The following is a 55,737-nucleotide window of genomic DNA, read 5'->3' on the forward strand; positions in this document are numbered from 1 at the left end:
GGGCTGTTTTCGCGAGGAAATCCGGGGACTTCGGTGATCGCTCATGGAGGGGCGTGCCAATGCGATTAGCAAACGCGAATGATTAGTCGTATTTTGAGCGCCGCGCAAGAACGCATTCAATTCTGACTGGAGACCGATATGACTACACTGACGACAACGCCGCTCGCGCCCCTGCTGGATCGCCTGTTCGAGGAAGCCGCTGCGGCAACGAGCCCTGCGGTGGCGGAGCTCTCCGCCGAAGAGCGGATGCGCCTGGTTCGGAGCAAGACCGAATACCTCGATTTCTATGGGCAGCTAAAGGATCTCTGGCTTCCCGTTTCGCGAGAGACGGGCACGCTGCTCTACATGCTGGCACGAAGCAGCGGCGCACGTACGATCGTCGAATTTGGAACCTCGTTCGGCATCTCGACCCTGCATCTCGCCGCAGCCTTGCGGGACAATGGCGGCGGCCGCCTGATCACCAGCGAGTTCGAGCCATCCAAGGTGGCGCGCGCGCGGAACAATCTGACAGCTGGCGATCTCATCGACCTGGTGGAGATCCGAGAGGGGGACGCCCTGCAGACGCTTAGCGTCGATCTTCCCGAAACGGTCGACCTGCTTCTGCTCGACGGCGCCAAAGCGCTCTATCCCGAGATCTTGAGACTGGTTGAAAGCCGCCTCAGGCCAGGCGCCTTCGTCGTTGCCGATAACGCCGATCTTTGCCCAGAATACCTCGAGCGGGTGCGCTCGACCGGGAGTGGCTACATGTCCACGCCGTTCGGGGAGGACGTCGAACTGTCCACGCGGCTTGGCTGAAGCACCGCCTGACTTGCCGGAAAGATCGTGCCCAAGATGGGCGGCGGCGGACAAAACTTTGCCCAGCATCGCCCCTCAATCGCCTCGCTCTTGCCTTCAAACAGCCGTCACGAATCTCGTATAGTGTGGTTCGTGGCGGGAACAGAAGAAGGAGGCGAAACGATATGCAGCACGAACGCGAAATCGACGCCCTGCTCTCATCTGGCGAAGCCGGATCGATCATCGACCGGCTGATGGCGCTGCCGCACCCGAAGCATGGTGCGCGGAGTGCGAACGAATGGGATCGCGCGGTCGCCAGCCGCTTTGAGACCCATCTTGCGAGGCAAATGCGCTCGCAGATCGACGGCAACAGCGACCGCCAGGACGCTGCCTGATCCACCTTTGTCTATGCATGTCGTTATCCCAAAACCGCTACGCACTTTTGGGCGACATGCATTATCCTCGACGCAGCCTGACCGGCGCTTCGCCGAACGCTCTTGAAAACGCTCTGGAAAATGCCGCGGCGGACGAAAACCCCGTTCGCCCGGCAATGTCCGCCATGGCGATGCGCGTATCGACGACCAGCCGGCGCGCGGCGCCGAGGCGCAGCCTGAGGTAATAGGCGCCGGGCGTTTCGCCGATCGACTTGCGAAAGATGCTTTCCAGCGTCCGTGCCGTCACCCCGGCCCGCTTTGCCACGGCGGCGATGGTCAGCGGCTGGTCGACATGCGCTTCCATCAGCCGGATGGCTTGCGCCAACCGCGGATCGTAGCCGTCAAGGCGGCCGAGCGAGACCAGCGGCTGCGCGTCGGTCGCGGCGCGCGCCTGGTCGTAGATGAAGACGCTCGCGACATCGAGCGCCACGGCCATGCCGAGCCGCGTGCGGATCAGATGCAGCATCAGGTCGAAGGTCGGCGAGGCGCCGCCGGAGGTGAACACAGGCCCGTCGATGACGTAGCGATCGGGGCGCACGTCGACACCGGGAAAGGCCGACGAAAAATCCTCCATGTCCTCCCAGTGGGTGGTGGCGCTGCGGCCTTCGAGCAGGCCGGCGCGCGCCACCAGCCATGTGCCGGCCTCGACGCCGCCGCAGGCGCGTGCCGCGCGCGCCGCACGGCGCAGTCCCGACAGCAAGGCTGACGTGGCATAGTTCTGCGTGCCGAAGCCGGCGACGACGACCAGCATGTCGGTTGTCTCAGCCGCATCGAAGCGGCCGCTGACCGCCACCGGCAGGCCGCATGTGGTGACCGGCGCTTCGCCCGTCACCGAGACCAGCCTGAAATCGAACAGGGTCTCGCCGGCGACGCGGTTAGCGGCGCGCAACGGATCGATGGCCGACGCGACGCACATGATCGACGAGCCGGAGAACACCAGCAGCGTCACCTTGAGCGGCAAACGTTCGGCACGAAAGATCGTCGGTTTTTCGTTTTTGATCACATGATCTTCGTAAAACGCAAAACAGTTTCCGGCAAGTCAGGCATTCTTGCCCTACGTTCTATTGGGAGAGAGTCCGATGCCGTTAGCGATGAACCGTGAGGTTTTCATTACCTGTGCCGTGACCGGGTCCGGCAGTTCGCAGGACCGCAGCCCGCATGTGCCGCGCTCGCCCAAGCAGATCGCCGATTCGGCCATCGAGGCGGCAAAGGCAGGTGCGGCGATCGTGCACTGCCACGTGCGCGATCCCAAGACCGGCAAGCCGCGCCGCGACGTGCATCTCTATCGCGAGGTAACCGAGCGCATCCGCGCGGCGGATGTCGACGTGGTGCTGAACCTGACTGCCGGCATGGGCGGCGACATGGTGTTCGGCTCGCCGGAGAACCCGCTGCCGCTGAACGAAAAAGGCACCGATATGGGCGGCGCGACCGACCGCGTGGAACATGTGCGCCAGTGCCTGCCGGAAATCTGCACGCTCGACTGCGGCACCATGAACTTCGCCGAAGCCGATTATGTGATGACCAACACACCCGGCATGCTGCGCGCCATGGGTGGCATGATGACGGCGCTCGGCGTCAAGCCGGAGATCGAGGCCTTCGACACCGGGCATCTGTGGTTCGCCAAGCAATTGGTCGAGGAAGAAGTGCTGAAGCCGGACGCATTGGTGCAATTGTGCATGGGCGTACCGTGGGGGGCGCCGGACGACCTCAATACCTTCATGGCGATGGTCAACAATGTGCCGCCGACCTGGAACTGGTCGGCCTTTGCCATCGGCCGCAACCAGATGGCCTATGTCGCGGCTGCGGTGCTGGCCGGCGGCAATGTCCGCGTCGGGCTGGAGGACAATCTCTGGCTCGACAAAGGCGTGCTGGCGACCAATGCGCAGCTGGTCGAGCGGGCGGTCAGCATCGTGTCGAATATGGGCGCCAGGGTCATCGGCCCGGACGAAGTGCGCAAGAAGCTGAACCTGACGAAGCGCGCACCGCTTTGAGCAGGGAAATCGGTTGGGAGGAGCCGCCGATGACCACCGTGAAATTCACAACCATGAAGGCCGGCGATGGCGGGGAGTCCGCCTTCCGGCCCTCCGTCAATCCCGCAACCGCCAGAACAAGAACCGGAGCCTCCGCATGAGCATCATCAACAAAGCGGCCGCCATCGGCGGCGGCGTGATCGGCGCCGGCTGGGTGGCGCGGCTGCTGTTGAACGGCATCGACGTGTCGATCTTCGATCCGGACCCCGAAGCCTCGCGCAAGGTCGGCGAGGTGATGAAAGGCGCGCGCCGCGCCTATAAGCAGATGCTGCCCGACGGCCTGCCAAAAGAAGGCAGACTGACCTTCGCCAAGACCATCGCCGACGCTGTCGCCGACGCCGATTTCGTCCAGGAAAGCGTTCCGGAGCGGCTCGACCTCAAGCACCGCGTGCTGGCCGAGATCGACCTTTATGCGCCGGCTAACGCCATTGTCGGCTCCTCGACTTCCGGCATCAAGCCGACCGACATGCAGGTGGCGATGAAGAAGCACCCAGAGCGGCTGGTCGTCGGCCATCCATTCAATCCGGTCTACCTGCTGCCGCTGGTCGAGATTGTCGGCGGCGAACAGACCTTTCCCGAGGCGATCGAAGTCGCCAAGGAGATGTATGCCTCGATCGGCATGAAGCCGGTGGTGATCCGCAAGGAGATCGAAGCCTTCGTCGGCGACCGCCTTCTCGAAGCCGCATGGCGCGAGGCGCTTTGGCTGGTCAAGGACGGCATCTGCACAGTCGAGGAGCTCGACGACATCATGCGCTATGGCTTCGGCCTGCGCTGGGCGCAGATGGGCATGTTCCAGGTCTATCGCGTCGCCGGCGGCGAGGCCGGCATGCGCCACTTCATGGCGCAGTTCGGCCCGTGCCTGAAATGGCCATGGACCAAGCTGATGGATGTGCCGGAGTTCAATGACGAACTGGTCGAGCTGATCGCCACGCAGTCCGACGACCAGGCGCACGGTCTGTCGATCCGCGAGCTCGAAAAGATCCGCGACGACAATCTGGTCGCCATCATGGAGGCGCTGTCGAAGCAGAACAAAGGCAAGGGCTGGGGCGCCGGTGCCTTGCACAAGGACTATACCAAGCAGCTGGCCAAGCTTGCGGCGAAGAAGCCCACCGCCTCCAAGGCGGCCGCAAAGGCCAAGGCGAGCAAGCCGGTGAAGGCCAAAGCTGAAATGCCGAAGAAAAAGAAGAAAGGCTGAGACCATGGATTTTGGTCTTTCGGAGGAACAGAAGCTCATCATCGAGACGACGCGCGCCTTCGTCGAGAACGAGCTCTACCCGCATGAGCGCGAGGTCGAGCGTACCGGCGTGCTGCGCCGCGAGCTGATCGAGGAGATCAAGGCCAAGGCGATCGAAGCCGGGCTCTATGCCGCCAACATGCCGGCGGAAGTCGGCGGCGCCGGGCTCGATACGGTGACCTGGCTGCTTTACGAAAAGGAACTCGGCCGCGCCAATTACGCGCTGCATTGGACCTGCGTGGCGCGGCCTTCCAACATCCTTCTTGCCGGCACGCCGGAGCAGCGCGAAAAGTATCTGTTTCCCTGCATTCGCGGCGAAAAATGGGATTGCCTGGCGATGACCGAGCCGGGTGCCGGCTCCGATTTGCGCGGCATGAAGGCAACCGCCGTGCAGGACGGCGACGACTGGGTGCTGAACGGCACCAAGCACTTCATCAGCCATGCCGACCTTGCCGATTTCGCCATCGTCTTCATGGCCTCGGGCGAAGAGGAGTCGCCGCGCGGCAAGCGCAAGAAGATCACCGCCTTCTTTGTCGACAAGGGCACCAAGGGTTTCACGGTGCGTGATGGCTACCGCAATGTCTCGCATCGCGGCTACACCAATGCCATCCTCGAATTCGACGATTGCCGGCTGCCGGCAGGTCAGGTGCTCGGCGAGGTTCACAAGGGCTTCGACGTCGCCAACTCATGGCTCGGCGCGACGCGCCTGCAGGTCGGCGCCACCTGCCTCGGCCGCGCCGAGCGGGCGCTTGGCCACGCCGTCGAATACGCCGCGCAGCGCCAGCAATTCGGCCAGCCGATCGGCAAGTTCCAGGGCGTGTCGTTCAAGCTCGCCGACATGGCGACCGAGCTGAAAGCCGCCGACCTGATGGTGTTCGAAGCCGGCTGGAAGTACGATCAGGGCACCGTCACCGATCAGGACATGGCCATGGCCAAGCTGAAGGCCACCGAAATGCTTGCCTTTGTCGCCGACGAGGCGATTCAGATCCATGGCGGCATGGGGCTGATGGACGACCTCCCGCTGGAGCGCATCTGGCGCGATGCCCGCGTCGAGCGCATCTGGGAGGGCACTTCGGAAATCCAGCGCCACATCATCTCGCGGGCGCTGCTGCGCCCGTTCGGGGCCTAAAGCCTGATCCCAAAAAGTGGAATCCGGAAAAAGATCATGCTCAGACGAAAAGATGACAATGCATAGACTTGAACGTCTTCTGCGGCCCAAATCGATCGCCGTCTTCGGTGGCGCGCAGGCTGCTGCCGTCGTCGCACAATCGATCAAAATGGGCTTTGCCGGCGAGATCTGGCCGGTGCACCCTACCAAGGATGAGGTCGCCGGCCGCAAGGCCTATCGCTCGGTGGCCGATCTGCCCGGTGCGCCGGACGCCGCTTTTGTCGGCGTCAACCGGCATTTGACCATCGAAGTGGTCAAGGCACTGGCCGAGCGAGGCGCCGGCGGCGCCGTCTGCTTTGCCGCCGGCTTCCTCGAAACCGAGGCCTATGACGAGGATGGTGAGCGGCTGCAGGCCGAGCTGGTCGCCGCGGCCGGCCGGATGCCGATCATCGGGCCGAACTGCTACGGCCTGATCAATTACGCCGACGGCGCGCTTTTGTGGCCCGACCAGCATGGCGGCATCAGGCTCGCCGAGGGCGGCCGCGGCGTTGCCATCATCACCCAGTCATCGAACATCGCCATCAACATGACGATGCAGAGGCGCGGCCTGCCGATCGCCTTTCTGATGACCGCCGGCAACCAGGCGCAGACCGGGCTTTCCGAAATGGCGCTCGGCCTGATCGAGGACGACCGCGTCACCGCGCTCGGCCTGCATATCGAGGCCTTCGATTCGGTAGCCGGCTTCGAAAGGCTGGCGGCACGGGCGCGCGAGCTGAAGAAGCCTATCATCGCCATGAAGGTCGGCCGCTCCGAGCAGGCGCGGCAAGCGACCGTTTCGCATACCGCGTCGCTGGCCGGCTCCGACGCGGCGTCTGGCGCCTTCCTGAAGCGGCTCGGCATCGCCCGGATCGATTCGATTCCCGCCTTCATCGAGGCGCTCAAGCTACTGCACGTCACCGGTCCCCTGCCCGGCTACCGGCTGTCGTCGATGAGCTGTTCGGGCGGCGAGGCGTCGGTCATGGCCGACAGCGCAGAAGGCCGCTGGGTGAGATTTCCGCCACTCACCCCCGAGCACCGCACGCAGGTCAAATCGACGCTCGGGCCGCTGGTCGCGGTGGCCAACCCGCTCGACTACCACACCTTCATCTGGAACAACGAGCCGGCGATGACCGCCACCTTCACCGCCATGGTGTCGGGCGGCTTCGACCTCAACATGCTGGTGCTCGACTTTCCACGCCCCGACCGCTGTTCCGACACCGACTGGTGGGCGACGCTGCGCGCCTTCGAATCGGCGCTGAAGACCAACAGCGCGCAAGGCGCGATCGTGTCGTCGCTGCCTGAGAACCTGCCCGAGGAATACACTGCCGGGCTGATGGCGCGAGGCATGGTGCCGCTGTTCGGCATATCCGAGGCAATGGACGCCGCCCAGGCGGCAGCCTTTACCGGCTGGGCATGGCGCGAGCCGCAGGCGCAGCCGATCGACACTTCGGCTTCCGGCGCGCCGGCCGGCGACCATGTCACGCCTGATGAGGCCGAGGCGAAAGCGCGGCTCATCGAGGCTGGGCTTCCGGTGCCGAAGGGCGAGCGCGCCGGCAATGCGGTCGAGGCGGTGATCTCCTCGATGGCGCTCGGCTTCCCGGTGGCACTGAAGGCGTTGGGTGTCACCCACAAATCCGAACTTGGCGCGGTGCGGCTCAACCTCAGGGATGCCGAATCCGTCAGCACCGCCGCCCATGATCTCGGCCCGCTCGGTACCGGTCTTTATGTCGAGCGCATGGTGCGCGACGGCGTCGCCGAACTGCTCGTCGGCTTCACCCGCGACCCGATGTTCGGCGCGGTGATGACGCTCGGCACCGGTGGCGTGCTGGTCGAGCTGTTGCGCGACAGCGTCACGCTGATGCTGCCGGCGACGCGCGACGACATCGAGGCCGCATTGCGCGGGCTCAAACTGTTCCCGCTGCTCGAAGGCTATCGCGGCCGGCCGAGAGCCGACATTGTGGCGGCCATCAATGCGATCGCAGGCATTGCCGCTTTCGTGCAGCAAAATGCCGGCGAGATCGAGGAGCTCGACATCAACCCGCTGATCGTCTGCACCGAGGACAAGGGCGCCTGGATCGCCGACGCGCTGCTGGTGCTGGGAGAGAAAAAGAATGTCTGACGTCATTTCAACCCGCCGCGAGGGCACTATCCTCGAAGTCACGCTCGACCGGCCCAAGGCCAATGCCATCGACCTGAAGACGTCGCGCCTGATGGGCGAGACATTCAAGGCGTTCCGCGACGATCCGGATCTGCGGGTCGCCATCGTCAAGACTGCCGGCGACAAGTTCTTCTGCGCCGGCTGGGACCTGAAGGCAGCGGCCGGCGGCGATGCGGTCGACGGCGACTATGGCGTCGGCGGGTTCGGCGGGTTGCAGGAATTGCGCGACCTCAACAAGCCGGTGATCGCCTGCGTCAACGGCATGGCGGTCGGCGGCGGCTTCGAGCTGGCGCTGTCCTGCGACCTCATTTATGCATCGGATCACTCCTCTTTCGCGCTGCCCGAAATCCGCGCCGGCACGCTGGCCGATGCGGCAACGATCAAGCTGCCGAAGCGCATCCCCTATCACGTCGCCATGGACCTTTTGCTCACCGGCCGCTGGATGGATGTCGCAGAAGCGCATCGCTGGGGTCTGGTCAACGAGGTGCTGCCCAAGAACAGACTCGAGGACCGCGTCTGGGAGATCGCCCGGCTGCTCGCCGGCGGCCCGCCGCTGGTCTTTGCCGCCATCAAGGAGACGGCGCGGGTGGCCGAATCGCTCACGTTCCAGGACGCGATGAACAGGGTGACGCGCCGCCAATTACCGGCGGTTGACGCACTCTACGGCTCGGAGGACAATCTCGAGGGCTTTCGCGCCTTTGCCGAAAAGCGCGACCCGGTGTGGAAGGGGAAGTAGTTCCCCCCTCACCCGACCTCCGCTTCGCTACGGCCACCCTCTCCCCGAGGGGAGAGGAGGTCGCCAACGGCGCCGCCAGGCCTCTTCTCCCCTCGGGGAGAAGGTGGCCGCGAAGCGGCCGGATGAGGGGGCATCGTTGAACAAGAAAGCAACGCGCCCATGACCGACTACAAAAAGCTGATCGACGCCGAGACCTGGGCCTTCATCGTGCGGACCAATTCCTACTACCCGCCGGATACGATCGACTACACAATCGATCAGCAGCGCGAAATCTACGACCGCATGTGCCGTGAGTTCTCTGCCGGCTATCCCCAAGGCGTCACTGCGGAAACCACCGCCATTGCCACACCGTCGTACCAGGTTCCGATCCGAATCTATCGCACCCCGGCGCCGGACGCAGCAGCGATGGTGCTGTATTTCCATGGCGGCGGCTTTATCCTCGGCGGGCTCGACAGCCATGACGACCTCTGCGCCGAGCTTTGCGCCCGGACCGGCTACGAGGTCGTTTCGGTCGACTACAGGCTGGCACCGGAACACCTTCACCCCGCCGCCTTCGACGATGCCGTCAGCGCCTTCGAATGGGCGTCGACCACTTACAAGCGTCCTATCCTGCTCTGCGGCGACAGTGCCGGCGGCAATCTCGCCGCCTCTGTCAGCCATGCGACGCGCGGCCATGCGCGCAAGCCGATCGGCCAGATTCTGGTCTATCCCGGCCTTGGCGGCGACAGCTCCACGGGTTCCTACGTCACCCACGCCGAAGCGCCGATGCTGACGGCACGCGATCTCGCTTTCTACAACGACATCAGGACCGGCGGCGAGGACCGAACCGGCGATCTCACTTTGTCGCCGCTCGCCGACGCCGACTTTGCCAATCTGCCGCCTACCGTCGTGATCACCGCAGAATGCGACCCGCTGTCGTCCGACGGCGAAGCCTATCGCGACCGCATCGTTGCAGCAGGCGGACGCGCCTGGTGGCTCGAGGAGCCGGGGCTGGTGCATGGCTATTTGCGCGCCAGACACACGGTCGGCCGCGCCCGCTCGAGCTTCACCCGGATTGTCGATGCAGTGGCGGTTCTGGGGAAGCGCGAATGGATCTGGTGAGGGATGTTCTCCTCGCCTCAATGGGGCTTTATCCGCCGGTATAGCTCTACTCGCGGCCGCGTCGCCGGCTGGAAACCCGCTTCAGCCAAGGTCCTAAATGAAAGGCGCTCATCAGCAGGTACATCGGGACCATGCCGCCCAGCGGTGAAGCATCTTGCGCGGCAGAGCAGATCATGTCCGGCGCTCCGCCGAGAAGCGTCAGCAACGCCATGGTTGCGAAGGTCGGCGCGGCCGCGAAGGACAGCCAGTCGGCTGCGCCAAGGGCGGCCGGGCTTGCGTTCTCATCCTGGATCGCATTGCCGGCGGATCCGCTTGCATGAATCTCGCTCATGTTTTTGTCCTGGAGTAGTGAGCGGGATGCGTTCGAATTGAACTGGCCATCCCGCTCCATCCACTTGTCTTAGCCGCATTTCTGCGACGCCAAAGATGTTCTATTCAGTGCGGTTCCGGAACGCGGCCTCTCCGGCGTCAGACACCTCGACCCACTTTTTGTCGGGGGCGGCTTCGGCGCCGTAGTTGTCATGCCAGTTCCACCACTTGTACGTCGGCGTCTGGGGATAGCCTTCGGGCGAATCCTCCCAGACCTCCTGGCGGCCTAGCGGCGTCAGGTCGAGGTAGCTCCATACGGTCCCCATCGCCTCGTCGCCGCGGTTGTTGATGAAGTAGGTGCGAAACACGCGGTCGCCGTCGCGGATGAACACGTTGTGGCCGTGCCACTCGTCAACGCCGAAGTCGGCATCGAAGCTGTCGGTGATGGTGTACCAGGGCATCTTCCAGTCCATCCGCGCCTTCAGCCGCGCAATGTCCGCCTGCGGTGCGCGCGAGGCGTAGGCTAAGGTGGTGTCGCGGGCGTTCAGATGGGCAAGGTTGCCGACCTGGTCTGCCCCCAGCGAACAGCCGCGGCAGGCGTGATCGGGCCAGCCGAATACGCCGGGTTCGAAGAAGGCGCGGTAGACGACCAGCTGACGGCGGCCCTCGAACAGGTCGAGCAGGCTCACCTTTCCATCAGGCCCTTCGAACGTATAGGGCTTCTCCACCGCCATCCACGGCATCCGCCGGCGCTCGGCGGCCAGTGCGTCGCGAGCCCGGGTCACGGTCTTCTCTTTCACGAGCAGCTGCTGGCGCGCGGCCTCCCATGCGTCAGGCGAAACGACCGGTGGTGTCTTCATCGCGAGCCGCGTGGCCTGCTCGCCTGTGCCATTCTGATGTGCCGTCATTATGCTTCTCCCTTGCTGGTCTGTCGCCGCACCGGCGCGACGTGTTGCTGATTGGTCATGAGCTAGGATAGGGGCGATAGCGGATTGGCGAGAGTGACAAGTGTGACGCGATTCCGACGGGTCCGCTGATCACGGCCGACTTCGCCGCCCGCGACGCTCCTGCGTTCATTCGTCCCCGGACTGCTGAATGGGCCGTGCGCCGGCCAGGTAGCGATCATTGTCAAACGGCTCGGCCTGGTTGCTTTCCGGGCTCCACAGCTGCCGGTGGGTTCGCGTGAGATCGCCGAGATAGACATGCAGCGCACCCGATCGCGCGTTGCCGGTGTTCGCAACCGCATGCACGGTATCTGACGGCAAGTGCACCACGGCAGGTGCGGCGATGTCCTGCCTTTCCGGGATATCGAGTTCGCTGCCGGCAACAGGGTAGATGAAGTTCGTTTCGCTACCCTTGTAGATGCCGATCAAGACATCCATCAGGTGGTTGTGAGGCGGGTACTGCAGGCCGGGCGACAACGTGATGTGATAGATCGTCAGATTCGGGCTCGCATGCAGAAGCACCTCGTCGTCGTCTTCTTCATGAGCGAGTGTCCCCGAGGAGTGAAAACGCTTGGTGTAGTCACCCAGGACCGCCCTTACCGCTTCGAGGGGATCTGGCCCTTTCGCGGCGTTGACGATATCATTGGCAGCAGCGTAGAGAGGCGAGTTGGCGAGTACAGGCATAGCAGTTGTCCTCCCTGAGATGCTCAGATTGCAGGTCTGAGATGTTCAACGCTACTGAATGCTGATGCCAGCGTCAACCGGACAGCCAGACGGATAAAATATGAAAATGACCAAGTTGACAGCCGAACCGGCAAGACCGGCCGCGGTCGAGGCCACAGCACTGTCGGCCGCCGACGTCCTTCGCAGGGAACAGGCATATGAGCAGTTGAGGAACGACATCATTGCCTGCGTGCTGCGCCCCGGCGAAGCTCTAACCGAGAAGCAGATCGGCGATCGATACCAGATCAAAAAGGCGACGATCCGCGCGGCGTTGGCCCGCCTGATGCAGGAAGGGCTGGTCAGGAGCGAGCCGCGCCGCGGCTACGTCGTCGCGACGCTCAGCCTGCGGGATGTCAACGAGATCTTCGACGTCCGCAGCTTGATCGAACCGGAAGTGTTCAGGGTGGCTGCAGCGAACATTACCGAGCGAGGATTGGAGGATGTCAGGCTGGCGGCGAAAAAAGTGCTGAAGCCGGAGACACTACGCAGCCAAATTGCCTTCCTTGCGGCCGATCGTGCGTTTCGTCTGGCCCTTGCGGAACTCTCGGGAAATTTACGACTGGCGCATCTGCTGGACCAGATACTTGACCAGTCGGCGCGAGTTCTCCACCTCGGGTTCAAGTCGCGCGACTTCACCCAGCTGATCATCGCCCAGCAAAAGGATCTGGTTCTTGCCTGCGAGGCAGGCGAAGTTCCCGGCATCGTGAAACTTGCCCGTTCGCAGTGCCTGTTTCTCAAGAAGCAGGTGCTCGAGGCTTTGCTTGCGAGCTCCAAGATTCAAGACGTCAATTTGCAGCCCTTCGCCTGATGCACGCCGTTGGGCGCCAAATGGCTTACGCTACCGCTCGCGCGGCCGCCCGTCCGGCGCAGCGGCCGGAAAAGATGCAGCCGCCGAGAAACGTGCCTTCGAGCGCTGCATAGCCATGCATGCCGCCGCCGCCGAAACCGGCGGCTTCGCCCACCGCGTACAGCCCCTCGACCGAGTGGCCCTCGGCGCCAAGCACGCGGCTGTCGAGATCGGTCTCAAGGCCGCCGAGCGTCTTGCGGGTCAGGATGCTGAGCCTGACGGCGATCAGCGGGCCATTGGCAGGATCAAGCATCTTGTGCGGCTTCGCAGTGCGGATCAGCCGGTCGCCGAGATAGGCTCGCGTGCCGCGCAACGCGGTGATCTGCATGTCCTTGGAGAACGGATTGTCGAGCTGCCGGTCGCGAGCGCGGATTTCGCGCTCGACCTGCCCCAGTTCGAGCAGCGGCTCGCCGCCGACAAGTGCATTCATGCGGGCGACCAGTGCCGGCAAATCAGGCTCGACGATGAAATCCTCGCCCTTGTCCATGAACGCCTTGACCGGCGCGGGCACGCCGCTGGTGGCGCGGCCAAGCACCTGGCGCCAGCTCTTCCCCGTCAAATCGGGGTTCTGCTCGGAGCCGGACAGCGCGAATTCCTTCTGGATGATCTTTTTGGTCAGAATGAACCAGGAATAGTCGTAGCCCGTGCCCATGATGTGACTGAGCGTGGCCAGCGTGTTGAAGCCGGGATAGAGCGGCACCGGCAGGCGTTTGCCGCGCGCATCGAGCCACAGCGATGACGGGCCGGGCAGGATGCGGATCGCATGATCGGTCCAGATCGGCGCCCAGTTCCTGATGCCCTCGACATAGTGCCACATGCGGTCGCGGTTGATGAGCCTGCTGCCAGCCGCCTCGGCGATCGCCAGCATGCGGCCGTCGACATGGTCGGGAACGCCGGTGATTATGCGCTTCGGCGGCCCACCCAGCCGCTGCGGCCAATTCTTGCGGACCAGCTCGTGATTGGCACCGATGCCGCCGGAGGCGACGATTGACCGCTTGCGCCTTCAGCACAAAATCGCCGGCGATCTCGCGTGAGCTCTTGCGGCCGCGTTCGACATCGCTCGCCACCAAGATGTCGCCGCGGACGCCATCGACGACAGCGCCCGTCCGGGTCAGCTCATTGACCCTGTGGCGGAACCTGAAGCTGATCAGCCCGTGCTTCTCGGCCTCGCGCACGCGCTGCACGAACGGTTCGAGCACACCCGGCCCGGTGCCCCAGGTGATGTGGAAGCGCGGCACCGAATTGCCGTGGCCGACCGCATTGCCGCCGCCGCGCTCGGCCCAGCCGACCACCGGAAAGAACTTCATGCCGCGCTCCCTGAGCCAGGAGCGCTTTTCCGGCGGCGAAGCCGACATAGGCCTCGGCCCAGCGGCGCGGCCAGAGATCTTCCCTGCGGTCGAAGCCTGCGGTGCCCAGCCAGTCCTCGAGCGCCAGATCATGCGAATCGCGGATGCCCATGCGCCGCTGTTCGGGCGAATCGACGAGGAAGATGCCGCCGAGCGACCAGAACGCCTGGCCGCCAAGCGACTGCTCCGGCTCCTGCTCGACCTGATGGTCTTCTTGCCGGCTTCGGCCAGTTCGGCCGCCGCGACAAGACCGGCAAGACCGGCGCCGACAATGATCACATCCGCGTCGTCGGGCATTTTATTTGGCCATGATCTCGGCCAAAAACCGGTCCCCACTTTTTGGGATCATGGCTCGCCTAGACTGTCTCCCAGCCTTCCTTCTCGCCGGCGCGGAAGATGGCATCGATGACCTTCTGGTTGAGCACGGATTCTTCCAGCGTGAAGACGCGGTCCTTGCCGCCCTGTGCCGCATGTGCGAAGGCCTCGACCTCCAGACGGTACTGCTGCGTGCCGGGAAAGCGGAAAACCTGCGCCTCGCTGTGGTTCTGGTTGTGCAGCTCGATGCGGTGATGATCGTAGAGTCCGGCGTTGAACGGTGAGAACACTTCGATGAAGCCGTTCTCGCCGTGGAACACCATCACCTGCCGCGCTGCCATCTGCGTCGACAGATAGAACGACAGTTCGAAGTCGCCGAAATCGGCGCGGATCGAGGAATAGATGTCGGTGCCGAATGTCTTGTCGCGCTCGATCGTCGCCTGGACGCGCAGCGGCTCCTTGCCCGTCGAAAAGCGTGTCGACACTGTCGGGTAGACGCCGATGTCGGGCAGCGCGCCGCCGCCCAGATCAAGCTTGTTGCGCATGTTGTTGGGATCGACATTGTAGTAGGAGAATGCGCCCTGGACATGGCGCAGCCGGCCGATGGCGCCGTTGGCGATCAGCTCGCGCACCTTGATCCATTGCGGATGGTAGACGACCATGAAGGCTTCGCAGACCAGGACCTTTTTGGCATCGCGCAGCTTGATCAGCGGCGGAATGTCCTTGACGTCGAGCGCCAGCGGCTTTTCGACCAGAACATGCTTGCCGGCCTCGATCGCCTTGGCCGTCCATTCGACATGCTGCGAGGTCGGCAGCGGAATGTAAACGCCGTCGACTTCGCTGGAGGCGAGCAGTTCCTCATAGGAACCGAAGGCGTGGCGCGCGCCGAAGCGTTCGCCCAGCGCACGGGCTTTCGACAGGTCGCGGCTGGCGATCGCCGACAGTACGCCGTTCTCCGCCTCGACCATCGCAGGCAGAAGCTGCTCGCGGCCGATCTTGGCCGTTGACAAAACACCCCATCGAAACATCAGGCTTCTCCTCTCGATTGCAGGCTTGGAGGTTTGCCCTAATTCAGGAGAAAAGCCAATGCGGGAGCATGGTGGCGAAAGGAGTGATCGCCTAAAGCTCGGATCGGTTCCGGATGTCGGCGCCGCCATTCGCAGAACTCAAGTTCTGCGACCGCTCAACCCCTTCTACCCGTCAGCGTCATGTCGAAATCGACGACGTTGGAATAGATCGGCGTGCCGACATCCATGCCGTAGCGCGACCGCAGCACCTTGCCGGTGACATGGAATTCTATCTTGCCCGCCTTGAGGCCGCCGAATTCGGCCGTGAACCTTTCCTGAAAGGTTTTGCCGCGCGCCGTCAGCCTGCCGGTAACCAGGGCTGACGTGTCGCTGGTGCGTTTGACGCTGATCGAGCGGAACTGGATCTCCGGGTTGTTTGCCGCGTCGAAGACCGCGTCCGAGCGAAGAAAGGCATCGATGCGACTTTGGCCGGTACCGACGCTTTCGGGAAAGATGGTGAAATTGACCTGTGACCTGCCGACATCGCTGTTGTCGATGCGGATATTGCCCTTGAAGCGGGCGAAGGCGCCGTCGAACCCGCCGCCGCCGAGCTTGGCGATCGAGAAGTGAATGCTGGAGCTCCCCGGGCTGATCGTATAGCTGCCGGCCGCGTCACCAAGTGCAACGGCAGCGAAAACAGGCATGGCAAAGCAAGCGGCGGCGGCCGCAAATCCGAAGATGCGCGCGTACATGGGCTGGTCCTTTGGGAGGCAACGCTTTCTTGCGTCCTCGCCCCATGAACGAATGAGCCGCCCGCTCTATTCCGCGTCGCGATGTGAAGGCGTGATCATGCGCGTCAGCACGGTATCCTTCAGCCAGAAATGATGGCGCAGCGCCGCGGCCAGATGCAAAGCGACAAGTCCGATGCCGGCATAGGCGAGATACCAGTGTGCTGCCGCCCAGAAGCTTTCAGCCGTGTCCGATTCGGCGAGCGGCAGGTTGGGCATGACGAACAGATTGAATGGCACGCTCGGGATCTCCAGCACCGAGACCGAGACCAGCGCCCAGCCGGACAACGGCAGAGCGAGCTGAAACGCATAAAGCGCAAGATGGACAAGGGGCGCCATGCGGCGCTCGAAAGGGCCGACCGAGCGCGGCAGCGGCGGGACCGCATTGCCAAGGCGCCAAGCGATGCGCAGGATCACCAGCCCAAGCAGCAGGAAACCGAAGGATTTATGCAGCTGGATCAGCTCAAAGGCGGCGCGCTGACTGGACAGCCGCACCATGACGAAGCCGAGCGCGAACTGGCCGATGAAGATCGCGGCGATCAGCCAATGAAGGATGATCGCCGCCCAGCCATAGCCGGTCGTCTGGTTCTTGAGCAATGCGGGCATGATTGGTGAACGCTGGCGAGGTCGGCTTTCTTCCACCCTCCCCCTTGTGGGGAGGGTCGCGCAGCAAATGTCGCCAGGCGGCTTTTGCGAAGCGGGGTGGGGGTCTCGTAAGGCGCTGCCCCCACCCCGTCTCGCAGCCTCCGCTTCGCTCCGACTGCGAGCCGACCCTCCCCACAAGGGGGAGGGTGGCTTATCCGCCGACCTTGAAGAAATCGACAAAGGCCCTGAGCGCCGGCCGCATCTGGCGGCGGCTTGGGTAATAGACGAAGAAGCCATCGAAGGGCGGGCACCAGTCCTCCAGCACGCGAATGAGCTTGCCGGCGGCAATTGCGTCGCGGACATAATCCTCGAACACGAAGGCGAGCCCGGCGCCGTCGACCGCGGCGTTGGCTATCAGATGATCCTCGTCGAGGATCAGCGGCCCCTGCACCGGTATCTCGATCTCCTCGCCGTTTTTCTCGAATTCCCAGCGATAGAGAATGCCGCTGGAGAAGCGGAAGCGGATGCAGCGGTGACCGGCAAGGTCGTGCGGGTGCTGCGGCTTGGGGCTGGTCTCGAAATAGAACGGCGCGCCGACCACGGCGCCGCGAAGGTCTGGTCCGATGCGCACCGCGATCATGTCGCGCTGCAGGCTCTCGCCCAGCCGCACGCCGGCATCGAAGCCGCCTTCAACCACGTCGGTGAAGCGATCCTCGATGACGATCTCCAGCACGATGTCCGGATAGGCAGAAGCAAAGGCACCCAGCCGCGGCGTCAGCGCCAGATGCGCTGCGGTGCGCGGCACGGTCAGTCTGAGATTGCCGGCAGGCCGGTCGCGCGCCTCGATCGCCGATTCCAGCGCCAGGTCGATCTCCGACAGCGCCGGCCTGAGGCGCTCGAGCAGTTGCGCACCTTCCTCGGTCGGCGCGACGCTGCGCGTGCTGCGCGCCAGAAGGCGCACGCCAAGACGCGCTTCCAGGCTGGACACCGCGTGGCTGACCGCCGATGGCGCGATTGCCAGCTCCTTGGCGGCGCCGCGAAAACTGCCGCATTGGGCGACGGTTGCCAGCACAGCGAGCTGTGAAAGATGGGTTCGCTTCATTGATCTATTTTTTGGAACAGCCTGTGCAAAAGAGAGCCGATTATCGAACGCAGCGCAAGACGCTATCTCTGCGGCATCACAACCATCACAACAAGGAGACGCGTGATGCAAACCCGCAAGCTTGGTAATGAACTTGACGTCTACCCGGTCGGCCTCGGCTGCATGGGGATGAGCTTCGTCTATGGCGGTCAGCCTGAGGCCGACGCGATCGCCACGCTGCGCCGCGCCGTCGACATCGGCGTGAATTTCTTCGACACGGCCGAGGTTTACGGCCCCTACGAGAACGAGATCCTGGTTGGCAAGGCGCTGAAGCCGGTGCGCGATCAGGTGACGATCGCGACAAAATTCGGCTTCAAGATTCTTGAGGAAGGCAACGGCGTCGAGCGCATGGCCGGCGTCGATAGCCGTCCCGAACACGTCAAGGCGGTCGCCGAGGCGTCACTCAAGCGGTTGGGCACCGAAGTGATCGACCTTTACTACCAGCATCGCGTCGACCCCAACGTGCCGATCGAGGATACGGTCGGCGCCATGGCCGAGCTGGTGCGCGAGGGCAAGGTGCGTGCGCTCGGTCTGTCGGAGGCGAGTGCGGCGACCATCCGCCGGGCGCATGCCGTGCATCCGATCGCTGCCGTGCAGAGCGAGTATTCCCTGTGGAGCCGCGATCCGGAGAAAGAGGTGTTTGCCGTCTGCCGTGAGCTCGGCATTGGCTTTGTCCCCTATAGCCCGCTCGGCCGTGGCCTGCTCACCGGCACGATTGCCAAGCCTGACGTTCTCGGCGCCGACGACTGGCGCCGTGGGTTGCCGCGCTTCCAGGCCGACGCCATGGCGGCCAATGCGGCGGTCATCGCCGTGCTGGAAAAGATTGCCGCCGAGAAGGGCGTGACGCCGGCGCAGCTGGCGCTCGCTTGGGTGCTGCATCAGGGCGACTTCATCGTGCCGATCCCCGGTGCCCGCAAGATCCGCCATCTCGAACAGAACACCGCGGCAGCGGATATCGTGCTGAGCCAGGCCGAGGTGGCCTCCATCGGCGACGCCCTGTCGCCGGAAAAGGTCGTCGGCAAGCGCTACACCGAAGAGCTGCTGGCGCTGGTCAACGGGTGATTGTCGCAATTTTCGGAACGGAAAGGGGCGCTTCGGTGCCCCTTTTTTCGTGCGCCGCGCCATGCAGAGGCTGGGAGACGTGGCGGGACAGCGCCCCCCCTCTGTCCTGCCGGACATCTCCCCCACTTGGGGGAGATTGGCAGCTTCGCAGTCTCGCCCACCTTACAGCGTTGGTAGTTGGCGAAAGCCGAGGAGATCCGATCTCCCCCCTTGTGGGGGAGATGTCCGGCAGGACAGAGGGGGGCGCTGTCCCGCCAACGTCTGAGGAGAATACTAGGCTCACCACGGCACGACTGTGATCTCCGGCCAGTTTTCCCTGGCGCGGGCACCCTTGTTCTGATGCGTCTGCTGATTGTCCAGCGCCCGGTTCGGCGATATGCGAAATGAGAAGATGTCGTCGAGACCAAACGGCGCCACCAGCTCAAGCCGTCCATCCGCGTCATACCGAACGCCGACCGCATGCGTTTTCGAGGCGAACCAGGACAGCGCCTCGGCGGACGAGGACAGGCTGGGATAGGCGCTGCCGAAGCGCGCCTCGTACCACAGATGCACCCGCGCCTGATTGCGGATCTCGACCGGTAGGGGCAGATCGGCAAAGACCGGCGCGGCGCGGGCGATCACACTGTCCTCGGCCTCGTAGGAGAGATCGCTCTCATCGAAATAGAACAGGTCGACATCCCTGATGCCGTAACCCGACGGCTTTCCCGCCAGATGGTTCCAGACGCTGTTGTAGAGCGCGCCGGAGACGACCAGCCAATCGGGCAAGTCAAGCGTGCGCACCCGCGACAGCGTCTCGCCGATCAGTGGATCGGACGAGACGATATCGAGAAACACCGCCCGTTGAGTTTCGAACGAGAGCCCGGAATAGCGCAGATGGTCCATCGTCCTTTGGAGGGCGATTCGTCACCTGCTGGCAACCCCTCTAGGTCCTCAGCGCGCCATTCGTCTATTGTGCAATTATCGAAAAGGGTGTCGTGACGCCCATTTCTGCAGGGCTAGTTTCGCCCCCGCCCAAGGCTCATTGTTCGGTCGGTCTCGGACCAGAAGACTGGCTCCTCGATTGACGGCCATTCTTCGCCATACACAAAGCCTTCGATCGCATCTAGCTTTCCTTCAATCTCATCGAAGAACAGCACCATGCCGCAAAGAAGCTGGTCAGGTCCAACGCACGCTACCCGAAGCGAACTGAACACCCGACTCTCAAAACGCAATTCCGGGGGGAACCGATGAGGGAATGATTGTGGTCATGAACCCTACGGGGTCGTGGCTGCGGTCTTTGACTTTCAGCCCGCTTGCTATGTCAGAAGAAATGCCCGCGAAACGACAGAACTCCCGAACGAAAAACATTTCGAGCGAGGTCAATTTCATCCAGCTATCCCCGCAGCACGCCGCCGGTCTGCTTGTGCACATTCTCGACGATGCGCTTGGCCAACGCCTCGAAATCCTCGTCGGTCAGCGTCTTTTCGACCGGCTGGATCGACACCTCGATGGCGATGGATTTCTTCGCCGCGCCAAGTGAGGCCCCCTCGAAAACGTCGAACACCGAGACGCCGGAAATCAGCTTCCTGTCGGCGGCAAGGGCGGCGCGAACAAGTGTGCCGGCTTCGATCGCCTTGTCGACGACGAAGGCGAAATCGCGCTTGACCGCCTGGAAGGCGGACAGATCCAGCCTCGGCTTTGTCCGCGTCGGCTTGGCCTTCGGCTCAGGCACGGCATCGATGAAAACCTCGAAGCCGCAAAGCGGGCCGGAGACATCCAGCCCCTCCAACGTCTTCGGGTGGAACTCGCCAAACGTGCCGAGAACGACCTTCGGTCCGAGCTTGATCGTGCCGGAGCGGCCGGGATGATACCAGGCCGGACCGCCTGCCTCGATCTGCAGCCGGTCGACCGGCGCGCCGCAGGCTTCGAGCGCCGCGATCGCATCGGCCTTGGCATCGAACACACCGACCGCGCCGGCATTGCCGGCCCAGTGCCTGCCGGAGCCTTCGAGCCTGGCGGTGCCGCGCCGCACACCGGCGGCAACGCGCCGCTGCTGGTCGGGGCCGTCGCCCTCATAGGTGCCTGACACTTCGAACAGTGCGACGTCGCCGATGCCCTTGTCGGCGTTGCGCTGCGCTGCCGCAATCAGCCCCGGCAGCAACGACGGCCGCATGTCGGACATGTCGCTGGCGATCGGGTTGGCAAGCTTCAGCGCCTGCTGGCCGCCGCCGAACAATTCGGCATGTTTTGCCGGAATGAACGACCAGGTGACGGCCTCCATCATGCCACGCACGGCAAGCGCCCGTTTGGCGGCGCGGGTGCGGACCTGCAGCACAGTCAGGATCTTGGCGTTGACCGCGTCATGGGAGCCGAGCGGCTGTGGCGCGATGTTGTCGACGCCGTGGATGCGCATGACCTCTTCGACCAGGTCGGCCTTCCCATCGACATCCGGCCGCCAGGACGGCACGGTGACATTGACGACATCGCCCATGCCCTCCGGCTTGAAGCCGAGGCGGGCAAGAATGTCGAGGCTTGTCGAGCGCGGCACTTCGATGCCGGTCAGCCGCTTCACTTCCGACAATGGCAACGAGACGATCTTCGGCTGATGGCCGGCATAGCCGACGACGTCGGTTTGCGCCGGCGTGCCGCCGCAGAAATCGAGCACCAGCTTCGTTGCCAGCTCCACACCGGGAACCATCAATTCCGGATCGACGCCGCGTTCGAACCGGTAGCGTGCATCGGTGATGATGCCGAGCGTGCGGCCGGTGCGCGCGGTGGCGATCGGGTCCCAAAGTGCGGACTCGATCAGCACGTCGGTGGTGTTCTCGTCGCAGCCGGAATGCTGACCGCCCATGATGCCGGCGATCGACTCGACACCATCCTCGTCGGCGATGACGCACATCTCCGGCGTCAGCGTGTATTCGCGGCCGTCGAGCGCCAGCACCTTTTCGCCATCACGCGCCCGGCGCACGGTGAGATTGCCGGTGACCTTCCCAGCGTCGAAGACATGCAAGGGCCGGCCACGATCGAAGGTGACGTAGTTGGTGATGTCGACCAGCGCGCTGATCGGCCTCAAGCCTATGGCGATAAGCCTTTGCTGCAGCCATTTCGGCGACGGGCCGTTCTTGACGCCGCGCACCAGGCGCAGTGCAAAACCGGGACAGAGCTCCGGCGCTTCGATCGTCACCTTGACCGGCGTCTCGCCCTTGCCGGGGATCGGCTCTATCGGCTCGCTCTTCAGCGTGCCAAGCCCACTCGCCGCCAGATCGCGGGCGATGCCATAGACGCTGGTCGCATCCGGCCGGTTCGGCGTCAGATTGATCTCGATCAACGGATCGTCGAGATGGGCATAGGCGGCGAAGCTGGTGCCGACCGGTGCGTCGGCAGGCAGGTCGATGATGCCGTCATGCTCCTCGGACAGCTCGAGCTCGCGCTCGGAGCACATCATGCCGTGGCTTTCGACGCCGCGGATCTTGCCGACCGTCAGCGTCACGTCGATGCCGGGAATATAGGTGCCGGGCGCGGCAAAGGCGCCGATCAGGCCGGCCCGCGCATTTGGCGCGCCGCAGACCACCTGCGCAGGCGGCTTGCCGTCGCCGGTGTCGACGGTCAGCACGCGAAGCCGGTCGGCATCGGGATGCTGGACCGCCGTCAGCACCTTGGCGATGACGAAGGGGGTCAGGCTCGCCCGGTCGTCGACATGCTCGACCTCGAGGCCGATCGAGGTGAGACGCTCGACGATTTCCGCCAGCGAGGCGTCGGTCTCAAGGTGGTCCTTGAGCCAGGAGAGGGTGAGTTTCATGACTGTGTTCCGTCTGGTCTTTGCAGGCTGACTGGTCTGGGCACGCTGGTCTTCGGATGTCTCGGCAAGTCGTCGACCATATGCAGGAAGGCAAGCTGCTCGCCCACATAGGCATGGTGCGTCGGCCTGAAAGCGGCCGGCAGGTCCATGGCGCCGAGCATGAAGTAGATCTGGTCCTCCAGCCGCTCATCGACATAGGCAATCGGCGAGCCGCAGACCCCGCAGAAGGAGCGCGTCACCGGCCCGTTCTCGAACATCTTCAGCGCCTTGCCGGTGAAAACGACCTGGCCGGTCATGAAGCCGACAAAGGCCGAGACCGGCGCGCCGCTGGCCCGCCGGCAATCGCCGCAATGGCAATAGCTGACATGGTGCGGTTCGGCCGAGGCCTCGAACCGCACGGCGCCGCAGCGGCAGCCGCCGGTGTGCAGCGCTGTCATGCGCTCAAGCCCCCGAACAGCGTCGGCATGTCGAGCGGCCTAAAACCGTAATGCGACAGCCAGCGGACATCGGCGTCGAAGAAGGCGCGCAGGTCCGGCATGCCGTATTTCAGCATGGCGAGGCGGTCGATGCCCATGCCCCAGGCAAAGCCCTGATACTCGTCGGGGTCGAGACCACCGTAGCGGAGTACATTGGGGTGAACCATGCCGCAGCCGAGGATCTCCATCCAGTCGGAGCCTTCGCCGAAGCGCACCTCGCCCGGCCGCGAACGGTCGCACTGGATGTCGACCTCGAGGCTGGGTTCGGTGAACGGGAAGAAGGACGGCCGGAAGCGCATTTTCACGCTCGGCACCTCGAAGAAGGCCTTGCAGAATTCCTCCAGCACCCATTTCATGTTGGCGACGTTGGCTGACTTATCGATCACCAGCCCCTCGACCTGATGGAACATCGGCGAGTGGGTGGCATCGGAATCCTGCCGGTAGGTTTTTCCAGGAATGACGATGCGGATCGGCGGCTTCTGCATCTCCATGGTGCGGATCTGCACCGGCGAGGTGTGGGTGCGCAAAAGCTTGCGCTCGCCCTTCTCATCCGGCTGGAAAAAGAAGGTGTCGTGCATCTCGCGCGCCGGATGCCCTTCCGGGAAATTCAGCGCGGAGAAATTGTAATAGTCGGTCTCGATGTCCGGACCTTCGGCGATGGCAAAGCCGAGATCGCCGAAGATCGCCGCGATCTCGTCGATAACTTGGCTGATCGGATGGATGCGGCCGCGCTCGGCCGGCGATTGCCGCACCGGCAGCGTGACGTCGACCTTCTCGGCGGCGAGACGTGCGGAGATCGCCACGTTCTTCAGCTCGGCGCGGCGCGCCGAAAGTGCCTCGGTGACGCGGTTCTTGAGGCCGTTGATCGCCGGGCCTTTGACCTGCCGCTCCTCGGCGCTCATCGAGCCGAGCGTCTTCAGCATCTCGGAGACCGAACCCTTCTTGCCGAGGGCCGAGACACGCACCGCCTCGATCGTCTGCTCGTCGGCGGCCGATGCAATCTCGGCCATCAGGGAATTTTCGAGAGTTTCCATGTCACTCATGTTCCAGACCCGATTGGAAGCAAAGAAAAACCCGCGCCAGCCCTGCCAGCGCGGGTTTCCCAAATCAAGTGTCGAATAGCTTGGGAAGCGCTGGTCTTAAGCGACAGCGCTTTCAAAAGCATTCGGCGTGGTATTCTTGAGGTATTCGAGCGCAACCTTGGCCTTGGCCACGAGTGCGGCGAAGGCCTGCGGCTCGTGGATGGCCATGTCCGACAGGATCTTGCGGTCGATCTCGATGCCGGCCTTGTTGAGACCGTCGATGAAGCGGCCATAGGTCAGGCCATGCTCATGCGTCGCCGCATTGATGCGCTGGATCCACAGAGCGCGGAACGAGCGCTTGCGGTTCTTGCGATCGCGATACGCATACTGCATCGACTTTTCCACCGCCTGCTTGGCGATGCGGATGGTGTTCTTGCGGCGGCCGTAGAAACCCTTGGCGGCTTTCAGAACCTTCTTGTGCTTGGCGTGCGAGGTGACGCCTCTCTTTACGCGTGCCATGTCATGATCTCCTTAACGCTGTCCAGACCGAATGCTCAGAGGCCGTTCGGCAGAAAATTCTTGATGACCTTCTTGCCATCCGGTTCAGCCAGAACCATCGTGCCGCGGGCATTTCGAATGAACTTGTTGGAACGCTTGATCATGCCGTGACGCTTGCCGGCCGCAGCCGACAGAACTTTACCGGTACCTGTGATCTTGAACCGCTTTTTAGCGGCCGACTTGGTCTTCATCTTGGGCATTTTGCTACTCCGTTTATATGCGCACCAATGCGCTTTTTGTTCGCTTCAGGCCGACCACAGCCCGAAAAGCAAATGAAACCGCCACGGCATGCCCTGCCGGGCGGTTTTTTAGGAACGGCGGTCCTATACGTCAAAGCGGGCCGGCGCGCAACACCCAGTGGTCACGGGAAACGGAACAGCACCGGCAGTATGCCAGCCTGCTGGGCGCCGTCGATCAGTTCGAAGGCCGGCAAGGCAACCAGGAACACCAGACCGTCGAGCAGCGTGGTCAAGAGCAGGCGCGGCTTGAAGCCGCCGGTATTGCCCTCCTGATACAGCGAAAGCTTCGGAAAGAAGCGCGGTACCCGCGCCACATAAGCCTCGAATGGGGCGCCGAGTGCGTATCTCAGGTACTTCTCCTCGCGCAAAATGACGATATGGAAGGCGGCAGCGCACAGGACTGCAAAGCCGATCATGGCGATGACCGAGCCGATCTGCGCGCCGACGCCGGCGGCCGCCACGGTGGAGAAGACATAGAGCGGGTTGCGGGTGATCGAATAGGGCCCGCCGGTAACGACTTCGGAGGATTTTCGCCCACCGATATAAAGCGTCGACCACAAGCGTCCGACAATGCCGAGAAAGATCAGCAGGATGCCGACCATTTCGATCGTTTCATGCACTGGCGTATCGGGCGGAAAAACCGACTGCCCGAACAAAAGCATCGCGAACAGGACGACGACGACCCCGGCAAGCACCATCCTGCGCGTGTGCTGGTAGCTGCCCAGCCCATATTTGGCTTCCGGATGTTTGACTTCCGAATGCTTGACTTCATTGACCATGTCGGGAATCCGATCGTCGAGGGAACCAGAGCGTCTTCGCTCTCGCCGGCGATCGCAGCGTCTGGACAAGAAACAGGCGCCCCGCCGATCGCCGGGACGCCTTGCAACATGATTCAGGCAGATTTTAGCGGGGCGCCAGCACCATCATCATCTGGCGGCCTTCGAGCTTCGGTTCGGCTTCGACCTTGGCGATGGGCGCCACTTCCTCGCGAACCTTGTTCAGAAGCTGCATGCCGAGTTCCATATGCGCCATCTCGCGACCACGGAAACGCAAAGTCAGCTTGACCTTGTCGCCTTCCTCGAAAAAGCGCCGGACGGCCTTCATCTTCGTCTCGTAGTCGTGGCTGTCGATGTTCGGGCGCATCTTGATCTCCTTGATCTCGATGACCTTCTGGTTCTTGCGCGCCTCGGCCGCCTTCTTCTGGTTGGCGTATTTCAGCTTGCCGAGATCGAGGATCTTTACGACGGGCGGCACTGCATTGGGCGATATCTCGACCAGATCGAGCCCAGCCTCTTCGGCGAGCAGCAATGCGTCGTTGATGGAGACATCGCCGCGGTTCTGGCCTTCGGCGTCGATTAGCTGGACCCGGGGAACCCGGATGTCACGGTTTGAGCGCGGGCCTTCCTTGGTGGGCGCCGCTGCTTTGAAAGGTCTGCGAATGGTCGTGGTCTCCTTGAGCCGTTTCGTTAAGGGGTTCTTCAGTTCAGATTGCGAACGCGCAATGTGGTGAGCGCGCGGTCGGAGTCAATAGCACAGCATTCTCAGGAAATCACCTGCTCGATGAATGCATCGCTGCACCAAGCAAAGAAAACGCAGAGCACTTTTCGTCGAACCCCCGCTTGTGCCAAAAGACCGTCACGAGGGAACACGTCATGAGCGCCACCACCCCGATCTTTCTGGACGTCGACGGGACGAGCATCGCCGTCAGGCATGCGGCAGGCACTGAGCCCGGCATCGTCTGGCTTGGCGGCTACAAATCCGACATGCTGGGCACCAAGGCCGAAAAACTGTCGGAATGGGCGCTTGGGGAAGGTCGCGCCTTCCTGCGCCACGATTATTCCGGCCATGGCGAGTCAGGCGGCGCCTTTACCGACGGCACCATCTCGAAATGGCTAGACGAGAGCCTGGCGGTTTTCCGCCGCTTCACCCAGGGCAGGCCAATCCTAGTCGGCTCGTCGATGGGCGCCTGGATTGCACTGCGCATGGTGCAGGAATTGCGCAAGGCGGCCGAGAACAGCGTCGCCGGTCTTGTGCTCCTGGCCCCGGCGCCTGATTTCACCTTCGAACTGATCGAGCCGGTGCTGACTGAGGCGCAGAAGCGCGACCTCCGGGAAAAGGGCCTTTTCGAGGAGCCGTCGGACTATTCCGCCGAGCCTTACATTTACACGCGCGCACTGATCGAGGACGGCCGCACCAACCGGGTGATGACCGGCCCGATCGACACGCATTGCCCGGTCCACATCCTGCAAGGCCTGGCTGACCCCGACGTGCCGCCGAGCCATGCGCTGAAGCTGGTCGGCCTGCTTCCGGCCGACGATGTCACGCTGTCACTCATTCCCGACGGCGACCACCGCCTGTCGCGGCCGCAGGATCTGGACATGCTGGTGCGGGCGATCGACGCGATGGTGCGGCAGGCCGGGTAGCCGCCGTTGATCGCGGCCATAGATCGCAGATGCTGCAACTGAAGGTATTCAGCCGTTGCGGAACGTATAAGCATATCCGTTGATGGCCGGAGCGCCGCCGAGGTGGGCGTAGAGCACTTTCGATCCCTTGGGAAAATAACCCTTGCTCACGAGATCGATCATGCCCTGCATGGATTTTCCCTCGTAGACCGGATCCGTGATCATGCCTTCAAGGCGCGCGCAGAGACGGATCGCTGCCTTCGTCTCCTGCGAGGGGACGCCGTAGACCGGATAGGCATAATCTTCGATCAGGACGACATCGTCCTCATCGAGCTCCTTGCCGAGTTCGACCAACGTCGCGGTGCTCTGCGCGATCTTCAGCACTTGCGCCTTGGTCTGCGCCGGGGTGCAGGATGCGTCGATGCCGATCACCTTGCGCTCGCGGCCGTCCTTGGCGAAGCCGACCAGCATGCCGGCGTGAGTCGAACCGGTGACGGTACAAACGACGATGTAGTCGAAGGCAAAGCCGAGCTCCTTCTCCTGCGCGCGGACCTCCTCGGCGAAGCCGACATAGCCCAGGCCCCCGTATTTGTGTACCGAAGCCCCGGCCGGAATTGGATAGGGTCTGCCACCCTTGGCCTTCACATCCGCGATTGCCTGTTCCCAGCTTTCCCTAATCCCGATGTCGAAACCCTCATCGACCATCTGGACATCAGCGCCCATGATCCGGCTCAAAAGGATATTGCCGACGCGATCGTAGACGACGTCCTCGTGGGGCACCCAGCTTTCCTGCACGAGGCGGCATTTCATGCCGATCTTCGCCGCGACGGCCGCCACCATGCGCGTATGGTTGGATTGAACGCCACCGATCGACACCAGCGTGTCGGCGTTTGAGGCGATCGCGTCCGGGACGATGTATTCGAGCTTGCGCAGTTTATTGCCACCGAAGGCAAGGCCGGAATTGCAATCCTCCCGCTTGGCATAGAGATCGACCTTCCCGCCGAGATGACCACCAAGCCGCTCCAGTTTCTCGATATGGGTCGGCCCGAATGTGAGCGGATAGCGTTCGAATTTCTCGAGCATGAGAGTGCCCTCCCTTGTTCCATTCATTGCGGTGTGGTGCGATGAACACTATCAGCTCTGCCTTGAAAGGTGCTCTCAAAGATCGAGCCTGAAATATCCAAAATATCGCTTCATGGCATTGAAATGTCATATATATTCGATTCTTAATCAGAATAACGGAAGAATCTTTCATGCGCGCACCGCTCGACCGGATCGACCTGAAAATGTTGCGCCTGCTCCAGGGCAATGGGCGACTGACCAATGCGGAGCTGGCGCAGTCGGTCGCTGTCAGCCCGGCGACGTGCCACCGCCGGACGCAACGCCTGTTCGATGAAGGCTACATCAGCCATGTCAGAGCGATGGTGACCCCGCAGAAGGTCGACAGAGGCGCGTTGGTGATGGTTGGCGTCGTACTCGACCGTTCGACCCCGGAGAGTTTCGCGGAATTCGAAAAGGCCGTCGCCAAACTGAAATTCATCCTCGACTGCCATCTGGTGGCAGGCGACTTCGATTATTTTCTGAAGATCAGGGTTGGTGACATGGCGGATTTCAACCGAATCCACGGGGACCAATTGATCGCACTGCCCGGCGTTCGCCAGACGAGAACCTTCTTCGTGATGAAAGAAGTCGTCGACAATGCGCCTCTGGATTTTTGAACGGACGGCTTCGAAGCGTCAAACCATTGCACTCAGCCAGCAGACGCGATCGGCGCTGGATTTTCACTACAGAACCGTCGGCGGCATTGCCACCTTACGGGCCTGGCTGCTCTTTTCCTCGATACGCTCAAAAAGCGATAATCATTTCAGCCGCTTGTCCGGTTTTGGCGATTGCTGTCTTGAATCGCCGTTTTCTTCATCCCATTTCGATTCCACGCAGCCGGATTTGGCTGTCTCCAACTGAAGGATTGGGAGAAAATGAACACATCTGCATTGATCCGTCCGGCTTGGACGCCGGCGACCATCGCGTTGATGGTGATCGGGTTCATGGTGTTCTGGCCGCTCGGCTTCGCCATGCTCGCCTACATCATCTGGGGCGACCGGCTCGAAGGCTTCAAGCGTGACGTCAACCGCGCGACCGACGGCATCTTCGCCGGCTGTCGGCGCGGTTCCGACAAGGCCGCGCGCTGGGGCCATGGCTCCGCCCGTACCGGCAACGTCGCTTTCGACGACTGGCGCGAAAAGGAACTCGAGCGGCTGGCCGAAGAGCGCCGCAAGCTCGACGAGATGCTGGGCGAGTTCGACGACTATGCGCGCGAATTGCGCCGCGCCAAGGACCAGGACGAGTTCGACCGCTTCATGGCCAATCGCAACAAGCCGACGTCGCCCACGACCACCGGGCCGACGACCAACAACAAACCCAGCGGCAAGTCCACGCCAGGCCTGCTCGACGAGTAAGGCCTCGTGCCCCGATAGATAATCCAACGGCGTCGCGTCAGCGGCGCCGTTTCTTTTTTGTTCTATTCGTTTCCCTCGAATCGCGTATCGTCCCGGCATGTCCTTCGGCTTCTTCCGCACCCCGGCGAAACCCAAGCCCACGCCCGTCGTGGAGCGCGAGCATTGCGTTGCCGGCCGCACGCTGCCGCTCAAGATCGTCGAGAACGACCGCGCCCGCCGCCTGACGCTGCGCATCGACTCCGGCGGCCGCGGCCTGCGCATCACCGTGCCGCCGGGGCTGCGCCGCGGCGAGGTGGAAAAATTCCTCGACCGCCATCAGGACTGGCTGGAGCAAAGGCTGGCCAAGGTGCCCAACCGGCCGCAGGTGCGGCCCGGCATCAAGGTACCGGTGCGCGGCGTACCGCATCGCATCGTCCATGAACCGTCGAAACGCGGCACCGTCACGCTATCGCGCGACGAGCGCGGGCCGCTGATGATCGTGCATGGCGAGCGTGTGCATCTGCCGCGCCGCATCGCCGATTTCCTGAAGCGCGAAGCCAAGCGCGAGATCGAGGCGCTGGTGACGAAGCACAGCGCCGCGATTGGCAAGCGGGCCAAGGCGATCCGTTTCAAGGACACGTCGAGCCGCTGGGGATCCTGCACGTCGGACGGCAATCTGTCGTTTTCCTGGCGCATCATGATGGCGCCGCGGCCGGTCATAAACTACCTCGTCGCGCACGAAGTGGCGCATCTCAAGGAGATGAACCACGGCCCGAAATTCTGGAAATTATGCGAGCAGCTTTGCCCGGACACCGAGCGCTGCAAGGACTGGCTCAAGCGCAATGGCGGCGCGCTGCAGGCGATCGCGTTCGAGTGATTGATGCCTGCGCGGATCGAATACCGGCTGATTGGAGCGGGCTGGGCGATGTGCGACGGTTGGGGACCTTCAGGCGACCGTGGCGGCGTCTTATCTGGGCGATGCCCTCAACGAGCTGCTTGGCGCTACGCTGAACGCGCTGAAAGGCACCAGGTATTCGGTCGCACGCTTCTGTGATGAACTCGGTGAGTATCGCTTCGTCCTGGTGCCGGAAGGCGCTTTTGTCAGAGTGCAGATACTGGAATTTTCAGAAATCTGGTCTGACGAGCCAGACGACTTCGGCGAGGTGAAACTTGAAGCCACATGCGGGTTGCGAGAGTTCGCAGAAGCAGTTCTCAGTGCCGCGCGTGAGGTTTTGAACACACATGGCCTCGAAGGTTACAAGGAAAACTGGCGCAAACATGACTTTCCGTTGGAGGCCATGAACAACCTAAGTCGCGCGTTGAGAGGAGGAACACTCCATTGACAGAGTGCGCTTTTGATCAGGGCTTAATTGCTCAATCGTCATTCGCCGCGTTCAACTCCTCCGGCCGCAACCCCTCATCGGCATGGCGCGGCCAAGGCAGGAAGTCCTTCTCGAAGGTCTCGTTGCTGAAATAGGCCAGCGCCCGGTGCGCCTCGGCGCCGTTGAAAGCCGCCTTGTCCATCAAATGAGCGATGACCTCATGGGCCTGTGCCAGCTTTTGCCTGAGTTCCGCGACGGTCTTTTCCGGCATGGTCTTTGTTCTCCCGCCTTTGTGCCTGAGCAAGTAGCGCGTTGCGCTCTTATATTAGCAAGGTAGCGCGTTCCGCTCTTACATTAGCAAGGTAGCGCGTTTCGCGCTGGCGGCAAACAAGATGCTTTTTCTCGACTCTTTGGCCGTTTCGTGCCAATCCCGCGCCATGGCGCTCGACATCAAGATATGCGGTTTGAAGACCGACAAGACGCTTGCCGCTGCATTGGCCGGCGGCGCCAGCCATGTCGGCTTCATTTTCTTTGCCAAAAGCCCGCGCTATGTCGAGCCGGCGGAAGCCGGACGCCTGCGCGAGGCAGCGCGCGGCAAGGCCAGAGCGGTTGCGGTGACGGTCGACGCAGGCGATGCATTCCTGGACGAGATCGTCGAAAAAATGCAGCCCGACATGCTGCAGCTTCACGGCGCTGAAACGCCCGAGCGGGTGGCCGAGGTGAAGGCCCGCTACGGCCTGCCGGTGATGAAGGCGCTGCCGGTCAGCGAGGCTGCCGATCTCGAGCGGGTAAAACACTTCGTCGGCATTGCCGACCGCTTCCTGTTCGATGCCAAGCCGCCGAAAGGCTCGGAGCTGCCGGGCGGCAACGGTCTTGCCTTCGACTGGCGCATTCTGGCCAGCCTTGACGCCGGCGTCGATTACATGCTTTCCGGGGGGCTCAACGCAGGCAATATCGGCAACGCCCTTCGACTGGCGAACCCGCCCGGAGTAGACATTTCATCGGGCGTGGAAAGCGCGCCGGGCGTCAAGGAACCGGCGCTGATCGAACAATTTTTCCGGGCCGTCGGGGCAGCACGCGACAACCGCGCCGCCTGACCGCACTTCAAACCACAAACCAGGAGATCGGCGATGGACAAGCCGGCGACACCGAATTCCTTCCGCACCGGCCCCGACGAGCAGGGCATGTTCGGCATTTTTGGCGGTCGTTTCGTTGCCGAAACGCTGATGCCGCTGATCCTTGAGCTGGAGCGGCACTGGAACGAGGTCAAGAACGACCCGGATTTCAAGGCCGAGCTGACCGATCTCTCGACGCATTATGCCGGGCGTCCGTCGAAGCTTTATTTCGCCGAAGGCCTGACCAGGCATCTTCGTGAGGTCTCCTCGGCGAAGGGCCTCGGTGGCGGCGCAAAGGTCTATTTCAAGCGCGAGGATTTGAACCACACCGGCTCGCACAAGATCAACAACTGCCTCGGCCAGATCCTGCTCGCCAAGCGCATGGGCAAGACGAGGATCATCGCCGAGACCGGCGCCGGCCAGCATGGCGTCGCTTCCGCTACTGTGGCAGCGCGCTTCGGCCTTCCCTGTATCGTCTATATGGGTGCAACCGACGTCGCCCGGCAAAGCCCCAACGTCTTTCGCATGAAGCTTCTGGGCGCCGAGGTGCGGCCGGTGACCGCCGGCCACGGCACGCTGAAGGACGCCATGAACGAGGCGCTGCGCGACTGGGTGACCAATGTCGAGGATACCTATTACCTGATCGGCACCGCCGCCGGCCCGCACCCCTATCCGGAGCTGGTGCGTGACTTCCAGTCGGTGATCGGCACCGAAGCGCGCGCCCAGATCCTCGAGCAGGAAGGCCGGCTGCCGGATACGATCATCGCCGCCGTCGGCGGCGGCTCGAACGCCATCGGCTTGTTCCATCCCTTCCTCGACGACAGGCAGGTGCGCATCATCGGCGTCGAAGCCGGCGGCCGCGGCCTCGACGGCATCGAGCATTGCGCATCGATGAGTGCCGGCGCGCCCGGCGTGCTGCACGGCAACCGCACCTATCTGCTGCAGAACGCCGACGGGCAGATCATGGACGGCCACTCGATCTCGGCCGGTCTCGACTATCCCGGCGTCGGGCCGGAGCATTCGTGGCTGCGCGATTCCGGCCGCGTCGACTATGTGCCGATCCTCGACGACGAGGCGCTGGAGGCGTTTCAGCTGACGACGCGCGTCGAAGGCATCATTCCGGCGCTGGAATCCGCCCATGCCATCGCCCATGCGGTGAAGATCGTGCCTGACATGGACAAGGACCAGATCGTCATCGTCAATCTGTCCGGCCGCGGCGACAAGGACGTGCATACGGTGGCCAATATGCTGGGCATGGAGATCTGATCATGACCACGCGCATCGACCGCCGCATGGCGAAGCTGAAGGCCGAAGGGCGCCCGGCGCTCGTCACCTATTTCATGGGCGGCGACCCCGACTACGACACGTCGCTCTCGATCATGAAGGCGCTGCCCGGCGCCGGCAGCGACATCATCGAGCTCGGCATGCCGTTTTCCGATCCGATGGCCGACGGCCCGGCGATCCAGGCGGCAGGGCTGCGCGCGCTGAAGGGCGGCCAGACGCTGGTCAAGACGCTGAAGATGGCGTCGGAATTCCGCGCCGGCGACAGTGAAACGCCGATCGTTTTGATGGGCTATTACAATCCGATCTACATCTACGGCGTCGAGCGCTTCCTGAGCGACGCGCTGGCAAGTGGCATCGACGGGCTGATCGTCGTCGACCTGCCGCCGGAGATGGACGAGGAGCTTTGCATCCCGGCACTCAAGGCCGGCATCAATTTCATCCGGCTGGCGACGCCGACCACCGATGACAAGCGCCTGCCCAAGGTGCTGCAGAACACGTCGGGTTTCGTCTACTACGTCTCGATGACCGGCATCACCGGTTCGGCGCTGGCCGACACCGGCAAAGTGGCGGCAGCGGTCAAGCGCATCAAGAGCCATACCGACCTGCCGGTCTGCGTCGGCTTCGGCGTCAAGACGGCCGAGCAGGCGCGCACCATCGGCGCGTCGGCCGACGGCGTCGTCGTCGGCACCGCGATCGTCAATGCGGTCGCCAACGTGCTGGGGCCAAAAGGCGAAAAGACCGCCGATCCGGCCGAGGCCGTCGCCACGCTGGTCAGCGGCCTTTCGCAAGGGGTGCGGGCCGCCCGCCTTGCTGCCGCCGAATAGTCTTCCTACGTCTTCGTAAGGACAGGAGCCGAAGCGATGAACTGGATCACCAATTACGTCCGCCCGAAGATCAATTCGATGCTCGGCCGCCGCACCGACATGCCGGAAAACCTGTGGATCAAGGATCCCGAGACCGGCGAAATGGTGTTCCACAAGGATCTGGAGCAGAATCAGTTCGTCATCCCGTCCTCCGGCCACCATATGAAAATCTCGGCCAAGGAGCGGCTGAAATTCTTCCTCGATGACGGCAAATACGAAACGCTCGAGAACCCCAAGGTGGTGCAGGATCCACTCAAGTTCCGCGACGAGAAGCGCTATGTAGACCGGCTGAAGGATGCCAAGGCCAAGACCGGCCTGGAAGATGCCATCATCAATGCGCTGGGCACGGTAGAGGGCCTGCCGGTGGTGGTGACTGTGCAGGATTTTGCCTTCATGGGCGGGTCGCTCGGCATGGCGGCCGGCGACGCCATTGTGCATGGTTTCGAGGTCGCCTTGCAGCGCAAGCGGCCGCTGATCCTGTTTGCGGCCTCCGGCGGCGCCCGCATGCAGGAAGGCATCCTGTCGCTCATGCAGCTGCCGCGGACCACGATTGGCGTCGACAGGCTGAAGGAGGCCGGCCTTCCCTACATCGTCGTCCTGACCAACCCGACGACCGGCGGCGTCACCGCCTCTTACGCCATGCTGGGCGACGTGCACATTGCCGAGCCCGGGGCGCTGATCGGCTTTGCCGGACCGCGCGTCATCGAGCAGACCATCCGCGAAAAGCTGCCCGACGGCTTCCAGCGCGCCGAATATCTGATGGAACACGGCATGGTCGACATGGTGGTGTCGCGGCTGGAGATGCGCCAGACGGTTGCGCGGCTGCTGAGAATGCTGCTCAAGCTGCCGGAAGAGCAAAAACCACAGGAGCCGGAAATCCTGCCGCCGGTGGCGATCCCGGCCGAAGCCCGGCCGCAAGCCTGACGCGACATCAGGCGGCGCGAGCGGCTGTTGTGTGCCGTTGTGCGCGCGCTTAGGATTCCTTCATGACCACGCTTGCCGCCGACCGCGAAATCGAAAGCCTGATGGCGCTTCACCCGAAGGGCTTCGACCTTTCGCTCGACCGCATTTCGCGGCTGCTCGAACGCCTCGGCAACCCGCAGGACCAGTTGCCGCCGGTCATCCACATCGCCGGCACCAACGGCAAGGGCTCCTGTGCCGCTTTTTCGCGGGCGCTGCTCGAAGCAGCCGACTACCGCGTCCACGTCCACACTTCGCCACACTTAGTGAACTGGCACGAGCGCTACCGGCTAGCCGCCGATGGCGGCGGCAGGCTGGTGGACGACAAGGTCTTCGCCGAAGCCATCGCTCGTGTTGCCGAGGCCAATCAAGGTCAGAAGATCACCGTCTTCGAAATCCTCACCGCCGTCACCTTCCTTTTGTTTTCCGAACATCCGGCCGACGCGGTCATCCTTGAGGTCGGCCTTGGCGGCCGCTTCGACGCCACCAATGTCATCGCCGAGCCGGCGGTGTCGGTGATCATGCCGGTCTCGCTCGACCACGAAGCCTATCTCGGCGACCGTGTCGAACTGATCGCCGCCGAAAAGGCCGGCATCATCAAGCGTGGTTGCCCGGTCGTCATCGGCGCGCAGGAAAGCGAGACGGCGCAGCAGGTGCTTATCGAAACCGCCGAGCGGCTTGACTGTCCCGCCTTCGTCTATGGCCAGGATTTCCTCGCCTATGAGGAAAACGGCCGCATGGTCTATCAGGACGAAGACGGATTGATGGACCTGCCGCCGCCGCGCCTGCCGGGGCGCCACCAATTCGCCAATGCGGCCGCGGCGATCGCGGCCGTCAAGGCGGCGGGCTTCGAGATCAGCCACCGCGCTGCCGAGAAGGCGATGGCCAGCGTCGTCTGGCCGGGCCGTATGCAGAAGTTGCCGCAAGGCAAGCTGAGCGAACTGGCACCGAAGGGCGCCGACATCTGGCTCGACGGCGGCCATAATCCCGGCGCCGGCGTGGTCGTCGCCGAGGCGCTGGCCGAGCAGGAGGAAAAGAACCCGCGTCCGCTGTTCCTGATCTCGGGCATGATCAACACCAAGGACCAGAGCGGCTATTTCCGTGCCTTCAAAGGGCTGGTCCGGCATGTCTACACCGTGCCGGTGAGCCTGAGCGAGGCCGGAGTTCCGAATGACGAACTGGCGACCCGCGCCACCGAGGCCGGCCTGTCAGCCGAGCCGGTGAGTTCCGTCGCCAATGCACTGATGCTGCTGCGCGATACATGGGACGGACCGCCGCCGCGCATCCTGATCGGCGGATCGCTTTACCTTGCCGGCGCGGTACTGGCCGAAAACGGCACGCCGCCGACCTGAGGCGTGCGTTCGCCCGGGCCGCGATGACGCCAGACCTATCAGACCACCGCGAGGAGCCAGTCATGATCAAGGTAAAGCAGCTTGCTCACGTGTGCATTTTCGCGAATGACCTGGAAGTGACGCGAAGCTTCTATCGGGACGTCCTCGGCATGGACACCCAGTTCAATTTCCTGCGCGACGGGAAGATTTTCGGTTTCTACCTCAATTGCGACAGCCGTAGTCACGTCGAGGTGTTCCAGAAAGACCATGCGAGTTATAGCGACTTGAACCAGATCAACCATTTCTGCCTCGAAGTGGAAAACATCGACGCCGCAATCGCGCATGTGCGGTCGAAGGGCGTTGAAGTCACTTCAAAGAAACGCGCGTGCGATGACACGTACCAGGCTTGGATTCGCGACCCTAACGGCGTGAAGATAGAACTGTTCGAATATACGAAAGAAAGTGCGCAATTCGTCGGAGGCGATCGTATCGCGGATTGGTGATCGCGCCTTGCCGGACGCTTATGGCGGCGCAGCCGACACGTTGGTGGATTACTTCAGCTCGACCTCGATGAAGGCGAATTCGCCATCATTTGCGCTGATGACGTCATGTTCGACGCCCTCGTTGCGGAAATAGGGCGCACCCTTCTTCATTTCGGCGAAGGATTCGCCGTCCTTGGTCAGGAGCTTCACCTTGCCGTCGGTCAGTGGCACGATCACGTAGTCGTGGCCATGGCGGTGCCAGCCGGTGTTGTCGCCCGGGGCGAAGCGGTATTCGGTGACGATGACGCGCTCATTGTCGATGAAGACGGTGGCCTTGGCGGATCCGGTCATGTCGCTTCTCCTGCTTTAAGCCAGACAAGAGCATGAGACGGCAAGTGGCGAGTGCCAGATCTGCGGATCGGTGACGCCAAGAAAAAGCCCGGCGCGAGGCCGGGCTGTTCTGCAAAATTTCAATCGGATCAGGCGAGACTGCCGTTGATCCAGTGCGACAATGCGGTCTTCGGCGCAGCACCGACCTTCATGTCGGCGACTTCGCCGCCCTTGAAGATCATCAGCGTCGGGATCGAGCGCACGCCGAACTGCGCGGCCAGCTCAGGATTCTCATCGATGTTGAGCTTGGCGATCTTCACCTTGCTGCCGAGTTCGATGGCGATGTCCTCGAGCGCCGGGGCGATCATCTTGCACGGGCCGCACCACTCCGCCCAGAAATCGACCACGACGGGCTCCTTGGCGTCGAGCACGTCGGCCTGGAAATTGCTCTTGTCGACCTTGACGGTGGCCATGCTGAGATCCTTTCGATTTTTTCGTCGCACCAAATGTGGTGGTGATCGCGTCTTTCTTCAAGCAGGTGTTGTGTCACGCTCCCGTGAGTCGAGCAAGGGCACCGTCCATGACTGCCGCCGGCAGCTCGATCAGCCGCGACGCCTCGGTGAACAGCAGTGCCGCCGAGACCTCGCGTCCCGGATAGAGCGGCTGAAGCAGCGCGCGATAGAGTGCGAGCTGCAGAACATAGGCGGGCGGTACTTCGGAGAGCATCGCCGGCGCCGGCCGGTTGGTCTTGTAGTCGACGATCGACACGCTGCCGGGCGTTACCGCCAGCCGGTCGATCTTGCCGGAGATCGAGCGTAGTTTTCCCCGCACCTCCAGGCTGCCCATGATCGCGACCTCGGCACGCGAGTTTGGTGCAAACAGCGGCGCGAAGCGGCTGTCGGCAAGAATTCTGGAAACCGCGGCCAAGGCTTTTTCGCGCTCGTCTTCCGGCCATTCCGCGCCGGCGCGCGCCAGGTAGCGTTCGGCAGCATCCCGGTGTTCGCCCGCGGCGATGCCGGGCAGCATCTGCAGCAATTTGTGCAGCGCCAGCCCGCGCATCACGGCAAAGCCGGGCTCCGCCTCGGCGTCCAGTACCGGCGAACGCGTGTCGACTACGGCTTGCCTCGCTTCGTCGATCAGCACCGAGGCGCCGGATGGCGACAACGGCCGCGGCAGCTCCTCGAAGGGCGGCAGCGGCTGGAACAGGGTTTTCGGCAACGGAGCGGCGCGTTCCACCTGCCGTGCTTCATCCACTGCCGCCAGTGGCATGGGCGGCAGCTTCGTCACCTGAAAGCGGTGCACGGCTTCGGCGGTAGCGGGGTGCCGCCGTTCCTCGCTTTCGGCGGCGCCGACCAACGCGCGGCTGACGATCGAATGCCAGGTGCCGGTGTTCGGCGCCCGCTTGCCATGGTAGCCGCAGACGATCAGCCGATCCTCGGCGCGGGTCATGCCGACATAGAGCAGCCGGCGGTATTCGTCGTCGGCGAGCTCGCGGGCGCGGGCCGATGCGGCGCGTGAAAATCCATTGGCAACATCGCTGGCCGAACGCCAGAGATAGCCCTTGCCATCCCAGCAGTCGCCCGAGCCTTCGAACGGCATCAATCTCGGCAGATGCTGGTCGCTGAACGGCGCGGAGCCGCCATCGACCAGGAATACCACCGGCGCTTCCAGGCCTTTGGCGGCATGCACGGTCATGACGCGAACCTCGTCGCGGGTCTGGTCCATCTCGCGCTTGATCTCGGGGCCGGCGTTTTCCAGCGTCGACAGGAAGGACTCCAGTCCGGGCAGGCCGGTCCGCTCCTCGGCCAGGCAGAAATTGAGGAATTCGTCGAGGATATCGCCGGCCTCCGGCCCGAGCCGCGCGATCATCTTCTTGCGCAGGCCGTCGCGGGCGAGAGCTCCGGCATAAAATTCGAACACCGGCTTGAATGCGGCTTCGTTCGACCATGTGTCGAGCCGGCTGACGACGGCGGCCAAGGTCTCGCTTTCGCCGGCATGCCGGCGCAGCGAAGCGATCAAGGAGACAGCGGGCGGCCTCTCGGAAGCGAGGGCGAAAAGCATCTCTTCCGAGATATCGAAGATCGGGCTGCGCAGCACGGCGGCGAGCGACAAATCATCTTCGGGCTGGATGAGAAAATGGCCGAGTGCGATCAGGTCCTTCACCGCGATGTGTCCGGGCAGGCTGAGCCGGTCGGCGCCGGCCACCGGAATGTCGCGGCGCTTCAGCGCCCGCGTCAGCGCATGGACGAAGCGGTCGCGCTTGCGCACCAGCACCAGCACATTGCCGGGCCGAAGTTTCTTGCCGCGGCCTTCGATGACCTCACCGCTGCCGATCCAGCCGGCAATGGTTGCTGCGACGTTTTCGGCAACGCGCACCGCCGGCGCGTGGGCATGGTCGACCGCTTGCGTCCAGTCGTCGGGTTCGTCGACGACATCGGCGCCGATCGACGGCCAGACCTCGACGTAACCCGACGCATCGGTGCGGATCGCCTTATGGTCGAGCGGATCGGGATCATGGCTGATGCCGCGCCGCACGATCGGATCGACAAAGACGCGATCCACCGCCGCAAGCACGTCGTCGGTCGAGCGGAACGACCAGGTAAGTTTGAGATCGGCGAAGGCGGCGTCGGCACCACGAACTTTGCCGGCAAACAAAAGCCGGCTGTCGGCAAACGAATCTGGGGCGGCACCCTGGAAGGAATAGATCGACTGCTTTTCGTCACCGACGGCAAAGATCGTACGGTGGACGGCGTCGCGCGCGCCGAGCCCGGCAAAGAACTCCTCCGCCAGCCGCTTGACCACCTCCCACTGGTCGGGACTGGTGTCCTGCGCCTCGTCGAGCAGGATGTGGTCGATCCCTTGGTCGAGCTTGTATTGCACCCATGGGCCGGCATCGGGCCGTGCCAGCAGGTTGACGGTGCGGGTGATCAGGTCGTTGAAGTCGAGAAAGCCGCGGGCGCGCTTCAACTGCTCGTAGCGGGCGATCAGCCAGTCGGCGATGGTCAGCGCCGCACGCGTGCCTTCCAGCATCCTGAACAAGGCCAGCCGGTCGGAGATTTCGAGAATGGCGTCGACCGCCGCCAGATAGCGCTCGGCAAGGTCGGGCAGCCGGTCGAGCAACGCCTTCTTGAACGTCTTTGCCGGATCATAGGGCTCGCCGTCGGCCCTCAGGAAAGCCTTGGCAAGCAGATGCAGACGTCGGACGGCGTCATCCTCGGCGAAGGCAAGACGGGCGTAGGGCAGCAGATTGTTCAGCACGATGCGCGCATCGGCAGCCTCGGCCGCCCGGGAAAAGGTGACGAGATAATCCGGCAGGAAGCCGGGCAGCGGCCAGACCGAGGCGGCTATGCCTTCGGCGGTTTGGCCGGTGCGGAAGTGGAACTCATCGAACAGCGCCTGAAAACCATCGCCGCCGGCCGCGACGATGAAGACGCGCAAACCGTCGCGCTTGCGCACAATCTCGGACAGCAGTGCGTCGAGCCCATGTTCGCCACCGCGCTCCAGCACGGTGGCAAAAGCCTCGGCCAATGCCGCATCGCCTGCAACGCCGCCCGAAATCATGTCGCGGCGGGCAGCGGCGAACAGCGAAGCCTCCATTTGCGGATCGAGCATTTCGAAATGCGCGGGGATGTTGGCTTCCAGCGGGAACTGATGCAGCACCGATTCGCAGAAGGCGTGGATGGTCTGGATCTTCAGCCCGCCCGGTGTTTCCAGCGCCTCGGCAAACAGCCGTCGCGCCCGGCGCATGGTCTCGCGATCGGGCTGGCGGCCGTCCAGCGCCTCTATCCGTGTCGAGAGCTCGGCGTCGCCAAGTGCTGTCCATTGCGACAGGGTCGAAAACACCCGGTTCGACATGTTGGCGGCGGCGGCACGCGTATAGGTCAGGCACAGGATCTTGGACGGATCGGTGCCGCGCAGCAGCAGCCGGATGACGCGCTGGGCGAGAACATGGGTCTTGCCCGATCCGGCATTGGCCGACACCCAGGCGGAATTTTGCGGATCGGAGGCGCTCGCCTGGCTGGCGGCGGTGTCACTCGGGATTGGATAGGCCTTCTTCATGCCTCCCCTCCCTCGTCGTCGGCGTCGCCGCCGGCGGACCATTCGAGCACGCGGGCGAGATGGTCGTAGTCGCCGTCGGTCTCGCCCTCGCGGAACGGCAACGCCCGCGACAAATAGCCGGTCGTCGGGTCGGCATAGTGGATCAGCAGTTTTTCCAACCGCGCCCACGCCTCTTCGGCGAGATCGGCAGCGGTTCGCGGCTTGCGGTTGTATTCGAGGATCGATTCCTCGAACACCTCGCCATTCGGCCTCAGCCGCACGAAGGCCAGTTGCGACGGCTCGCGTGCGCCAAGCTCCTTGAAGGCGCCGCGCCGCAGCAATGCGCCCTCCAGCGCGAGCTGCGGCGACAATAGCGTGTGCGCCTGCGCCTTGGATGGCGAGGAGCCGGTCTTGTAATCGAGAATGTCGGCCATGCCGCCGGCCAGCAGATCGATACGATCGGCATAGCCGGACAGGGTCACGCCGGATCGGCCGACGCCGGTCTTTTCGGCGCGTTCCTCGGCGTGCCGCCGTGCCACCGCTGCGGCCCGGCCGCGCTCCCATTCGATGATGCCGGCGGCAAGCTTTTCGAAGCGTGGCCACCACACCGCCTCGACATCGGCCGGCAGGGCCGCCTCGGCAAAGCAGGAGCGCCCGGCGGCGATAAGTCCATCCAGCGCCTCTGGCGTGCGCGGGTCGGCCACCCTCGCTGAGAAGAGGTGCAGAATGGCGTGAAACAGCGTGCCGCGCTCGGCAGCGCCCGGATCGCGAACGACCGGATCGAGCGGCATCAGGCGGAGGATCCTTTTGGCGTAGACGGCATAAGGATCGCGCCGTAGCGTTTCGATCTCGGTGACCGAGAAATGGTGCGGCCGCACGGCGAGCGGCGGTTTCGGCTGCGGCCGCGGCGCAAAATCCTGCTTTTCGCCGGCATCGAGTGCCCGTGCCCAGGCAAGCAGTTCATCGCCGCGCCGACGAAGTGCCGCAGCGTGCTCCTCGCCGACGAAGGTAAGGATACGCTGCAGCCAGCGCGACGGCACCGACGGTGCGTCGCCGGAGCGGGCGGAGCGCGCCAGCACCACGTTTTTCGCGCCCATCGCCATCTGGAAATCATGGGCGGCAAGGCCGATGCGCCGTTCGGGTGGTTCGAGATCGATGCCGGTCTTCATCAGCCGCGACATGAAGCGGTCACTCTCCGGCTTGCGCGGCCACACGCCTTCGTTGAGCCCGCCGACGACCAGCGTATCGACGTCCTGAAGCCGCGCTTCCAGCACGCCCCAGATGGCGATGTTCCTGTCGGTGCCCTGCGCCGGCTTGACCGTTTCGGGCGCGATCAGCGCCTCCATCACATCAGGCCATTCGTCCGCCGCGAAGGAGAACCATGCCGACGCGGCGACCAGCCCGCGCAGCAACTCCGCCAGCTTTTCGCCCGCATCGCCGGCATAGAGCTCGCTCAGGCTTTCATCGGCAGCACGGCCGAGGCTTTCGAGCGCGACGACGCTGGCCCGGACAAGCGTGGCAAGATCAGCATTCTCCTCGCCGCGAAAGGCAAGCAGCGGCGCCAGTGCAGCAGTTAGCCGGATCAGAAGATCGCGGGCTTGTTCGATGCGCCTGACCGAGAGCCGCGGCCGCCAGAAGGGTCGGCGGCGATCGCCGCCGTCGTCGAATTCGAGGAGCCGGGCATCGAAGAGTTGCGGCAGCGACGCGACATCCGGGCGCCCGGTGCCGCCACGCAGCGCCACCAGTTCGACGATTTCGGCCGCATGGCGGACGCTTGCCCGCTCCAAACCGAGGCCGAGCAGGGGGTGCTTGAGCAGCGACAGCAAGGCGACCGGGTCGCCCGGACGGAACGCCGCTTGAAGCGCCAGCCTGAGCAGGCCGGCGGCTGGCGTGTTGATGAGCGGCGTACCGCCGGAATCGTCGGCGGCGACGCCGAAGCGCAACAGCTCGACTGAGACGCGCCGCGCCAGCGCGCGGTCGCCGGTGACGAGTGCGGCGCGCCGGCCGGGCCGTTCGACAGCCTGTTTGAGCGCGACGGCGATCGCCACGGCTTCGTCGCGTTCGCTGGCAGCTTCGAGAAGCGTCACACCGGCGAAGGCCTCGGCAATATCGCCGGCGGTGAAGCGGGCGCGCGTCTCGGCCCAGAGTTCGGTGGTTTCCGCCGGCCGCAGGGCCTCGCCGACAAGTGCGGCGCGCAGCGTAAGCGGCCGCGGCGCAACAGCAATCTCGTCGACATCGGCGCGCAGCACGCCGATCTTGCCGATCAACTTTGCCAGACCGTATTGCGGGTGGCCAAGCAAGGCCGGGCGCACACCCGGTGCGGTAATCGCGGCAAAGGACGGTTCGTCCAGCGTCCGGTCGAGGCCGGGCAGCACGACGGCGCCATTGGGCAAACCGGCGATCGCGGCAAGCAGCTCGGCCGTGGCGGGGATAGACCCGGTGGAACCGGCGGCGATCACCGGTCCGGCGGGCGGATTGCGCTTCAGCCGCGCCGCCTCCAGCCTTATCAGGGCATTGCGATGCGCGGCCGGATTGGAGCGATGGCGTTCCTCGAGGAGCTTCGGCCAGTTCTCGGTCACGATGGTCAGGAAATCGAGCGTCACCTGCCACCAGCCTGCCAGGTTGCCGGTTACAAGATCGGCGAGCCTCGCCCAATCCGTGCCTTCGGTCTCGATCTCATCCATCAGGCGTGCAAGGTCGCGCGCCAGCCAGATGGCGTCGGCCGCCGAAGCCGGGATGACGATCTCCTCGTCGAACAATGCCGCGACATGTGCCGGCAGGCGGCGTTTCCACGCCCGCACCAGCGGCGCAAGCAGCAACAGGCGCTCGACCGCGGCGATCGGCGGCGCAAGGTCGATGGCGGCGGAAGCTCCTGCCTCGAAGGCGGCTTCATCTTCATCGAACTCACCAAGTGGGCGGATGACCGGCAGGATCGCCGAGCGGCTTCCCGATCGCGAGAGAGCATCGACGAAGACGCCGCGAAGCGCCCGCGCGGCACGGCGCGTCGGCACGTAAATGGTGAGATCGGCCAGCACCAGCGGATCGCCATCATAGGCAAAACCGGGAACAAGGCGCCCTGCAAGCAGCGCCTCGGCCAGCGTCGGCAGGAACGGCGCTCCAGGCGGGATCGAGAAAACGCGGCGGGAGCCGCTCATTTCGACTCGGTAAGAGCGCCGGGTGCCTCAGCAAGAGCATCGGGCGACCCGGCAAGCGCGGCGGCGACCACTGCTTCCGCCCGCGGGATCGCGTCAGGCGTGCCGACAGTGATCCAATGGCCACGCATCGTCATACCGAACAGGCGGCCGGCGGCGATGGCCGCATCGAAATAGGCGTTAAGCGACAGCGGGCCGGCCGGCGCATCCTTGAAGATGCGCGGATGGACGATTGCGGCGCCGGCATAGATCAGGCCAGCCGGATCTTTGTTTGCACGCCGCAAGGCGCCGCCCGGCGCCATCAGGAAATCGGTGCCGCCGCTATGTCCGGTTGCTGACTGGAGATCCGCAAGCATCAGCAGAATGTCCATTGTCGCGCCCTTCCATGCAAGGGCAAGACGCCTGAGGTTGGAAACGCCGCTGTCGATCCAGAAGGTGTCGGCATTGAGCACATAGAAGGGTGCCCGCAAACTGGGCAGTGCCTTGACGATACCACCGGCAGAGTCGAGCAGGCCGCTGCTCTCATCAGATATGACAATTTTCGGCACGCTGCGCTTGGCAACATGGTCCATGATCTGTTGCGGCAGGTAATGGACGTTGACGACGGCCTTGGCGACGCCTGCCTCGGCAAGGCTGTCCAGCCCCCAGTCGAGCAATGCCTTGCCGGCGACCTTGATGAGCGGCTTCGGCATCGTCTCGGTTATCGGCCGCATGCGCTTGCCGAGCCCGGCGGCGAGCACCATGGCGGTCGTGGGCATCGGTCCCTCGTCCGACGCCTTCAGGCCCAAATCCTTAGTCGTCAAATCGACCGTTCCTCCAGCAAGCCGTGGGCGATGTAGAAATCCTGCAGCCCGGCCAGCGCCGGCTGCGCCAGCGCCCGGCGAAGATAATCGCGGATGCGCGGCAGGTGCTTCAGATAATAAGGCTTGCCGTCGCGTTTTTCGAGCCGCACGAAGATGCCGAGTATCTTGGAATTGCGCTGTGCGGCCATGATTGCATAGGTTTCGAGGAATTCGTCTTCGTCGAAGACGCCGGCCGCGCGTCGCGCGGCGATATAGGCGGCGAGCGTGTGCTTTTCGATTTCAGGTGAGATGGTGACGCGCGCGTCCATGGCGAGCGAGGCGACGTCGTAGGCGGACGGACCGATCAGCGCATCCTGGATATCGACGACGCCGAGGCGATCGTGACCGGAACGTTCACCACGCCAGATCAGGTTGGGCGAATGAAAGTCGCGCAGCATCAGTGTGTATTCGCGCTCCTTGAGTCGGTCGAGCACCGCATTCCATTCACTGCGATAGCCGGTGCGCAACGCCTCGCTTGGCGGAGCGCCTGATATCGCCGGCACATACCAGTCGACCAGCAATTCGGCCTCGATCATCATAGCGTCGCGGTCGAAAGGCGGCACCTCGTGGAAGGCGCCGGGGCCGGCCTGCATGCGGGCGGGCCATGTTTTGCCGTGCATCATGGCAAGCAGTTCGGCCGCCGCCGCATAACGCTCAGCCACCGGCTGGCCGCGCTTGCCGAGAAACCCTTGGGAACCGAGATGTTCCAGCAGAAGAAAACCCTGGTCGGGATCCTGGGCATGAATTTCCGGGACGCTGACGCCACCGGCCCGCAAGGCCCGGTCGATGGCGACGAAAGCCGAAACGGATTGCGCGGTGTGAGCGATCTCGGCATAGGGTTTGCCGTCGCGGACTGGCGGTCCGAGCACCAGCCTTGGCGAGTTCATCAGCACGCGTGGCGGAAATCCGGCAAGCGTGACGATCTCGTAAGAGCGGGCCGAGGCATCACCGATGAAATATCGCCGCTGCGCTTCGCCCCAACCGGCCTGCCCGAGAAAATCCCGCATGGCCAGCGATCGCGCCGCGCGCTCGAAGGCGGCGCCCTGTCCCGACAGTCTCGCCAGGCGGCCGTCGCCCTGCTGGAGGAGTTCGACCAGCACCGAAGTTTTCGGCAAATATGCCTCTGCCCGCTCCGGCCATTCGACCAGCGCAGCGCCTTGCGTCAGCGCCTCGTCGAAACCCAGCTCGTCCAGCTCGGATGCCGTGCCCAGCCGGTAAAGGTCGAAATGATGGACCGGCACACGCGTGTCGTAGCTCTGGACCAGCGTGAAGGTCGGGCTCGGCACGTCGAGGCCGGCATCGTCGGCCAGTGCCCTGATCAGCGCCCGCGCCAGGGTCGACTTGCCGGCGCCGAGATCGCCCTTGAGGGCCAGCACGTCGCCGAGGCGCAGCGACATGGCGAGATCCTCGCCAAGCCTTGCCGTCGCAGCCTCGTCGGCGAGAAAACGCTCCAGCACCAATACCGCCATCGAACGCGCTACTCGGCCGCCGCGCGGATGCCGGACGGCGTGTCGGGAAAGGCGCAAATAACCGTGGTGCCCTTATCCCTGCCTGTCTCGATGCGGACGCTGCCGCCATGCAGTTCGACAAAGCTCTTGACGATCGACAGGCCGAGCCCGGCGCCACGGCGGCGACCGCCATTGGTGCGCGGCTCGAAGCGCCGGAACACCGAGTCAAGCAGGTCCGGCGGCATGCCGGGGCCGTCATCGTGAACGGAAAATTCCACGCCGTCGGCAAGTTGGCGGCAGGCGAGCGTTATGGTGCTCGCCTCCGGTGCGTAATTGGCGGCATTGCTGAGCAGATTGTAGAGGATCTGGCGGATGCGGATCTCGTCGCCGTGGAAGGTTTTCGGCGCGGCCGCCGCGTCGATCCTAAGCTTGATCGCATGTTCCTCCAGCCGGTCGGCGACCAGTTCGGCGGCGGCTGTAATGGTTCGATCGATGTGAACTTCGGAAATGTCGAGTTCCATGATTCCGGCATCCACCGTCGCCAGATCGAGGATGTCGTTGACGATGGTGAGCAGGACCGAGGAGGACGAGCCGACATGCCCGACATATTCGCGTTGCTTCTGATTCAACGGGCCAGTCGACGGCAGTGAAAGAAGCTCGGTAAAGCCGATGATGTTGGTGAGTGGCGAGCGCAGCTCATAGGAGACGTGCTGCACGAACTCGTTCTTGATCTGGTCGGACTTTTCCAGCGCCTCGTTCTTGTCCTTCAGCGCCCGCTCGACATTGACGCTGTCGGTAACGTCGACGAAGGTCATCATCACCTGGCCGTTGGGCAAAGGGATTGCCGCGTAGCGCAAAACAGTGCCGTTGTTCAATTCGGTCTGGCCGTGACGGTCGCGGCGCTCGTCGTCGAAGCCGGTGATGGCGGCAACGAACCCGCCCCACGGACTGTCGACGGCACGGCGGTCGCAAAGGTCGCGGATCGTCGAGACATGGACGTTGGGTTTTGAGGCATCGGCATCCAGCCCCCACAGTGCGGCAAAAGCCGGGTTCGACAATCTCAGCCTGCCGTCGGGGCCGAACACAGCGACGCCTTCGGCGAGGTTGTCGAGCGTCTCGCCCTGGACCCGTACCGCGGTCTGGTAGCGGCTTTCAAGGTCCATCTTCTCGGTCAGGTTCTCGAACACCCAGGTCACGCCGCCCTTGGGCTGCGGGTTGGCGACGACGCGAATGGTCTTGCCGTCCGGCAGATGCCACCAATGCTCCTGCGATTCAACCGCGCGGTAAGCGCCGAGCAAGCTCTCTTTCCAGCGCCGCCATTCGGGCTGCTCGGCGATCTTGCCTTCGCTGCGTAGGCGGTCGAGCAGCAAGGCGTTATCCGGCGCGCTGTGCAGGAAGCCGCTGTCGAGGCCCCATAGTTTCTGGAACGCCTGATTGAAAAACCGCAATTTCTCGTCGGTATCGAAAATCGCCACGGCTGTGTTGAGCTGATCGAGCGTATCGGCGTGGCTCTGCACGGTCCGCTCATATTCGCCACGGATGGCCTCGATGGCGCTGATGTCGCAGGCAAGACCAGCCGAACCGTCCGCCCCGGCAAAATCGGTCACGGCAAACCTACGGCGGTCGCCTTCGATCACCGTGGAGAGCGTCTGTTCGAAGACGGGATGCGACTTGTGCTGCGCAGCGATCGTCTCGCGCGCCTGGCCGCCGAGGAATTCCTTGCCATCACGAACCGCCGCTTCGGCATTCTCGGCCTCGACCGCTTCGGCATAGGACCGATTGACCCATTTCAGCCGCCCGTCGACGGTGCGCAGCCATGACGGCATCTTGAGCGCATCCAGAAGCCCGATCAGGGTCTCATGGTCGGCGGCGAGGCGCTGGTTCTCGATCTTCAGCCTGGCCTGGCTTCGCTGTGTCTCCGAAAGCGAGACGAAGCGAACCAGCACATGCGCCGCACTCTTGCGGCCATGAACCTCGAGCGGCTGGCCGGCCTGCGATTCGATGACGAGATCGAAGGGCTTTGCCTTTTCCCGCAGTGCCGCCACGGCGTGCTCGAGCGCCGCCGCCGAACGCGGCATCAGCCAGCGGCCGAACGCCAGGAAGGCAGCACGGTCCTCCGGCGCGCCGCTCTCGATCGGCAATGTCCCGACAAGCTCGGGTTTCTTGTTTTCGGCAGCCCATACGACCACGCGCTGGTCGCGGGAATGGAGCAGCGCCTCTGAGCGCTGCAGCGCGGCATTGACGTCGGCGATGCGGGTCCTGAGTTCGGCATTTTCCGCCGAGGTGCGCGCCCTTTCGCGGATCAGAACGATGGCCGACAGCAATGCCGCCCCCATGACGCCGACGAACATGGCGAGTTGCATGACCTCGACCGTGCTGACCGACAGCCCGGCTTTTTGCGCCACGCGGGTTTGGGCATGTGCTGCAAAGCCAAGCAGCGGACCAGCCAGCGCCGAAGAAGCAAGCAGCACCCCGACGCGGCTGCCGGCGCGCCATAAAAGGCTGCCGCCCCTGGCAGCGGAGCCTGTGGTCTTCGAATCGTTTCGGCCGCCGGAAACGGCCTGTCCCGCGCAAGGCGGGTTATCCCCCGGCATGTCTTGGTCCTCTTCGCCGCCTGAATGCAAGACCGCCCTGATGCGTGCGCCGGGCCTCGTCCCCGGACCGCGAATCAGCACCATAGCGCTTGCGCGAATCGGCGTGAAGAATCAATCAGCGCAAAAATAAAGCCGGGCGAAAAGTCAATCGCCCGGCTTCAATATCTAGTGGCAAGCGCCGCCGTGGTTAATAGCGGTAGTGTTCCGGCTTGAACGGTCCCTGTGGGGTGACGCCGATATAGGCGGCCTGTTCGCCGGACAGTTCGGTCAGGCGGGCACCGAGCTTGTCGAGATGCAGGCGCGCGACCTTTTCGTCGAGATGCTTCGGCAGGACGTAGACCTGGTTCTGGTACTGGCCGGGCTTGGTGTACAGCTCGATCTGGGCCAACACCTGGTTGGTGAAGGACGCCGACATGACGAAGCTCGGGTGGCCGGTGGCGTTGCCGAGGTTGAGGAGACGGCCTTCCGACAAAAGGATCATCCGCTTGCCGTCCGGGAAGGTGATCATATCGACCTGAGGCTTGATGTTGGTCCACTTCAGGTTGCGCAGCGACGCCACCTGGATCTCGTTGTCGAAGTGACCGATGTTGCCGACGATTACCATATCCTTCATCAGGCGCATGTGGTCGAGGGTAACGACGTCCTTGTTGCCGGTGGTGGTGATGACGATGTCGGCCGTCGGTGCCGCGTCTTCGAGCGTGACCACCTCGAAACCGTCCATCGCCGCCTGCAGCGCGCAGATCGGATCGACCTCGGTGACCTTGACGCGGGCGCCGGCGCCCTTGAGCGAAGCCGACGAACCCTTGCCGACATCGCCATAGCCGCAGACGACGGCGACCTTGCCGGCCATCATCGTGTCGGTGCCGCGGCGAATGCCGTCGACAAGCGATTCCTTGCAGCCATATTTGTTGTCGAATTTCGACTTGGTCACGGAATCATTGACGTTGATCGCCGGAAACGGCAGCAGGCCCTTCTTCTGCAGTTGGTAGAGCCGGTTGACGCCGGTCGTCGTTTCTTCGGTGACGCCGCGGATCGCTTCCTTCTGCTTGGTGAAGAAGCCGGGCGATGCCTGCATGCGCTTCTTGATCTGGGCAAACAGGATCTCTTCCTCTTCGCTGCCCGGATTGGACAGCACATCCTCGCCGGCCTCGGCGCGGGCGCCGATCAGGATGTACATGGTGGCATCGCCACCGTCGTCGAGGATCATGTTGGAGGTGCCGCCATCGGCCCACTGGAAGATCTTGTCGGTGTAGACCCAATAGTCCTCGAGCGTCTCGCCCTTGACGGCAAACACCGGAATGCCGGCCTCGGCAATGGCCGCGGCGGCGTGGTCCTGGGTCGAGAAGATGTTGCAGGAAGCCCAGCGGATATCGGCGCCGAGCGCCTTAAGCGTTTCGATCAGCACCGCCGTCTGGATGGTCATATGCAGCGAGCCGGTGATGCGCGCTCCCTTGAGCGGCTTCTTGTCGCCGAATTCCTCGCGGCAGGCCATCAGGCCCGGCATTTCGGTTTCGGCGATCTCGATCTCCTTGCGGCCCCAGCCGGCAAGCGCGATGTCTGCGACCACATAGTCCTTGCTACCCGTCATGGCAGTGCTCCGATCAAGAATTGTTTGCGGGACGCGCCCGCCCCGAAAGGCGTGTCGAAAGGCGCGAGTTGCCGGCCTGACTAGCAGATCGAGAGTTGGACGACAATGGGATATAAAGAAATCTTTATCCGTGCATGTCTTCGGCGACGACCCGGCGCGAGAGGGCGCCGTCAGCTTTCCTCGCCGAAACGGGAAGCAACCAATTGCTCCAGCGCCTCGATGACCTCTTCGGCCTCCGGGCCGCTGGCGGTGACGCGGATCGAATAGCCGGGGCTCGCCGCCAGCATCATCAGGCCCATGATCGAGGTGCCGCCGACCTTGACGCCGTCCTTCTCGACCTGGACCGTGGCATTGAAGCCGCTGGCAATTTGAACGAACTTGGCCGAGGCGCGCGCATGCAGGCCGCGCTGATTAACAATCGGAAAGTCGCGAACGATCTTGTCCTTTTCCGGCAACAGTGCGCTCATTTGCTGCTCAGGAGCTGACTGGCGACATTGATGTATTTGCGGCCGGCAGCCTGTGCCTCATCCAGCGCGGCCGTCATGTTGTCGCCTTTGCGAACGCTGGACAGCTTGATCAGCATCGGCAGGTTCATGCCGGCAATGACCTCGATGCGGCCGGATTCCATCACCGAAATGGCGAGGTTGGAGGGCGTGCCACCGAACATGTCGGTCAAAACGATGACGCCTGATCCCGTATCGACCCGGCCGACCGCGTCGATAATGTCGCGGCGGCGCTGTTCCATATCGTCGTCGGCACCGATCGCCACGGTCTCGAAATTGTCTTGTGGCCCAACGACGTGTTCCACGGCATGGCGGAACTCGGCGGCCAGTTGACCGTGCGTTACAAGCACGAGTCCGATCATTCTTTGGTGGCTCCCGTCATCGCCGCTTCACAGGCGCATTTTATGCTCGCCGACCATCCCAGGTGGCGGGAGCGCTATCTTGTCGACGCAAGGCCCGTTGACAAGCCCAAAATTGCGCCGGCCCAAGCCAATTTGACGCATTGCAGCAAAAAATCGAGATTGGATCACAGGAAAGGCGCAATCGACAGGCGCGACATCACTGCCGGCAGGGCCGCCGCGACGTTGCGCCCGGCAAGATCGATGCGCGGCACTGGAACGCCAGCTATGATCTCTGTCAAATCTTCCTGGAAGCGGACCATCTTGCCGGCCGGCACCAGTCGGATAACGAGGTCGATCACGCAGCTTGGCTCAAACGGTATCGGTTTTGGGCCAAATCCCGGCACTTCGACGAGGCCGGCGATGCTGGCAGGCGCGCGGCAGACCAGCCGCCCCTGGCGATCGGCGGCATAGAGCTGGTCATCGCTGATCAGCCGGGAAAACAGCCCGCGCTGTCTACAATGATCGATCAAGGTGAGCGCCAGCGTAGTCTTGCCTAAACCGGACGGTCCGGTGATGAGAATGCCGCGATCACCTATCAGGATCGCGGTGCCGTGAATGTTTTCAGGCTGCACAATTGAACCAGGCGTGATTGGAATTCATGTGTCAGCCTTCGGCCGGCAGCGTCACCACGAAGCGCGCGCCCTTGATCTCGCCGGGCTTGGTGCCCGGGATGTTCTCGGCGCTCAGCGTGCCGCCATGCGCTTCGACGATCTGCCGGCTGATCGACAGGCCAAGGCCCGAGTTCTGGCCGAACGCCTCACCGGCCGGCCGGTCGGTATAGAACCGCTCGAAAATGCGATCTATGTTGTCGGCCCGGATGCCGGGGCCGTTGTCGTCGACGGTGACGATGTTGAACTTGCCGGCGCGCGCCAGCGATATGGTGATGTGGCCACGTTCTTCGGGAACGAACGAGCGGGCGTTCTCGATCAAATTGGTGATCACCTGGCCGATCCTCAGATCATGGCCGACGACGAAGTAGCCTTTCACGCCCTGCGGCAGTTTGGCGACCTTGAATTCGATCTCGACCGCCTTCTTGTTGCGCGTCGCCTCGCGCGAGACGGCGACCAGATCGGTGATGAACTTCTTCAGGTCGACGGTTCCCGCGTCTTCCCGCGCGAGTTCGGCATCAAGACGGGAGGCATCGGAAATATCGGTGATTAAGCGGTCCAGCCGCCTCACATCGTGCTGGATGATGTCCATCAGCCGGCTGCGCGAATTGTCGTTCTTGGCCAGCGGCAATGTCTCCACCGCGCTGCGCAGCGAGGTGAGCGGGTTCTTCAACTCGTGCGAGACATCCGCGGCAAAACTTTCGATCGCCTCGATGCGGGCGTAGAGCGCATTGGTCATGTCGCGCACGGCGATCGACAGATTGCCGATCTCGTCCTGTCGATCGGAGAAGTCGGGGATTTCCTCGCGGTTCTTGACACCGCGGCGAACCCTGACGGCTGCCGCGGAAAGCCGGCGCAGCGGATTGGCGATGGTGGAGGCCAGCAGCATCGACAGGATGGCGGTAACCAGGGCGGCGATGCCAAACACGCGCAGGATCGCCTTGCGCTCGGCCGCGACGATCTTGTCGATGTCGCCGCCTTCGGTCGACAGCATCAGCACGCCGAGAACGGCACGGAAGCGCTGGATCGGCACCGCCACAGAAACGATCTGCTCGCCCTGCTCCGAGATCCGCACGATAGTCGACGGACCGCCGGTAAGCGCCTTGACCACTTCCGGAAACGCGGCGCCGTTGCCACCCGGCTGCTCGCGATAGACGGGCAGCTGCTTGTTGCGGAAGAAATCGAAGACGAATTTCTGGATGCGCTCCAGAAGGTCGGGCTTTTCCTCTTCGACCGGCGGCAGGTCGTAGCGAAGGATCTGGCCGCGCGAATAGAGATGGCGGGAATCGAGCAGCAGGTTGGCGTCGCGGTCGTAAATGCGGGCGCGCGTCCGCGTCGGCGAGATCAACCGCCTGAGCACCGGCGCCACGCGCTCCGGATTGATCGGGAAATCGAGGTTGTCGAGCTGATCGGAGCCCGGGCCGAGGCTTTCGCCGGCCTGCAACTCGAGCAGCTTCTCCGGATCGATGCTGATCGAATCGGTCTCGACCGTCGCCGATGCCGCGATCGCCCCGGCGATGATCTCGCCCTGGGTCATCAGGCTTTCGACACGGGCGTCGATCAGCCCGTCACGAAAGGTGTTGAGATAGAGAATGCCGGTGACCAGGACAGCAAGGCCGGCAAGGTTGAGAAAGAGGATGCGCCGCGTCAGGCTGGAAAAGATGTGATGGCCGAGAAATCGGCGCATCGGCACCGTGATTTTCGACACGAAGGCGGGCAGAATCCGCGGCGGGCGCCTGGCGGCGCCCGACCGTCTCACTCGCTCTACTTCCACTGCCATCGAATAGCAGCTCCCGCTCGACTCAAGCTTCGCGGAACCGATATCCGACTCCGTAAAGGGTTTCGATCATTTCGAAGTCATCATCGACGGCCTTGAACTTTTTGCGCAGCCGCTTGATGTGACTGTCGATGGTGCGGTCATCGACATAGACCTGCTCATCATAAGCCGAATCCATCAGCGCATCACGGCTTTTTACGACGCCCGGACGCTGGGCCAGCGAATGCAGGATGAGGAACTCGGTGACAGTAAGCGTCACCGGCTCGCCCTTCCAGGTGCAGGTGTGGCGCTCCTGGTCCATGACAAGCTGGCCGCGCTCAAGCGATCGAGCCTGCTGGTTGGGCGCCTTGGCAGCCGCCTCGCGGGTGCTGGCGCGGCGCAGCACGGCGCGGACGCGTTCGACCAGAAGACGCTGCGAGAAGGGTTTGCGGATGAAGTCGTCGGCGCCCATCTTGAGGCCGAACAGTTCATCGATCTCGTCGTCCTTGGAGGTCAGGAAGATCACCGGCAGGTCGGATTTCTGACGCATCCGGCGCAGCAGCTCCATGCCGTCCATGCGCGGCATCTTGATGTCGAGGATGGCGAGGTTCGGCGGGCGCGCCGCCAGCCCCTCCAGCGCCGACGCCCCATCCGTGTAGGTTTCGACCCGATAACCCTCGGATTCGAGGGCGATCGAAACCGAAGTCAGAATGTTGCGATCGTCGTCGACAAGCGCGATTGTTGCCATTTCAAGCGGCTCCCTCATGAGCTGTCCCTTCTTTCGTCGAGAAGGGGCTTTTGCAGGACAAATTAGGTACAAAATGTGGCATAGACTCTATCCGCTGTCACGCGCGGCATGCCGGCGGCCACAATTGTACCTCGATATGGATTGGACGAATGAACATCGCCAATCCTTTGGGCAACCACCAATGTTTTCGCACATATAAACGATTTAAACAACTTTCAAAATATTTAAATCGATTAATGATTTGATATCATTCGCCTTTTCTGATTTTGACGTTTTTAGCTCCTGCAATTGGGGTTCCGGAAATTCGCCGGTAAAGACGCGGTAAATCGAAGAAGGGACACCCATGTCGGAAGCCGGCAAACGCAATCCTGCATGCGCAATCGATCGGATCGGCCTGAGAACCACGGGCGTGGTGCGCTATAATTTCGGCGCGGCTGCGCTGTACGAGGAGGCAATCCGCCGCGGCGAGGCCCGACTCACCGCCCATGGCGCGCTTGCCGCCGAAACCGGGCAGCACACCGGCCGCTCGCCCAGGGACAAATTCGTGGTGCGCGACGAAAGCACCGCACCGCATGTGTGGTGGGACAACAACAAGGCGATTTCGCCGGTCCAGTTCGATGCGCTGCTTGGAGATTTTCGCCTCCATGCAGCCGAAAAGGACCTTTATGTACAGGACCTGGTCGGCGGTGCCGACGAGGAACTGAAGCTGCCGACCAGGGTGATCACGGAGCTTGCCTGGCACTCCTTGTTCATCCGCAATCTGCTCATCCGGCCGGCA

The 55,737-nt window shown here is 63.3% G+C and carries 57 protein-coding genes and 1 pseudogene (2 of these 58 running past the window's edge); 23 read left to right on the forward strand and 35 right to left on the reverse strand.

Annotated elements, in window-relative coordinates:
* Window positions 1-45: the 5' end (the start) of a TetR/AcrR family transcriptional regulator gene (locus tag NKI85_RS05885; protein ID WP_352522456.1), read on the reverse strand. It extends 600 nt beyond the left edge of the window; 45 of the gene's 645 nt are visible here — the first part of the coding sequence; it begins with the start codon at window positions 43-45; its stop codon lies beyond the left edge, outside the window.
* 93 nt (window positions 46-138) lie between these two features.
* Between NKI85_RS05885 and NKI85_RS05890 the strand changes: the two genes are divergently transcribed.
* Window positions 139-795 (forward strand): O-methyltransferase, encoded by a 657-nt coding sequence (locus tag NKI85_RS05890; RefSeq protein WP_352522455.1) that lies wholly within the window; start codon window positions 139-141, stop codon window positions 793-795.
* A gap of 164 nt (window positions 796-959) precedes the next feature.
* Window positions 960-1,169, forward strand: coding sequence for a hypothetical protein (locus NKI85_RS05895; protein ID WP_095484432.1), 210 nt, complete (start codon window positions 960-962; stop codon window positions 1,167-1,169).
* Window positions 1,170-1,230: 61 nt separating this feature from the next.
* On the opposite strand, the gene NKI85_RS05900 is transcribed toward NKI85_RS05895, so the two are convergent.
* Window positions 1,231-2,211, reverse strand: coding sequence for a GlxA family transcriptional regulator (locus tag NKI85_RS05900; protein WP_352522454.1), 981 nt, complete (start codon window positions 2,209-2,211; stop codon window positions 1,231-1,233).
* Window positions 2,212-2,287: 76 nt separating this feature from the next.
* On the opposite strand from NKI85_RS05900, the gene bcoG reads away from it, so the two are divergent.
* The 6 genes from bcoG (at window position 2,288) to NKI85_RS05930 (ending at window position 9,614) form a co-directional block, all read left to right on the forward strand.
* Window positions 2,288-3,199, forward strand: coding sequence for a 3-dehydrocarnitine:acetyl-CoA trimethylamine transferase BcoG (gene bcoG, locus NKI85_RS05905; RefSeq protein WP_352522453.1), 912 nt, complete (start codon window positions 2,288-2,290; stop codon window positions 3,197-3,199).
* 136 nt (window positions 3,200-3,335) lie between these two features.
* Window positions 3,336-4,433, forward strand: coding sequence for a carnitine 3-dehydrogenase (locus tag NKI85_RS05910; RefSeq protein WP_352522452.1), 1,098 nt, complete (start codon window positions 3,336-3,338; stop codon window positions 4,431-4,433).
* A 4-nt stretch (window positions 4,434-4,437) separates the two neighbouring features.
* The gene (locus NKI85_RS05915) at window positions 4,438-5,601 is read left to right on the forward strand and encodes an acyl-CoA dehydrogenase family protein (RefSeq protein ID WP_352522451.1); all 1,164 of its coding nucleotides are present in this window, start codon (window positions 4,438-4,440) and stop codon (window positions 5,599-5,601) included.
* A 58-nt stretch (window positions 5,602-5,659) separates the two neighbouring features.
* The gene (locus tag NKI85_RS05920; RefSeq protein ID WP_352522450.1) at window positions 5,660-7,738 is read left to right on the forward strand and encodes an acetate--CoA ligase family protein; all 2,079 of its coding nucleotides are present in this window, start codon (window positions 5,660-5,662) and stop codon (window positions 7,736-7,738) included.
* Entirely contained in the window at window positions 7,731-8,513 is a 783-nt protein-coding gene (locus NKI85_RS05925; protein WP_352522449.1) for a carnitinyl-CoA dehydratase, read from the forward strand. Before NKI85_RS05920 ends, NKI85_RS05925 begins: the two co-directional genes overlap by 8 nt.
* A 159-nt stretch (window positions 8,514-8,672) precedes the next feature.
* On the forward strand, window positions 8,673-9,614 hold the full coding sequence (locus NKI85_RS05930; RefSeq protein ID WP_352522448.1) for an alpha/beta hydrolase: 942 nt from the start codon (window positions 8,673-8,675) through the stop codon (window positions 9,612-9,614).
* A 46-nt stretch (window positions 9,615-9,660) separates the two neighbouring features.
* On the opposite strand, the gene NKI85_RS05935 is transcribed toward NKI85_RS05930, so the two are convergent.
* The 3 genes from NKI85_RS05935 to NKI85_RS05945 form a co-directional block, all read right to left on the reverse strand.
* Entirely contained in the window at window positions 9,661-9,945 is a 285-nt protein-coding gene (locus NKI85_RS05935) for a hypothetical protein (RefSeq protein WP_352522447.1), read from the reverse strand.
* Window positions 9,946-10,045: 100 nt separating this feature from the next.
* Entirely contained in the window at window positions 10,046-10,831 is a 786-nt protein-coding gene (locus NKI85_RS05940; protein WP_352522446.1) for a DUF899 domain-containing protein, read from the reverse strand.
* A gap of 165 nt (window positions 10,832-10,996) precedes the next feature.
* Window positions 10,997-11,551, reverse strand: a complete 555-nt coding sequence (locus NKI85_RS05945; protein WP_352522445.1) for an autotransporter — start codon at window positions 11,549-11,551, stop codon at window positions 10,997-10,999.
* A 106-nt stretch (window positions 11,552-11,657) separates the two neighbouring features.
* Between NKI85_RS05945 and NKI85_RS05950 the strand changes: the two genes are divergently transcribed.
* Window positions 11,658-12,398: a GntR family transcriptional regulator gene (locus tag NKI85_RS05950; protein WP_352776356.1), complete on the forward strand. Its 741-nt coding sequence runs from the start codon at window positions 11,658-11,660 to the stop codon at window positions 12,396-12,398.
* 25 nt (window positions 12,399-12,423) lie between these two features.
* Here NKI85_RS05950 and NKI85_RS05955 read toward each other — a convergent pair whose 3' ends face one another.
* The 7 genes and pseudogenes from NKI85_RS05955 to NKI85_RS05985 all read right to left on the reverse strand — a co-directional run bounded on the left by NKI85_RS05955 (window position 12,424) and on the right by NKI85_RS05985 (window position 17,580).
* A complete protein-coding gene (locus tag NKI85_RS05955) occupies window positions 12,424-13,425 on the reverse strand; it encodes an FAD-binding dehydrogenase (RefSeq protein WP_352776398.1) in 1,002 nt (333 codons plus the stop codon).
* A gap of 128 nt (window positions 13,426-13,553) precedes the next feature.
* On the reverse strand, window positions 13,554-13,928 hold the full coding sequence (locus NKI85_RS05960) for a hypothetical protein (protein WP_352522755.1): 375 nt from the start codon (window positions 13,926-13,928) through the stop codon (window positions 13,554-13,556).
* A 98-nt stretch (window positions 13,929-14,026) separates the two neighbouring features.
* A pseudogene (locus NKI85_RS05965) lies at window positions 14,027-14,080 on the reverse strand (hypothetical protein); the annotation flags it as partial.
* A gap of 59 nt (window positions 14,081-14,139) precedes the next feature.
* Window positions 14,140-15,126, reverse strand: coding sequence for a Gfo/Idh/MocA family protein (locus NKI85_RS05970; RefSeq protein WP_352522443.1), 987 nt, complete (start codon window positions 15,124-15,126; stop codon window positions 14,140-14,142).
* Window positions 15,127-15,281: 155 nt separating this feature from the next.
* The gene (locus tag NKI85_RS05975) at window positions 15,282-15,857 is read right to left on the reverse strand and encodes a YceI family protein (RefSeq protein WP_352522442.1); all 576 of its coding nucleotides are present in this window, start codon (window positions 15,855-15,857) and stop codon (window positions 15,282-15,284) included.
* A gap of 66 nt (window positions 15,858-15,923) precedes the next feature.
* Window positions 15,924-16,499 carry a cytochrome b gene (locus NKI85_RS05980; RefSeq protein WP_352522441.1) on the reverse strand — a complete coding sequence of 192 codons (576 nt, stop codon included), beginning with the start codon at window positions 16,497-16,499 and terminating at the stop codon, window positions 15,924-15,926.
* 190 nt (window positions 16,500-16,689) lie between these two features.
* The gene (locus NKI85_RS05985; protein WP_352776357.1) at window positions 16,690-17,580 is read right to left on the reverse strand and encodes a LysR family transcriptional regulator; all 891 of its coding nucleotides are present in this window, start codon (window positions 17,578-17,580) and stop codon (window positions 16,690-16,692) included.
* Between the two features lie 105 nt (window positions 17,581-17,685).
* Between NKI85_RS05985 and NKI85_RS05990 the strand changes: the two genes are divergently transcribed.
* Window positions 17,686-18,681: an aldo/keto reductase gene (locus NKI85_RS05990; RefSeq protein WP_352522439.1), complete on the forward strand. Its 996-nt coding sequence runs from the start codon at window positions 17,686-17,688 to the stop codon at window positions 18,679-18,681.
* Window positions 18,682-18,960: 279 nt separating this feature from the next.
* Here NKI85_RS05990 and NKI85_RS05995 read toward each other — a convergent pair whose 3' ends face one another.
* The 8 genes from NKI85_RS05995 to infC form a co-directional block, all read right to left on the reverse strand.
* Entirely contained in the window at window positions 18,961-19,563 is a 603-nt protein-coding gene (locus NKI85_RS05995; protein WP_352522437.1) for a nucleotidyltransferase family protein, read from the reverse strand.
* 490 nt (window positions 19,564-20,053) lie between these two features.
* Window positions 20,054-22,462 (reverse strand): phenylalanine--tRNA ligase subunit beta, encoded by a 2,409-nt coding sequence (pheT, locus tag NKI85_RS06000; RefSeq protein WP_352522435.1) that lies wholly within the window; start codon window positions 22,460-22,462, stop codon window positions 20,054-20,056.
* Window positions 22,459-22,899 (reverse strand): GFA family protein, encoded by a 441-nt coding sequence (locus NKI85_RS06005; protein WP_352522434.1) that lies wholly within the window; start codon window positions 22,897-22,899, stop codon window positions 22,459-22,461. The genes pheT and NKI85_RS06005 overlap by 4 nt, the downstream gene beginning before the upstream one ends.
* Window positions 22,896-23,981, reverse strand: a complete 1,086-nt coding sequence (gene pheS, locus NKI85_RS06010) for a phenylalanine--tRNA ligase subunit alpha (RefSeq protein ID WP_352522433.1) — start codon at window positions 23,979-23,981, stop codon at window positions 22,896-22,898. Before pheS ends, NKI85_RS06005 begins: the two co-directional genes overlap by 4 nt.
* A 96-nt stretch (window positions 23,982-24,077) precedes the next feature.
* Window positions 24,078-24,479 carry a 50S ribosomal protein L20 gene (rplT, locus tag NKI85_RS06015; RefSeq protein ID WP_352522431.1) on the reverse strand — a complete coding sequence of 134 codons (402 nt, stop codon included), beginning with the start codon at window positions 24,477-24,479 and terminating at the stop codon, window positions 24,078-24,080.
* A gap of 35 nt (window positions 24,480-24,514) precedes the next feature.
* Window positions 24,515-24,718, reverse strand: coding sequence for a 50S ribosomal protein L35 (gene rpmI / locus NKI85_RS06020; protein WP_006201248.1), 204 nt, complete (start codon window positions 24,716-24,718; stop codon window positions 24,515-24,517).
* Window positions 24,719-24,879: 161 nt separating this feature from the next.
* A complete protein-coding gene (locus NKI85_RS06025) occupies window positions 24,880-25,536 on the reverse strand; it encodes a methyltransferase family protein (protein ID WP_352522430.1) in 657 nt (218 codons plus the stop codon).
* Between the two features lie 124 nt (window positions 25,537-25,660).
* A complete protein-coding gene (gene infC / locus NKI85_RS06030) occupies window positions 25,661-26,197 on the reverse strand; it encodes a translation initiation factor IF-3 (RefSeq protein ID WP_023677573.1) in 537 nt (178 codons plus the stop codon).
* Between the two features lie 212 nt (window positions 26,198-26,409).
* On the opposite strand from infC, the gene NKI85_RS06035 reads away from it, so the two are divergent.
* Complete coding sequence (locus NKI85_RS06035; RefSeq protein WP_352776359.1) at window positions 26,410-27,180, forward strand: alpha/beta hydrolase; 771 nt, start codon at window positions 26,410-26,412, stop codon at window positions 27,178-27,180.
* 48 nt (window positions 27,181-27,228) lie between these two features.
* Here the strand turns inward: NKI85_RS06035 and NKI85_RS06040 are convergent, their stop codons facing one another.
* Window positions 27,229-28,242, reverse strand: a complete 1,014-nt coding sequence (locus NKI85_RS06040; protein WP_352522428.1) for a 1-aminocyclopropane-1-carboxylate deaminase — start codon at window positions 28,240-28,242, stop codon at window positions 27,229-27,231.
* Window positions 28,243-28,412: 170 nt separating this feature from the next.
* On the opposite strand from NKI85_RS06040, the gene NKI85_RS06045 reads away from it, so the two are divergent.
* The 5 genes from NKI85_RS06045 (at window position 28,413) to NKI85_RS06065 (ending at window position 30,937) form a co-directional block, all read left to right on the forward strand.
* Complete coding sequence (locus NKI85_RS06045; RefSeq protein WP_352522427.1) at window positions 28,413-28,877, forward strand: Lrp/AsnC ligand binding domain-containing protein; 465 nt, start codon at window positions 28,413-28,415, stop codon at window positions 28,875-28,877.
* Window positions 28,858-29,121: a hypothetical protein gene (locus tag NKI85_RS06050; RefSeq protein ID WP_352522426.1), complete on the forward strand. Its 264-nt coding sequence runs from the start codon at window positions 28,858-28,860 to the stop codon at window positions 29,119-29,121. The genes NKI85_RS06045 and NKI85_RS06050 overlap by 20 nt, the downstream gene beginning before the upstream one ends.
* Window positions 29,122-29,135: 14 nt before the next feature.
* Complete coding sequence (locus NKI85_RS06055) at window positions 29,136-29,615, forward strand: DUF2852 domain-containing protein (RefSeq protein ID WP_352522425.1); 480 nt, start codon at window positions 29,136-29,138, stop codon at window positions 29,613-29,615.
* 97 nt (window positions 29,616-29,712) lie between these two features.
* Window positions 29,713-30,471 (forward strand): M48 family metallopeptidase, encoded by a 759-nt coding sequence (locus NKI85_RS06060; protein ID WP_023677568.1) that lies wholly within the window; start codon window positions 29,713-29,715, stop codon window positions 30,469-30,471.
* A 79-nt stretch (window positions 30,472-30,550) separates the two neighbouring features.
* Window positions 30,551-30,937: a hypothetical protein gene (locus tag NKI85_RS06065; protein ID WP_352522424.1), complete on the forward strand. Its 387-nt coding sequence runs from the start codon at window positions 30,551-30,553 to the stop codon at window positions 30,935-30,937.
* Between the two features lie 31 nt (window positions 30,938-30,968).
* Here the strand turns inward: NKI85_RS06065 and NKI85_RS06070 are convergent, their stop codons facing one another.
* Window positions 30,969-31,187, reverse strand: coding sequence for a hypothetical protein (locus NKI85_RS06070; RefSeq protein WP_352522422.1), 219 nt, complete (start codon window positions 31,185-31,187; stop codon window positions 30,969-30,971).
* 166 nt (window positions 31,188-31,353) lie between these two features.
* Here NKI85_RS06070 and NKI85_RS06075 point away from each other — a divergent pair, with 166 nt between their 5' ends.
* The 6 genes from NKI85_RS06075 to NKI85_RS06100 all read left to right on the forward strand — a co-directional run bounded on the left by NKI85_RS06075 (window position 31,354) and on the right by NKI85_RS06100 (window position 36,972).
* A complete protein-coding gene (locus tag NKI85_RS06075) occupies window positions 31,354-32,013 on the forward strand; it encodes a phosphoribosylanthranilate isomerase (RefSeq protein WP_352522754.1) in 660 nt (219 codons plus the stop codon).
* A gap of 33 nt (window positions 32,014-32,046) precedes the next feature.
* Window positions 32,047-33,297, forward strand: a complete 1,251-nt coding sequence (trpB, locus tag NKI85_RS06080; RefSeq protein WP_352776363.1) for a tryptophan synthase subunit beta — start codon at window positions 32,047-32,049, stop codon at window positions 33,295-33,297.
* A 2-nt stretch (window positions 33,298-33,299) separates the two neighbouring features.
* Window positions 33,300-34,139, forward strand: coding sequence for a tryptophan synthase subunit alpha (gene trpA / locus NKI85_RS06085; protein WP_352522420.1), 840 nt, complete (start codon window positions 33,300-33,302; stop codon window positions 34,137-34,139).
* 36 nt (window positions 34,140-34,175) lie between these two features.
* A complete protein-coding gene (gene accD / locus NKI85_RS06090; protein WP_352522419.1) occupies window positions 34,176-35,102 on the forward strand; it encodes an acetyl-CoA carboxylase, carboxyltransferase subunit beta in 927 nt (308 codons plus the stop codon).
* Window positions 35,103-35,164: 62 nt separating this feature from the next.
* Window positions 35,165-36,490 (forward strand): bifunctional folylpolyglutamate synthase/dihydrofolate synthase, encoded by a 1,326-nt coding sequence (locus NKI85_RS06095; protein WP_352522418.1) that lies wholly within the window; start codon window positions 35,165-35,167, stop codon window positions 36,488-36,490.
* A 62-nt stretch (window positions 36,491-36,552) separates the two neighbouring features.
* The gene (locus NKI85_RS06100) at window positions 36,553-36,972 is read left to right on the forward strand and encodes a VOC family protein (RefSeq protein WP_352522417.1); all 420 of its coding nucleotides are present in this window, start codon (window positions 36,553-36,555) and stop codon (window positions 36,970-36,972) included.
* Between the two features lie 48 nt (window positions 36,973-37,020).
* Here the strand turns inward: NKI85_RS06100 and NKI85_RS06105 are convergent, their stop codons facing one another.
* The 13 genes from NKI85_RS06105 to NKI85_RS06165 form a co-directional block, all read right to left on the reverse strand.
* On the reverse strand, window positions 37,021-37,302 hold the full coding sequence (locus tag NKI85_RS06105) for a cupin domain-containing protein (protein WP_023718287.1): 282 nt from the start codon (window positions 37,300-37,302) through the stop codon (window positions 37,021-37,023).
* Between the two features lie 128 nt (window positions 37,303-37,430).
* Complete coding sequence (trxA, locus tag NKI85_RS06110) at window positions 37,431-37,754, reverse strand: thioredoxin (RefSeq protein ID WP_352522415.1); 324 nt, start codon at window positions 37,752-37,754, stop codon at window positions 37,431-37,433.
* 73 nt (window positions 37,755-37,827) lie between these two features.
* Window positions 37,828-41,340, reverse strand: a complete 3,513-nt coding sequence (addA, locus tag NKI85_RS06115; RefSeq protein ID WP_352522414.1) for a double-strand break repair helicase AddA — start codon at window positions 41,338-41,340, stop codon at window positions 37,828-37,830.
* Complete coding sequence (gene addB, locus NKI85_RS06120; protein ID WP_352776366.1) at window positions 41,337-44,474, reverse strand: double-strand break repair protein AddB; 3,138 nt, start codon at window positions 44,472-44,474, stop codon at window positions 41,337-41,339. The genes addA and addB overlap by 4 nt, the downstream gene beginning before the upstream one ends.
* On the reverse strand, window positions 44,471-45,229 hold the full coding sequence (locus NKI85_RS06125) for a nucleotidyltransferase family protein (protein ID WP_352522412.1): 759 nt from the start codon (window positions 45,227-45,229) through the stop codon (window positions 44,471-44,473). Before NKI85_RS06125 ends, addB begins: the two co-directional genes overlap by 4 nt.
* A 41-nt stretch (window positions 45,230-45,270) precedes the next feature.
* Window positions 45,271-46,782, reverse strand: a complete 1,512-nt coding sequence (tsaE, locus tag NKI85_RS06130) for a tRNA (adenosine(37)-N6)-threonylcarbamoyltransferase complex ATPase subunit type 1 TsaE (RefSeq protein WP_352522411.1) — start codon at window positions 46,780-46,782, stop codon at window positions 45,271-45,273.
* A gap of 8 nt (window positions 46,783-46,790) precedes the next feature.
* Window positions 46,791-49,355, reverse strand: a complete 2,565-nt coding sequence (locus tag NKI85_RS06135; protein WP_352522410.1) for a sensor histidine kinase — start codon at window positions 49,353-49,355, stop codon at window positions 46,791-46,793.
* Window positions 49,356-49,542: 187 nt separating this feature from the next.
* Window positions 49,543-50,943, reverse strand: a complete 1,401-nt coding sequence (gene ahcY, locus NKI85_RS06140; RefSeq protein ID WP_352522409.1) for an adenosylhomocysteinase — start codon at window positions 50,941-50,943, stop codon at window positions 49,543-49,545.
* Window positions 50,944-51,113: 170 nt separating this feature from the next.
* Complete coding sequence (locus NKI85_RS06145; RefSeq protein ID WP_352522408.1) at window positions 51,114-51,410, reverse strand: HPr family phosphocarrier protein; 297 nt, start codon at window positions 51,408-51,410, stop codon at window positions 51,114-51,116.
* The gene (locus NKI85_RS06150; protein WP_352522407.1) at window positions 51,407-51,808 is read right to left on the reverse strand and encodes a PTS sugar transporter subunit IIA; all 402 of its coding nucleotides are present in this window, start codon (window positions 51,806-51,808) and stop codon (window positions 51,407-51,409) included. The genes NKI85_RS06145 and NKI85_RS06150 overlap by 4 nt, the downstream gene beginning before the upstream one ends.
* Before the next feature lie 164 nt (window positions 51,809-51,972).
* Window positions 51,973-52,419 (reverse strand): HPr kinase/phosphorylase, encoded by a 447-nt coding sequence (locus NKI85_RS06155; protein ID WP_352522406.1) that lies wholly within the window; start codon window positions 52,417-52,419, stop codon window positions 51,973-51,975.
* 31 nt (window positions 52,420-52,450) lie between these two features.
* A complete protein-coding gene (locus NKI85_RS06160) occupies window positions 52,451-54,235 on the reverse strand; it encodes a sensor histidine kinase (RefSeq protein WP_352522405.1) in 1,785 nt (594 codons plus the stop codon).
* A gap of 22 nt (window positions 54,236-54,257) precedes the next feature.
* On the reverse strand, window positions 54,258-54,959 hold the full coding sequence (locus NKI85_RS06165) for a response regulator transcription factor (protein WP_023677547.1): 702 nt from the start codon (window positions 54,957-54,959) through the stop codon (window positions 54,258-54,260).
* A gap of 343 nt (window positions 54,960-55,302) precedes the next feature.
* Between NKI85_RS06165 and NKI85_RS06170 the strand changes: the two genes are divergently transcribed.
* Window positions 55,303-55,737, forward strand: the start of a protein-coding gene (locus NKI85_RS06170; protein ID WP_352522404.1) for a phosphoenolpyruvate carboxykinase. It continues 1,176 nt past the right edge of the window; only the first 435 of its 1,611 coding nucleotides appear in the window; it begins with the start codon at window positions 55,303-55,305; its stop codon lies off the right edge, out of view.

The organism is Mesorhizobium sp. M0571, from assembly GCF_040320985.1.
Taxonomy (GTDB): domain Bacteria; phylum Pseudomonadota; class Alphaproteobacteria; order Rhizobiales; family Rhizobiaceae; genus Mesorhizobium.

Excerpts from the sequence above, each read along its gene's own strand:
- NKI85_RS05930 (WP_352522448.1), top strand. The coding sequence starts at position 8,673 with ATGACCGACTACAAAAAGCTGATCGACGCCGAGACCTGGGCCTTCATC.
- bcoG (WP_352522453.1), top strand. The coding sequence starts at position 2,288 with ATGCCGTTAGCGATGAACCGTGAGGTTTTCATTACCTGTGCCGTGACC.
- NKI85_RS05915 (WP_352522451.1), top strand. The coding sequence starts at position 4,438 with ATGGATTTTGGTCTTTCGGAGGAACAGAAGCTCATCATCGAGACGACG.
- trxA (WP_352522415.1), bottom strand. The coding sequence starts at position 37,754 with ATGGCCACCGTCAAGGTCGACAAGAGCAATTTCCAGGCCGACGTGCTC.
- NKI85_RS06035 (WP_352776359.1), top strand. The coding sequence starts at position 26,410 with ATGAGCGCCACCACCCCGATCTTTCTGGACGTCGACGGGACGAGCATC.
- NKI85_RS05945 (WP_352522445.1), bottom strand. The coding sequence starts at position 11,551 with ATGCCTGTACTCGCCAACTCGCCTCTCTACGCTGCTGCCAATGATATC.
- NKI85_RS05995 (WP_352522437.1), bottom strand. The coding sequence starts at position 19,563 with ATGGACCATCTGCGCTATTCCGGGCTCTCGTTCGAAACTCAACGGGCG.
- NKI85_RS06050 (WP_352522426.1), top strand. The coding sequence starts at position 28,858 with ATGCGCCTCTGGATTTTTGAACGGACGGCTTCGAAGCGTCAAACCATT.
- NKI85_RS06150 (WP_352522407.1), bottom strand. The coding sequence starts at position 51,808 with ATGATCGGACTCGTGCTTGTAACGCACGGTCAACTGGCCGCCGAGTTC.
- ahcY (WP_352522409.1), bottom strand. The coding sequence starts at position 50,943 with ATGACGGGTAGCAAGGACTATGTGGTCGCAGACATCGCGCTTGCCGGC.
- NKI85_RS05980 (WP_352522441.1), bottom strand. The coding sequence starts at position 16,499 with ATGCCCGCATTGCTCAAGAACCAGACGACCGGCTATGGCTGGGCGGCG.
- NKI85_RS06070 (WP_352522422.1), bottom strand. The coding sequence starts at position 31,187 with ATGCCGGAAAAGACCGTCGCGGAACTCAGGCAAAAGCTGGCACAGGCC.
- NKI85_RS06075 (WP_352522754.1), top strand. The coding sequence starts at position 31,354 with ATGGCGCTCGACATCAAGATATGCGGTTTGAAGACCGACAAGACGCTT.
- NKI85_RS05925 (WP_352522449.1), top strand. The coding sequence starts at position 7,731 with ATGTCTGACGTCATTTCAACCCGCCGCGAGGGCACTATCCTCGAAGTC.
- NKI85_RS06025 (WP_352522430.1), bottom strand. The coding sequence starts at position 25,536 with ATGGTCAATGAAGTCAAGCATTCGGAAGTCAAACATCCGGAAGCCAAA.
- trpB (WP_352776363.1), top strand. The coding sequence starts at position 32,047 with ATGGACAAGCCGGCGACACCGAATTCCTTCCGCACCGGCCCCGACGAG.
- NKI85_RS06045 (WP_352522427.1), top strand. The coding sequence starts at position 28,413 with ATGCGCGCACCGCTCGACCGGATCGACCTGAAAATGTTGCGCCTGCTC.
- pheS (WP_352522433.1), bottom strand. The coding sequence starts at position 23,981 with ATGAGTGACATGGAAACTCTCGAAAATTCCCTGATGGCCGAGATTGCA.
- NKI85_RS06160 (WP_352522405.1), bottom strand. The coding sequence starts at position 54,235 with ATGGCAGTGGAAGTAGAGCGAGTGAGACGGTCGGGCGCCGCCAGGCGC.
- NKI85_RS05990 (WP_352522439.1), top strand. The coding sequence starts at position 17,686 with ATGCAAACCCGCAAGCTTGGTAATGAACTTGACGTCTACCCGGTCGGC.
- tsaE (WP_352522411.1), bottom strand. The coding sequence starts at position 46,782 with ATGGCGGTATTGGTGCTGGAGCGTTTTCTCGCCGACGAGGCTGCGACG.
- NKI85_RS05935 (WP_352522447.1), bottom strand. The coding sequence starts at position 9,945 with ATGAGCGAGATTCATGCAAGCGGATCCGCCGGCAATGCGATCCAGGAT.
- NKI85_RS06095 (WP_352522418.1), top strand. The coding sequence starts at position 35,165 with ATGACCACGCTTGCCGCCGACCGCGAAATCGAAAGCCTGATGGCGCTT.
- accD (WP_352522419.1), top strand. The coding sequence starts at position 34,176 with ATGAACTGGATCACCAATTACGTCCGCCCGAAGATCAATTCGATGCTC.
- NKI85_RS06100 (WP_352522417.1), top strand. The coding sequence starts at position 36,553 with ATGATCAAGGTAAAGCAGCTTGCTCACGTGTGCATTTTCGCGAATGAC.
- NKI85_RS05940 (WP_352522446.1), bottom strand. The coding sequence starts at position 10,831 with ATGACGGCACATCAGAATGGCACAGGCGAGCAGGCCACGCGGCTCGCG.
- addB (WP_352776366.1), bottom strand. The coding sequence starts at position 44,474 with ATGAGCGGCTCCCGCCGCGTTTTCTCGATCCCGCCTGGAGCGCCGTTC.
- NKI85_RS05975 (WP_352522442.1), bottom strand. The coding sequence starts at position 15,857 with ATGTACGCGCGCATCTTCGGATTTGCGGCCGCCGCCGCTTGCTTTGCC.
- NKI85_RS06040 (WP_352522428.1), bottom strand. The coding sequence starts at position 28,242 with ATGCTCGAGAAATTCGAACGCTATCCGCTCACATTCGGGCCGACCCAT.
- NKI85_RS05985 (WP_352776357.1), bottom strand. The coding sequence starts at position 17,580 with ATGAAGCGAACCCATCTTTCACAGCTCGCTGTGCTGGCAACCGTCGCC.
- NKI85_RS06125 (WP_352522412.1), bottom strand. The coding sequence starts at position 45,229 with ATGCCCACGACCGCCATGGTGCTCGCCGCCGGGCTCGGCAAGCGCATG.
- NKI85_RS05890 (WP_352522455.1), top strand. The coding sequence starts at position 139 with ATGACTACACTGACGACAACGCCGCTCGCGCCCCTGCTGGATCGCCTG.
- NKI85_RS05895 (WP_095484432.1), top strand. The coding sequence starts at position 960 with ATGCAGCACGAACGCGAAATCGACGCCCTGCTCTCATCTGGCGAAGCC.
- addA (WP_352522414.1), bottom strand. The coding sequence starts at position 41,340 with ATGAAGAAGGCCTATCCAATCCCGAGTGACACCGCCGCCAGCCAGGCG.
- NKI85_RS06165 (WP_023677547.1), bottom strand. The coding sequence starts at position 54,959 with ATGGCAACAATCGCGCTTGTCGACGACGATCGCAACATTCTGACTTCG.
- NKI85_RS05970 (WP_352522443.1), bottom strand. The coding sequence starts at position 15,126 with ATGTTTCGATGGGGTGTTTTGTCAACGGCCAAGATCGGCCGCGAGCAG.
- NKI85_RS06005 (WP_352522434.1), bottom strand. The coding sequence starts at position 22,899 with ATGACAGCGCTGCACACCGGCGGCTGCCGCTGCGGCGCCGTGCGGTTC.
- rpmI (WP_006201248.1), bottom strand. The coding sequence starts at position 24,718 with ATGCCCAAGATGAAGACCAAGTCGGCCGCTAAAAAGCGGTTCAAGATC.
- NKI85_RS05950 (WP_352776356.1), top strand. The coding sequence starts at position 11,658 with ATGACCAAGTTGACAGCCGAACCGGCAAGACCGGCCGCGGTCGAGGCC.
- NKI85_RS06105 (WP_023718287.1), bottom strand. The coding sequence starts at position 37,302 with ATGACCGGATCCGCCAAGGCCACCGTCTTCATCGACAATGAGCGCGTC.
- rplT (WP_352522431.1), bottom strand. The coding sequence starts at position 24,479 with ATGGCACGCGTAAAGAGAGGCGTCACCTCGCACGCCAAGCACAAGAAG.
- pheT (WP_352522435.1), bottom strand. The coding sequence starts at position 22,462 with ATGAAACTCACCCTCTCCTGGCTCAAGGACCACCTTGAGACCGACGCC.
- NKI85_RS06135 (WP_352522410.1), bottom strand. The coding sequence starts at position 49,355 with ATGCCGGGGGATAACCCGCCTTGCGCGGGACAGGCCGTTTCCGGCGGC.
- NKI85_RS05910 (WP_352522452.1), top strand. The coding sequence starts at position 3,336 with ATGAGCATCATCAACAAAGCGGCCGCCATCGGCGGCGGCGTGATCGGC.
- NKI85_RS06055 (WP_352522425.1), top strand. The coding sequence starts at position 29,136 with ATGAACACATCTGCATTGATCCGTCCGGCTTGGACGCCGGCGACCATC.
- NKI85_RS06145 (WP_352522408.1), bottom strand. The coding sequence starts at position 51,410 with ATGAGCGCACTGTTGCCGGAAAAGGACAAGATCGTTCGCGACTTTCCG.
- trpA (WP_352522420.1), top strand. The coding sequence starts at position 33,300 with ATGACCACGCGCATCGACCGCCGCATGGCGAAGCTGAAGGCCGAAGGG.
- NKI85_RS06060 (WP_023677568.1), top strand. The coding sequence starts at position 29,713 with ATGTCCTTCGGCTTCTTCCGCACCCCGGCGAAACCCAAGCCCACGCCC.
- NKI85_RS05920 (WP_352522450.1), top strand. The coding sequence starts at position 5,660 with ATGCATAGACTTGAACGTCTTCTGCGGCCCAAATCGATCGCCGTCTTC.